This window comes from Paraburkholderia sp. BL21I4N1, from assembly GCF_002973525.1.
GTDB lineage: Bacteria > Pseudomonadota > Gammaproteobacteria > Burkholderiales > Burkholderiaceae > Paraburkholderia.
Window position 1 is genome coordinate 230,029 of record NZ_PVEN01000007.1, and the last position, 57,671, is coordinate 287,699.

General features: G+C 63.2%; 46 protein-coding genes and 1 pseudogene (2 of these 47 only partly in view). 21 read left to right on the forward strand and 26 right to left on the reverse strand.

Annotation, left to right across the window (positions count from 1 at the left end; translation table 11 throughout):
- Positions 1–404: the 3' portion of a class I fructose-bisphosphate aldolase gene (locus tag B0G83_RS19950; RefSeq protein WP_105509116.1), read on the forward strand. Its footprint begins 616 nt before the window's first position; the window shows 404 of its 1,020 coding nt (coding positions 617–1,020); the start codon falls outside the window, past its left edge; the stop codon is at positions 402–404.
- A gap of 131 nt (positions 405–535) precedes the next feature.
- On the opposite strand, the gene B0G83_RS19955 is transcribed toward B0G83_RS19950, so the two are convergent.
- The 3 genes from B0G83_RS19955 to B0G83_RS19965 form a co-directional block, all read right to left on the reverse strand.
- Positions 536–1,561, reverse strand: a complete 1,026-nt coding sequence (locus B0G83_RS19955; protein ID WP_105509117.1) for an alpha/beta hydrolase — start codon at positions 1,559–1,561, stop codon at positions 536–538.
- A gap of 238 nt (positions 1,562–1,799) precedes the next feature.
- Positions 1,800–2,087: a hypothetical protein gene (locus B0G83_RS19960; protein WP_105509118.1), complete on the reverse strand. Its 288-nt coding sequence runs from the start codon at positions 2,085–2,087 to the stop codon at positions 1,800–1,802.
- Positions 2,088–2,215: 128 nt separating this feature from the next.
- A complete protein-coding gene (locus B0G83_RS19965) occupies positions 2,216–4,369 on the reverse strand; it encodes a hybrid sensor histidine kinase/response regulator (protein ID WP_105509119.1) in 2,154 nt (717 codons plus the stop codon).
- Positions 4,370–4,605: 236 nt separating this feature from the next.
- Here B0G83_RS19965 and B0G83_RS19970 point away from each other — a divergent pair, with 236 nt between their 5' ends.
- From B0G83_RS19970 to B0G83_RS19995, 6 genes are all read left to right on the forward strand, one after another.
- Entirely contained in the window at positions 4,606–6,180 is a 1,575-nt protein-coding gene (locus tag B0G83_RS19970; RefSeq protein ID WP_105509120.1) for an FAD-dependent oxidoreductase, read from the forward strand.
- Positions 6,177–6,359, forward strand: a complete 183-nt coding sequence (locus tag B0G83_RS19975) for a hypothetical protein (protein WP_105509121.1) — start codon at positions 6,177–6,179, stop codon at positions 6,357–6,359. The genes B0G83_RS19970 and B0G83_RS19975 overlap by 4 nt, the downstream gene beginning before the upstream one ends.
- Positions 6,360–6,458: 99 nt before the next feature.
- Positions 6,459–7,652 carry an HlyD family secretion protein gene (locus B0G83_RS19980; RefSeq protein WP_105509122.1) on the forward strand — a complete coding sequence of 398 codons (1,194 nt, stop codon included), beginning with the start codon at positions 6,459–6,461 and terminating at the stop codon, positions 7,650–7,652.
- 129 nt (positions 7,653–7,781) lie between these two features.
- Positions 7,782–8,087 (forward strand): DUF4148 domain-containing protein, encoded by a 306-nt coding sequence (locus B0G83_RS19985; RefSeq protein ID WP_181156971.1) that lies wholly within the window; start codon positions 7,782–7,784, stop codon positions 8,085–8,087.
- Between the two features lie 97 nt (positions 8,088–8,184).
- Complete coding sequence (locus B0G83_RS19990) at positions 8,185–9,771, forward strand: DHA2 family efflux MFS transporter permease subunit (RefSeq protein WP_105509124.1); 1,587 nt, start codon at positions 8,185–8,187, stop codon at positions 9,769–9,771.
- Between the two features lies 1 nt (position 9,772).
- A complete protein-coding gene (locus B0G83_RS19995) occupies positions 9,773–11,392 on the forward strand; it encodes an efflux transporter outer membrane subunit (protein WP_105509125.1) in 1,620 nt (539 codons plus the stop codon).
- A 69-nt stretch (positions 11,393–11,461) separates the two neighbouring features.
- On the opposite strand, the gene B0G83_RS20000 is transcribed toward B0G83_RS19995, so the two are convergent.
- From B0G83_RS20000 to glgX, 3 genes are all read right to left on the reverse strand, one after another.
- Complete coding sequence (locus B0G83_RS20000) at positions 11,462–13,438, reverse strand: AI-2E family transporter (RefSeq protein ID WP_105509126.1); 1,977 nt, start codon at positions 13,436–13,438, stop codon at positions 11,462–11,464.
- 6 nt (positions 13,439–13,444) lie between these two features.
- On the reverse strand, positions 13,445–13,684 hold the full coding sequence (locus B0G83_RS20005; RefSeq protein ID WP_105509127.1) for a DUF2934 domain-containing protein: 240 nt from the start codon (positions 13,682–13,684) through the stop codon (positions 13,445–13,447).
- Positions 13,685–13,846: 162 nt separating this feature from the next.
- The gene (gene glgX / locus B0G83_RS20010; RefSeq protein ID WP_105509128.1) at positions 13,847–16,063 is read right to left on the reverse strand and encodes a glycogen debranching protein GlgX; all 2,217 of its coding nucleotides are present in this window, start codon (positions 16,061–16,063) and stop codon (positions 13,847–13,849) included.
- Between the two features lie 182 nt (positions 16,064–16,245).
- Between glgX and B0G83_RS20015 the strand changes: the two genes are divergently transcribed.
- Complete coding sequence (locus tag B0G83_RS20015) at positions 16,246–16,650, forward strand: PRC-barrel domain-containing protein (protein WP_181156973.1); 405 nt, start codon at positions 16,246–16,248, stop codon at positions 16,648–16,650.
- Positions 16,651–16,769: 119 nt separating this feature from the next.
- Here B0G83_RS20015 and B0G83_RS20020 read toward each other — a convergent pair whose 3' ends face one another.
- The 4 genes from B0G83_RS20020 to B0G83_RS20035 form a co-directional block, all read right to left on the reverse strand.
- Positions 16,770–17,399, reverse strand: a complete 630-nt coding sequence (locus B0G83_RS20020) for a DUF1016 N-terminal domain-containing protein (RefSeq protein WP_258167995.1) — start codon at positions 17,397–17,399, stop codon at positions 16,770–16,772.
- Positions 17,380–17,838: a response regulator gene (locus tag B0G83_RS20025; RefSeq protein ID WP_105509129.1), complete on the reverse strand. Its 459-nt coding sequence runs from the start codon at positions 17,836–17,838 to the stop codon at positions 17,380–17,382. Before B0G83_RS20025 ends, B0G83_RS20020 begins: the two co-directional genes overlap by 20 nt.
- 192 nt (positions 17,839–18,030) lie before the next feature.
- Positions 18,031–19,713, reverse strand: coding sequence for an ATP-dependent DNA ligase (locus B0G83_RS20030; protein ID WP_105509130.1), 1,683 nt, complete (start codon positions 19,711–19,713; stop codon positions 18,031–18,033).
- Positions 19,710–20,834 carry a ligase-associated DNA damage response exonuclease gene (locus B0G83_RS20035; protein ID WP_258167996.1) on the reverse strand — a complete coding sequence of 375 codons (1,125 nt, stop codon included), beginning with the start codon at positions 20,832–20,834 and terminating at the stop codon, positions 19,710–19,712. Before B0G83_RS20035 ends, B0G83_RS20030 begins: the two co-directional genes overlap by 4 nt.
- Before the next feature lie 289 nt (positions 20,835–21,123).
- On the opposite strand from B0G83_RS20035, the gene B0G83_RS20040 reads away from it, so the two are divergent.
- The 4 genes from B0G83_RS20040 (at position 21,124) to B0G83_RS20055 (ending at position 27,287) form a co-directional block, all read left to right on the forward strand.
- Positions 21,124–22,026: a YihY/virulence factor BrkB family protein gene (locus B0G83_RS20040; RefSeq protein ID WP_105509131.1), complete on the forward strand. Its 903-nt coding sequence runs from the start codon at positions 21,124–21,126 to the stop codon at positions 22,024–22,026.
- Positions 22,027–22,419: 393 nt separating this feature from the next.
- The gene (locus B0G83_RS20045) at positions 22,420–24,741 is read left to right on the forward strand and encodes a PAS domain S-box protein (RefSeq protein ID WP_105509132.1); all 2,322 of its coding nucleotides are present in this window, start codon (positions 22,420–22,422) and stop codon (positions 24,739–24,741) included.
- Between the two features lie 117 nt (positions 24,742–24,858).
- On the forward strand, positions 24,859–25,950 hold the full coding sequence (gene zapE, locus B0G83_RS20050; RefSeq protein WP_105509133.1) for a cell division protein ZapE: 1,092 nt from the start codon (positions 24,859–24,861) through the stop codon (positions 25,948–25,950).
- Positions 25,951–26,201: 251 nt separating this feature from the next.
- Positions 26,202–27,287: a hypothetical protein gene (locus B0G83_RS20055; protein WP_105509134.1), complete on the forward strand. Its 1,086-nt coding sequence runs from the start codon at positions 26,202–26,204 to the stop codon at positions 27,285–27,287.
- A 129-nt stretch (positions 27,288–27,416) separates the two neighbouring features.
- On the opposite strand, the gene tkt is transcribed toward B0G83_RS20055, so the two are convergent.
- The 11 genes and pseudogenes from tkt to B0G83_RS20115 all read right to left on the reverse strand — a co-directional run bounded on the left by tkt (position 27,417) and on the right by B0G83_RS20115 (position 42,208).
- On the reverse strand, positions 27,417–29,495 hold the full coding sequence (gene tkt / locus B0G83_RS20060; protein WP_105509135.1) for a transketolase: 2,079 nt from the start codon (positions 29,493–29,495) through the stop codon (positions 27,417–27,419).
- Between the two features lie 266 nt (positions 29,496–29,761).
- Positions 29,762–30,307, reverse strand: a pseudogene (locus tag B0G83_RS20065) (cupin).
- A gap of 68 nt (positions 30,308–30,375) precedes the next feature.
- Complete coding sequence (locus B0G83_RS20070; protein WP_258167997.1) at positions 30,376–30,702, reverse strand: hypothetical protein; 327 nt, start codon at positions 30,700–30,702, stop codon at positions 30,376–30,378.
- 204 nt (positions 30,703–30,906) lie between these two features.
- On the reverse strand, positions 30,907–31,152 hold the full coding sequence (locus tag B0G83_RS20075; protein ID WP_105509136.1) for a DUF6723 family protein: 246 nt from the start codon (positions 31,150–31,152) through the stop codon (positions 30,907–30,909).
- Between the two features lie 372 nt (positions 31,153–31,524).
- Positions 31,525–32,484, reverse strand: a complete 960-nt coding sequence (locus B0G83_RS20085; protein ID WP_105509137.1) for a T6SS immunity protein Tli4 family protein — start codon at positions 32,482–32,484, stop codon at positions 31,525–31,527.
- A 77-nt stretch (positions 32,485–32,561) separates the two neighbouring features.
- On the reverse strand, positions 32,562–34,523 hold the full coding sequence (locus tag B0G83_RS20090) for a triacylglycerol lipase (RefSeq protein ID WP_105509138.1): 1,962 nt from the start codon (positions 34,521–34,523) through the stop codon (positions 32,562–32,564).
- Positions 34,524–34,558: 35 nt separating this feature from the next.
- The gene (locus tag B0G83_RS20095) at positions 34,559–37,252 is read right to left on the reverse strand and encodes a type VI secretion system Vgr family protein (RefSeq protein WP_105509139.1); all 2,694 of its coding nucleotides are present in this window, start codon (positions 37,250–37,252) and stop codon (positions 34,559–34,561) included.
- Positions 37,253–37,536: 284 nt separating this feature from the next.
- A complete protein-coding gene (locus B0G83_RS20100) occupies positions 37,537–38,823 on the reverse strand; it encodes a cytochrome c (RefSeq protein WP_105509140.1) in 1,287 nt (428 codons plus the stop codon).
- A 2-nt stretch (positions 38,824–38,825) separates the two neighbouring features.
- Positions 38,826–40,460: a GMC family oxidoreductase gene (locus B0G83_RS20105; RefSeq protein WP_105509141.1), complete on the reverse strand. Its 1,635-nt coding sequence runs from the start codon at positions 40,458–40,460 to the stop codon at positions 38,826–38,828.
- Between the two features lie 2 nt (positions 40,461–40,462).
- Positions 40,463–40,912: a sugar dehydrogenase complex small subunit gene (locus tag B0G83_RS20110; protein ID WP_105509257.1), complete on the reverse strand. Its 450-nt coding sequence runs from the start codon at positions 40,910–40,912 to the stop codon at positions 40,463–40,465.
- 207 nt (positions 40,913–41,119) lie between these two features.
- Positions 41,120–42,208 carry a porin gene (locus B0G83_RS20115; protein WP_374954931.1) on the reverse strand — a complete coding sequence of 363 codons (1,089 nt, stop codon included), beginning with the start codon at positions 42,206–42,208 and terminating at the stop codon, positions 41,120–41,122.
- 398 nt (positions 42,209–42,606) lie between these two features.
- Here B0G83_RS20115 and B0G83_RS20120 point away from each other — a divergent pair, with 398 nt between their 5' ends.
- Together B0G83_RS20120 and B0G83_RS20125 are read left to right on the forward strand one after the other, a co-directional pair.
- Positions 42,607–43,830 (forward strand): AAA family ATPase, encoded by a 1,224-nt coding sequence (locus B0G83_RS20120; RefSeq protein ID WP_105509143.1) that lies wholly within the window; start codon positions 42,607–42,609, stop codon positions 43,828–43,830.
- A gap of 11 nt (positions 43,831–43,841) precedes the next feature.
- On the forward strand, positions 43,842–45,590 hold the full coding sequence (locus tag B0G83_RS20125; protein WP_105509258.1) for a VWA domain-containing protein: 1,749 nt from the start codon (positions 43,842–43,844) through the stop codon (positions 45,588–45,590).
- 21 nt (positions 45,591–45,611) lie between these two features.
- Here B0G83_RS20125 and B0G83_RS20130 read toward each other — a convergent pair whose 3' ends face one another.
- The 3 genes from B0G83_RS20130 to B0G83_RS20140 are packed head-to-tail and all read right to left on the reverse strand — an operon-like array spanning position 45,612 to position 48,059.
- Positions 45,612–46,472: an MBL fold metallo-hydrolase gene (locus tag B0G83_RS20130; protein ID WP_105509259.1), complete on the reverse strand. Its 861-nt coding sequence runs from the start codon at positions 46,470–46,472 to the stop codon at positions 45,612–45,614.
- Positions 46,473–46,527: 55 nt separating this feature from the next.
- A complete protein-coding gene (locus tag B0G83_RS20135; RefSeq protein WP_105509144.1) occupies positions 46,528–47,361 on the reverse strand; it encodes a class II glutamine amidotransferase in 834 nt (277 codons plus the stop codon).
- Positions 47,362–47,381: 20 nt separating this feature from the next.
- On the reverse strand, positions 47,382–48,059 hold the full coding sequence (locus B0G83_RS20140) for a MarC family protein (RefSeq protein ID WP_105509145.1): 678 nt from the start codon (positions 48,057–48,059) through the stop codon (positions 47,382–47,384).
- 298 nt (positions 48,060–48,357) lie between these two features.
- On the opposite strand from B0G83_RS20140, the gene B0G83_RS20145 reads away from it, so the two are divergent.
- From B0G83_RS20145 to B0G83_RS20165, 5 genes are all read left to right on the forward strand, one after another.
- A complete protein-coding gene (locus tag B0G83_RS20145) occupies positions 48,358–48,573 on the forward strand; it encodes a DUF3311 domain-containing protein (RefSeq protein WP_105509146.1) in 216 nt (71 codons plus the stop codon).
- Positions 48,570–50,042, forward strand: coding sequence for a sodium:solute symporter (locus B0G83_RS20150; RefSeq protein WP_105509147.1), 1,473 nt, complete (start codon positions 48,570–48,572; stop codon positions 50,040–50,042). The genes B0G83_RS20145 and B0G83_RS20150 overlap by 4 nt, the downstream gene beginning before the upstream one ends.
- A 298-nt stretch (positions 50,043–50,340) precedes the next feature.
- The gene (glgA, locus tag B0G83_RS20155; protein ID WP_105509148.1) at positions 50,341–51,981 is read left to right on the forward strand and encodes a glycogen synthase GlgA; all 1,641 of its coding nucleotides are present in this window, start codon (positions 50,341–50,343) and stop codon (positions 51,979–51,981) included.
- Positions 51,982–52,144: 163 nt separating this feature from the next.
- Positions 52,145–52,555 carry a VOC family protein gene (locus tag B0G83_RS20160; RefSeq protein ID WP_105509149.1) on the forward strand — a complete coding sequence of 137 codons (411 nt, stop codon included), beginning with the start codon at positions 52,145–52,147 and terminating at the stop codon, positions 52,553–52,555.
- A gap of 177 nt (positions 52,556–52,732) precedes the next feature.
- A complete protein-coding gene (locus B0G83_RS20165; RefSeq protein WP_105509150.1) occupies positions 52,733–54,157 on the forward strand; it encodes a DUF1254 domain-containing protein in 1,425 nt (474 codons plus the stop codon).
- A 105-nt stretch (positions 54,158–54,262) separates the two neighbouring features.
- Here the strand turns inward: B0G83_RS20165 and B0G83_RS20170 are convergent, their stop codons facing one another.
- Positions 54,263–56,149, reverse strand: a complete 1,887-nt coding sequence (locus B0G83_RS20170) for an FAD-binding oxidoreductase (protein ID WP_105509151.1) — start codon at positions 56,147–56,149, stop codon at positions 54,263–54,265.
- 251 nt (positions 56,150–56,400) lie between these two features.
- On the opposite strand from B0G83_RS20170, the gene B0G83_RS20175 reads away from it, so the two are divergent.
- Complete coding sequence (locus B0G83_RS20175) at positions 56,401–57,048, forward strand: glutathione S-transferase family protein (RefSeq protein WP_105509152.1); 648 nt, start codon at positions 56,401–56,403, stop codon at positions 57,046–57,048.
- Positions 57,049–57,225: 177 nt separating this feature from the next.
- Positions 57,226–57,441 carry a DUF1289 domain-containing protein gene (locus B0G83_RS20180; protein ID WP_308701474.1) on the forward strand — a complete coding sequence of 72 codons (216 nt, stop codon included), beginning with the start codon at positions 57,226–57,228 and terminating at the stop codon, positions 57,439–57,441.
- Positions 57,442–57,451: 10 nt separating this feature from the next.
- Here the strand turns inward: B0G83_RS20180 and B0G83_RS20185 are convergent, their stop codons facing one another.
- Positions 57,452–57,671, reverse strand: partial view of a GGDEF domain-containing protein gene (locus B0G83_RS20185; protein ID WP_105509153.1) — the 3' end only. 947 nt of this gene lie beyond the right edge of the window; 220 of the gene's 1,167 nt are visible here — the last part of the coding sequence; its start codon lies beyond the right edge, outside the window — the gene reads right to left on this strand; its stop codon occupies positions 57,452–57,454.

The following is a 57,671-nucleotide window of genomic DNA, read 5'->3' on the forward strand; positions in this document are numbered from 1 at the left end:
CGCTGCATCGGCACCATGTGGTGCTCGAACATATTCTGCTGAAGCCGAGCATGGTGCTGGCCGGTTCCGAGCACGCGCAGCAGTCGTCGGTCGGCGATATCGCCGCGCATACCGTGCGGGTGTTGCGACGCACGGTGCCGTCGGCGGTGCCGGGCATCGTGTTTCTTTCCGGCGGTCAGACGCCCGAAGAAGCCACGGCGAATCTGGATGCGATGAATCGCCTCGGGCCGCTGCCGTGGAACCTGAGCTTTTCGTATGGCCGCGCGTTGCAGGAACCCCCGCTGCAGGCGTGGAAGGGGCAACCGGGCAACGTCAAGGAAGCGCAGGAGGCCTTGCTCAAACGCGCTCGGCTGAACAGCGCGGCCGCGCTGGGGAAATACGAGGCGGCGCAGGAAAAAGGTTAGGCGGCCAGCTTGCCGGGAGCGGGCGTCAACCGGCGGATCGCGCGCATACGTTGCGCCACGCGCGCGGTCCATTCGATCGTCGGACATCACCACCGCACCCAAGACCCCGGCGCCTCATCCCGTCACGCCCCTCACAAAGGCGCCGCACCGAACGCCTGCCGCTGCGCCAGCGAGACGAAAGCCTGCGCGTCACGTGCAGCCTCCACCACGGCCGCCATCCCGAAGAATTCATGCGTCGCGCCGCGATAATTGCGATGCTGCACGGCGACCCCGGCCGCATGCAGTTTCTGCACGAGCTTCTCGCCGTCCGAGCGCAATGGATCGATACCGGCGGTCACGACCACCGTCGGCGGCAGGCGGGACAACTCGGCGCTCATCACGTCGATCAACGGGCTGGTCAGATCGCTCTCGCTATCGATCACGTTCTGCATGAACCACAGCATCATCGGCTTGTTCAGCGGCCGTGCGTTGCGGTTCTCCTCATAAGATATCGACACGATATTGTTGCTCGCCACCGGATAGATCAGCGTTTGATGCATGGGCGTGTGCATGCCCGCATCGCGCGCACGGATCGACACATTGATCGCCAGATTCGCGCCCGCGCTCTCGCCCATCACGGCGAGTTTCCGCGGATCGCCGCCGAGGCTCGTGGCATGCTCGACCAGCCAATGCCATGCGCTGAACGCGTCGTCGTGGGCGGCCGGCAGGCGATGTTCGGGCGCCTGCCGGTAATGAGCGGACACAACGATCGCGTGGCTCTGCGCGGCGATGGCGCGCGGCGTCGCGTCGTACGTGTCGAGATCGGCGATCACCCAGCCGCCGCCGTGAAAATACAGAATCAGCGGAAACGGTCCCTCACCTTGCGGGGTATAAACGCGCGCCGGATTGCTATTGCCGGCCGCACCTGGAATCGCGATGTCCTGGGTGCGGACGGCTTCCAGCTCCAGCGAAGGCCGCGCGCTGAACGCGGGTTCCTTCATCAGTTTCCTGACGGCGTCGGCGGGCGTGGGCTGTTTTCTCGCCTCGGCCACGGTGCATTTTTCGATCGGTTTGGGATTCAGGCTCTGCAGGGCGTCGAGTACGGCCTTCATATCGGGATCGGCATGTCCGGTGGGATCGAGTCCCACCATGCCTTTGATGGTGTCGCCGAGTGTCATGTCGCAACTCCGGATGGGTGACGGCACGGACTCATCGGAGGCACTTTCGTGGCGGCGCTCGACAACCGTGTATGTGGTCGAATTCAGCAAGCGCTATACCCATCGAACCGGGCCTTCACCGGCCCGTTCGATGGCAAAAAGTCAGACTAAATGCCTGGCGCTTCGTAATGGTTGCGCGCGCAAGCTTATTGCCGTCCCGAGCCGCAGCCGACGACGCGGCGGTTCTTCCGCTACGCGCTTATTGGCCCTTCGTATCGCTACTCGCGTCGGCGCCGGGCGCGCTGGTGGAATCCGTCATCGGCTTTTTGGCCTTGGTCGACTTCGTGTGATGCTTTTTCATCGACTTGGAATGCGCGCTCGCACCGGACGCCTGCATGTCGCCGCCCTCCCGTGTCGAACCGGCATTGGTGCCCCCGTTCGGATCGTTGCCCGCCGCGCCGCCGCCTCCACCTCCGCTGCCCTGTGCCATGGCCAGCGACGAAGCCGCGAGCAACGTCGAAATAAGCAATGCCTGTTTGATCTTCATGACCGTTCTCCCATTCGACAAGTAGTGGGTCGCGCCGGCTGCGCCAGCCGGCAAGGCGAACCTCGTCCACTTCGCAGCAAGGGGTGTGCCGCGAGTCATGAAACGCTTCGAACATGCCGGCCCGCGCGTTACGGTTCGCAGACCACCAGCGCGTGCAGTTCGTCGATATTGAACGGCTTCGCGAGAATCGCCACACCGAGACGTCGCGCGCGTTCGAGCTCGTCGGCATAGCCTGTCATCAGCGCGATCTTCTGCGACGGCCATGCGCTGCGGACTTTTTCCGCGAGGTCGATGCCGTTGAGCTTGCCGGGCATCTGGATATCGGACAAAACGAGCTCGAAGCGCGCGCCGGCCGCCAGCACGTCGAGCGCCTGGTCGGCGGTCGGTTCGTGGCGCACCTCGCAACCGAAGGTTTCCAGCACGGCGGCCACGCCGGCCGCGACGTCCTCGTTGTCCTCCACCAGCAGCACCACGCCCGCCGAAGCCGGGACCGGCTGGCGCACCATTTCGAGGTTCGCCGCGGTTGCGGTCTGCCGTTCGCGGTGACGCGGCAGGTACAGCCTGACCGTCGTGCCGCTGCCCTGCACGCTTTCGATCTTCGCCGTGCCGCCGGCCTGCTCGCACATGGAGAGCACCTGCGCGAGACCGAGCCCCGTGCCCGAGCCGCGCAGCTTGGTGGTGAACAGCGGCTCGAAGGCGCGCCGCGCGACGGCTTCCGGCATGCCCTCGCCATCGTCCGAGCAGGCGATCAGCACGTATTCACCATCGGGCAGCAAGGTATCGCTGCCGACCAGGCGGTTGTTCTGGCAACGAATCACGAAGCGTCCGCCGCGCGGCATCGCGTCGCGCGCGTTGACCGCGAGGTTCATGATCGCGAACTCGAGGTCGGTCGGATCGGCCAGCACCTGCCAGACGTTGTCGACCATGTTCAGCGCGAGTTCGACGTTGTCGCCCAGCGCCGCGTCGATCAGCGGCGCGGCGGCAGGCAGCCAGTTCGCCAGATCGACCGCTTCCTGCTTGAGCGGCTGCTTGCGCGCCACGCTCAGCAGACGCCGCGTTAGCGATTCGGCGGTGGCGGTGGCGCGCTCGACCGCGAGCACCTCTTTTTCGAGGTTGTTGTAGCGCTTGAGGCGCGCCAGTTCGGTATTGGCCGCCACCACCATCAGCAGATTGTTGAAGTCGTGCGCGACATTCGCGACCAGATTGCCGAGCGCGCCCATGCGTTGCAACTGGCGGCTCGATGCTTCGGCGGATAGCCGCATCGCGACTTCGCCTTGCCAGCGCTCCCACGCGCGGCGCTCGCCTTCGAGCTGACGCAGCGAGTAAAACACCAGCAGCCAGATCGCGATGCACGGCACCGCGGTGAACGCGGCGATCATGATGAAATGTTGACGCCACGCGGCGCCGATTGAGTCGGTGGCGTACGCACTCATCACATACAGCGGATAGTCGCCGACGCGGCGAAACGCCAGCAGCCGCTCGACGCCATCGACTGTTGAATGCAGGCGCACGTGGCCGAACAATTGTTTGTCGCGCAGCGCTTCGGTAAAGGCGCTCTGCGCGGTGGGCTTCGAACCCGGCGGCCATTCGGGGTAGCGCACCAGCAGGCTGCCGTCCTGGCGATACAGGCCGAGTGCCAGCGACGGATCGCCATTCGTCAGTTCACGGTAGAAGCGTAAAAAATAGTCGTTGCGCAACGCGACGGACACCTCGCCGAGGAACTGGCCATCCACGCCGGAGCGGCCGGTCGACGTGGTGAACACATTAGTGCGCGATACGGGCCCGAAGATAGGTAGCGAGAAATACGGCTGCGGGCGCATGGCCTTCGCCGCGATAAAGTCGTCGCGCTGCGCGTTCGACATGGTCGGCGCCGGATACGCGAGACTCGAAACCAGCAGATCGCCTTTCGCGCCGAGCAGATAAATCGACGACACCTGCGGAAAGTCGCCGCCGATTTCGCGCAGCCGGTCGTGCAATTGCGCGTCGTGCGCGCGAACCTGGGCGTCGTCCTGGTTGCCGAGCAGGTCGATGATGCGCGAGGCCATCTGCTGGTTGAGGTCCATTACCTTGACGGCCTGCTCTTCGGTCACGCGCGCGAGCCGGTCGATCATGTCGTTCGAATCGGCAATGCGGCGCTGGTAGTCGAAGTAGCCATAACCCGCGAGGCAGGCCAGCGGAAACATGATCGACACGGCGAGCACGATCAGCAGCATGCGCCGCGTGGCCGCGAAGTTTCGCGACGGCATCGGGAAATCGACTGCAACTCGCTCCGCACGCTGCACGGCACGATCTCCATGAAAGGTCTTTACAAGGCAAGGCGCGCATTCGTTTGTTGCGAGTGCGAATGCGCGGCACGTTGGTCGTGCGCTATTTCCTGCTTTCCTGAATTTACCTCACTTCCGTCGTTCTCCCTAGTGTGAGAAACGACGAAAACGTTGTTCGGACAGGCCGGGCAAACGTGGGCACGTGGATTGCTGATCGAGATACGCCCAGCGATTTCCCCAGCAAGGAACCGGCCATGTCCACTACTGCCCGACGCGTCGCCCAGCTCTCGCAACTGCGCGCGGACCGTGCCGAACGCGTGGAAGTGGACGGCGAAAAAATTCTGCTGGTGCGCGACGGCGACGCCGTCCGTGCCTATGGTGCCGATTGCCCACATGCCGGTGCGCCGCTGGAAGAAGGTGCGCTCTGCCATGGAAAAATCATTTGTCCATGGCACAAGGCCGTATTCGATGTCGCCACCGGCGCCGTGCTCGAACCTTGCGCGCTAATCGCGCTCGACCGCTATGCCGTGATCGTGACCGGCGACGACGTGATGGTCACGCCCGAAAAACTCCCTCGACCGATGCACAACGCATCGTCACGCGATCCGCATTACGTCGTGATCGGCGCGGGCGCGGCGGGTGCCGCCGCTTGCGCCGCGTTACGCGAAGGCGGATTCGTAGGCCGTCTCACGATGATCGGCGCCGAACCGCATGCACCTTACGATCGCACTGCACTCAGCAAATTCGTGCCGTCCGGCGAAATGGCGCCGGCCGACGTACCGCCCCTGCTGCCACCCGACTGGTATGCGCAACACGATGTGGAAAGGATTGTCGCGACCATCACGCGTCTCGACGTGCCGAAACGCACGATCCATTTCGAAAGCGGCGGCGAACTGATTTACGACACCGCGCTGCTCGCCACCGGCAGCGTGCCGACCCGACCCGACATCCCCGGCTGCGACCTCGGCGGTGTGCATGTACTGCGCACGCTCGACGACGCCACGGCCCTCGTCGACGCGTTCGGCGACGACCCCGCGCAAGTGCGGGTGGCGATTGTCGGCAGCAGCTTTATCGGTCTGGAGACGGCCTCCGCGTTGCGCGCGCGCAAGGTGCAAGTCACGGTGATCGCACCGGACAGCGTGCCGTTTGCGAAACAGTTCGGCGAACCTGCCGGCGCGATGATCCGCGATTTGCACGAGCGTCATGGCGTGGTGTTCCGGCTCGGCGCGAAGGTCGCCTCGCTCGAAGGCGAAGAAGGCAACGTGCATGAAGTGATGCTCGAGGGCGGCGAGCACGTGGCCGCCGATCTCGTGCTGCTAGGCACGGGGGTGACGCCGGCTACCGGTTTTATCGAGGGATTGCCGTTGCGCAAGGACGGCGGCGTGATCGTCAATGCGGGCATGCAGGCCGCGCCCGGACTCTATGCGGCCGGCGATATCGCGGTGTTTCCGCTGGTCGAGAACCAGGAACCGCTGCGGATCGAACATTGGCGGCTCGCGCAACAGCAGGCGCGGATCGCGGCGCAAAACATGTGCGGTGCGCGGCATCGCTATGGCGGCGTACCGTTTTTCTGGACCTATCACTTCGGCAAGAATTTTGAATACCTCGGCCATGCGAGCGAGTGGGATGAGTTCGTCGTGCATGGCGAGTTGGAGAAACAGCAATTCATCGCGCTGTATGTGAAGGACGGCCAGGTTGCGGCCGTGCTCGCCTGCGAGCACGAAGCGCACACCGCGCGTCTGATCGATGCAATGCACGGCGGCCTGTCGCGCGCGGACGCGTTGAGGATTATCGAAGCAGTCGATTCTTTGAAGGAGAAGCCGCAATGACGGAACACAAGGAAAAACATCCGCACTCGAACAAGAGCGAGAAACAGATCGACAAACAGGTCGAAGACAGTTTCCCCGCCAGCGATCCGCCCTCCACGGGCGGCACCACGAAGATCGTGCCCGACAAGGAGCACGCGTCGAAGCCGCACACGCCGGCCGATAAGCCGACTCACCGCTAGCACGCTTTTCATACCGATACCGCACCGGCGCACAGCCGCCGGTGCGGCTTCCTCTGCTATGCATCTGCTGCCCCTCTGAAACGACGGGAACGAATCGCCATGTCAGACGAAACCGATGCTGCTGAAGACACGCAAGAGCAGGACGAACATAAAGAGCCGAAGGACGGAAAGAGCGCCGGATCGGACGACAGGAAAAACGACGACAGTGGCAAAGGCAACGACAGCGGCAAAGGCAACGGCGACGAAAAAAAACGCAAGAAGCCCAGCAAAAAGCCACTGATCATTCTCGCCATCGTGGTAATCGTGCTGGCGATCGTCGCGTTCATCTGGTGGTTCGCGACCCGCAACGAACTGACCACCGACGACGCCTACACCGACGGCAATGCGATCACCATGGCGCCGAAAGTCTCGGGCTACGTGGTGCAGCTCGCGGTCAACGACAACGTCTACGTCCACAAGGGCGATCTGCTGATCGTGATCGACAAGCGCGACTATCAGGCGCAAGTCGATCAGGCGCAGGCGCAGGTGGGCCTCGCGAAAGCGCAATTGAATGCCGCCCAGGTGCAGCTCGATATCGCGCGGGTTCAGTATCCGGCGCAATATCGTCAGGCTAAGGCGCAGACGTCGTCGGCGGAGGCGAATCTCAAACAGGCCCAAGCCGCGTATGTGCGCCAGCATGCGGTCGATCAACGCGCCACGTCGCAACAGAACGTCGACACTGCGGACGCGCAGCAGCAATCGGCCCACGCCAGCGTCGAGCAGGCGCGTGCGCAGCAGCAGACCGCGAGCCTGGTGCCGCAACAGATCCGCCAGACCCAAGCAACCGTCGAGGAACGCCGTCAGCAGGTGCAGCAAGCCGAGGCACAACTCGAACAGGCGCAACTGAATCTCTCTTACTGCGAGGTGCGCTCGCCGTCGGACGGCTGGATCACGCGACGCAATGTGCAGCTCGGCAGTTTTTTGCAGGCGGGCGTGTCACTGTTTTCGATCGTCACGCCGCAGGTATGGGTAACGGCGAACTTCAAGGAATCGCAACTCGAACGCATGCGGCCCGGCGACAAGGTCAAGGTCGAGGTCGACGCGTATCCGAATCTCGATCTGCACGGCCACGTGGACAGCGTGCAGCTTGGCAGCGGCTCGCGCTTCTCGGCCTTTCCGGCGGAGAACGCCACCGGTAACTTCGTGAAGATCGTGCAGCGTGTGCCGGTGAAAATCGTCATCGACGACGGCCTGCCACGCGATCAGCCGCTCGGGCTCGGCTTGTCGGTCACGCCGAAGGTATATCTGAAATGACGCGCGCTCTCTTTTCCACGTTGCGCTGCGCGTCGCCGAGTCTGCAACGGCGCGCTGGGATCGCGCTCAATCCAAGGCACGCGGCATGCTGGATAGACAGTCATGAAGGCCATATTCAGGGAGACCATCATGAACCGCTCCATCCGTTACCACGGCCCGCGTGTCCTCACCCGCCTGCTGGCCGCCTCGGTCTTGACCGTCGCCGGTGTACCTCTGGTGCAGGCGCAACAACCGTCCGCCGACACCCAGAACAACGGCACAACCACGCGCGCGGCGAAAAAAGCCGAGCTGAAGAAACTCGAGAAGAACGGCTATCAGCCGAGCGCCGACGACCCGCACTATCCGCAGGATATTCAGAACGCGGAGAAGAAAGCGAACGGCGGCGGCAATCCGACCGGTCCGATGCCAAGCGCGAACGGACAGAACTCGCAGTAAGCATTGCAGGGAAAGGTTCAGCGGGCGGGCTGTTTATCGGCTGGCCGATAAACCTTGCCCGCCGCGCCGCCCGCGCTTCGTTTAGCGCGGTGCGCCCATGAGTTCAGCCGACGCCAGCCAGGACCAGTCCAACTGGAAGCCGGCCGCCAACCCATGGCTGATTGCAATTGTCGTGACGCTAGCGGCGTTCATGGAGGTGCTCGATACGACCATCGTGAACGTAGCGTTGCCGCACATTGCCGGCACCATGTCGGCCAGTTACGACGAAGCCACGTGGACCCTCACCTCTTACCTCGTGGCCAACGGCATCGTGTTGCCGATCTCGGGTTTTCTCGGCCGGGCGATGGGCCGCAAGCGCTATTTCCTCGTCTGCATCATCGCCTTCACGATCTGTTCGTTCCTGTGCGGGATCGCTACCGATCTTTGGCAACTGATTGTCTTCCGCATTTTGCAGGGCTTTTTCGGCGGCGGATTGCAGCCGAATCAGCAGTCGATCATTCTCGACACCTTTCCGCCCGAACAACGCGGCCGCGCGTTTTCGATTTCGGCGGTGGCGATCGTCGTCGCGCCGGTGCTCGGGCCGACGCTCGGCGGCTGGATCACCGACAACTTTTCCTGGCGCTGGGTGTTCCTGCTCAATGTGCCGGTGGGCATTCTGACCTCGCTCGCGGTCATGCAACTGGTCGAGGACCCGCCGTGGAAAAAGAATGCCAACACGAAAGTGTCGATCGACTATATCGGCATCACGCTGATCGCGATCGGGCTCGGCTGTCTGCAGGTCATGCTCGATCGCGGCGAGGACGACGACTGGTTCTCGTCGAACTTCATCCGCATCTTTGCGGTGCTGGCGGTGGCGGGAATCGTCGGCGCGACGCTCTGGCTGCTGTACACGAAGAAACCCGTGGTCGATCTGCGCTGCCTGAAAGACCGCAATTTCGCGCTCGGCTGCATGACGATCGGCGCCTTCGCTACCGTGTTATACGGCAGCGCGGTGCTGGTGCCGCAGCTCGCGCAACAACAGCTCGGCTACACCGCGATGCTCGCGGGCCTGGTGCTATCGCCCGGCGCGGTGCTGATTACGCTGGAGATTCCGATCATCAGCAAACTGATGCCGTATATACAAACGCGTTTTCTGGTCGCGACGGGTTTCGCGCTGCTGGCCTGCGCGCTCGCCTATTCGCATCTGCTGGTGCCCAATATCGATTACGCGACGCTGGTGAAGATGCGCAGCGCGCAATCGCTCGCGATCGGCTTTCTGTTCGTGCCGATCACCACGCTCGCCTATCTGACCGTGCCGCCGAGTTTGAACGACGACGCGTCGGCGCTCTTCACGATGTTTCGCAACGTGGCGGGGTCGATCGGCATTTCGCTCTCCACCGCGCTGATCCGCGAGCGCACTCAGGCTCGCATGGCGCATCTCTCTGAACACATGTCCACGCTTTCGCAAAACTACAACGACGCCGTGCAGCGCAGCGCGAAAACCATCGCCGACATAACCGGCGTGCCGTTCGCGCAGGCCATGCAAACCGCCACCGGGCGCCTGTACACCGAGTTCATTTCGCAATCGACGATTCTCGCTTACGTCGACGTGTTCGCGATTCTCGCGGTGTTCTGCGCAATCTGCATTCCGATGACGTTCTTCTTTTCTCCGGCCAAAGCGGCCGGCGGTGCGGGAGGCCATTGAGATGACACATTCGCGTTTTGCGCCGAAACTCTCTGCGCTGTCTCTAGTCATGGTGCTGGCCGCTTGCAGCGTCGGGCCGGATTTTCATGCGCCGAATGCCGACGTACCGGCGCAATGGCGCGATCCGCAGCGCGCCACTGCTGCTTCTGCTGCTTCTGCTGCTTCTGCTGCCACTGGCACGCCCGCCTCCTCCGCGGTTGTGGCTTCCGTGCCAACGCTCGATACCGATCCCGATCCACGCTGGTGGCGCCATTTCAACGACCCGCTGCTCGACGCGCTGATCGGGCGCGCGGTACGCGGCAACCTGGATTTGCAGGAGGCCGTGTTGCGCATCGTCGAAGCCCGCACGCAGGTGCAAAGCGCCGCGGCTCAGGGACTGCCGGACGTCCGCGCGACCGGCAGCTACACGCGCGAACAGCTCGGCGTGAAGGGCTTTCTCGAATCGGATGGCGTGTACGACAAGGTCGACCAGCTCGGCGCGGCGAATTCGCCGGTCAACGCCATCGCGCCGGGCGCGGGCGCGACGCTGCAAAGCGGCGCCAACAACCTGCTGAACCAGCTGACCGCGCCGGTCAATCTCTGGCAAGCGGGTTTCGACGCGTCGTGGGAACTGGATCTGTTCGGCCGCGTGCGCCGCTCGGTCGAAGCCGCGAACGCGCAAACCGAAGCGGCCGAGGAAAGCCGCAACGACGCGCTCCTGTCGCTCGAAGCCGAAGTCGCGCAGACGTATATGCAATTGCGCGGCGCGCAGGCCTTGCACGAGATCACCGCGAGCCTCGTCGATCAGCAACGCGAGATCGTGACGTTGACGCAAAGCCAGGCGAAGGTGGGCCTCGCCAGCCAGATCGATGTCAAAAGCGCCGTCGCGCAACTCGCGCAAACCCAGGCGCAATTGCCGCAATTCGATCAGCAGATCGCCCAGGCGTTGAACGGTCTGGCGTATCTGGTGGGCGAGGCACCCGGCGCACTGGAAACGGAACTCGGCACGCCGGCCGCCGTGCCGCCGGTGCCGCCCACCGTGCCGGTGGGCCTACCGTCGACGCTGGCGCGACGTCGGCCGGATATTCGTCGCGCCGAGGCCAACCTGCATGCGGCGACGGCGAACGTCGGCGTGGCGGTCGCGCAGTTTTATCCGGACATCTCGTTGACCGGTCAGGTCGGCACGCGCGCGACGAATGCGAGCGACCTGTCGCGCTGGTCGCATCTGTTCTATTCGTTCGGCCCGAGCGTGTCGCTGCCGATTTTCCAGGGCGGCGCGCTAGTGTCGAATCTGCGGATGTCGAAAGCGCAACAGGCGGAGGCGGCGCTCGATTACCGCAAGACCGTGCTAACGGCGCTCCGCGACGTGGACAACGCGCTGGTGGTGTATCGCACCGATCAGACGCGACGCGACGCGCTGGGGGACAGCGTGGCCGCGCAACAGACCTCTTACGAACTGGCGCGCGACAGCTATCGTAAAGGGATCACCAGCTTCATCAATGTGCTCGACGCGGAGCGGCAACTGGCGCAGGCCCGGCAGCAATATGCGCAGGGCACCGTGCAGGTGAGCACCGATCTGGTGGCGTTATATAAGGCGCTGGGAGGTGGGTGGCAAGATGCAGCGGCGTCGATCGAGCATTAGCCGTCAGTGACCAGGCGTTTGACGCTAACGCTCCGGCGTTTCAGGTGGCACAGGGCCAGTCACCCCCAGTCACCCGTTGGCCACCGCCAGCGCTGCCTCTTCATTCGCGCTGTCGATACGCCGGCACGCGAGCAGCGCTTCCCGCAACGAGCCGGCGTAACACTCCGCGCCCATCGCGTTTTGCAGGTCCGCGCTCCACTTGCCCGTATCCTGCGCGCCCCACAAGCCGACGACGATATGCACATGCGGCAAGCGCGCGCGAAGCCGCCTGACCAGATAGCGCAAATGCGACGGAATGCCGTCGATCTGTAAATAAAGCAGGCAAACGATATCGACGTCGTCCGCGTCGAGCCGTTCGATCGCGGCGCGCGACACCGCCTCGTGCGGCAAGGTCCGCGAGACGAAGCCGTGCTTGCCGAGTAGCTGCAACAGAATCGTTGCCGCGAGCGGATCGAGGGGCCCGCGTCCGGGTAGGCAGAGCACGCGGCTTCGCGCCGGCTGGGCGATGTCGCCGGGGCGCTCCGCTTCAACGGCCACGGCGTTGTTGGTGGCTTCGGGCTCGTGCGGCGGCACGATTGGGCTCATCTCGCTCCACGTCTCCTCCACCACCGACGGCGCCGGCTCTTCGTCCTCGTAGCCGTCGAGGCCCTCCACCAGATCGTTGGTCGTCGATTCGATCCGCGCGAGTTGCGCCGCCGTCACACTGCCGCGCTCCACGTCGTTAGCCGCGAGCTGCAAGCCCTTGATCGTCACCTCGTCGTAGTACGCGGACAAGGACCGATCCCGCAGCAGAATCTCAGCCTGTTCGATCGCTTCGTCCGGATCGCCCGCAAGCGCACGCTGGTAGAAATTCTCGACCGGTGTCAGCGCCGGCTGGTCGCCGAGCAGCACGTCGAGAAACTCCAGACGCCTCACATGACGACCGAGCACCAGCAGGCACAACGTGAGTGGCGTCGACAGAATCAGCCCTATCGGCCCCCAGATCCAGCTCCAGAAAATCGCCGCGACGACCACCGAGAATGGCGAGAGCCCGGTGCTCCGTCCGTACAGCAACGGCTCGACCACCTGTCCGACCAGCAACTCGACGGTCGCGAACAGCGCCAGCGAGCCGATCGCCATCGCCCAGCCGGGACTCACCGCGGCCGCGAGCGCGGTGGCCAGCGTCGCCGAAATCCAGATGCCGACATACGGCACGAGCCGCAGCAGCGCGGCGAGAATGCCCCACAGAATCGGACTCGGCACGCCGATCAGAAACAGCCCCGCGCCGATCACCACGCCCACGCCCGCGTTCAGTCCCAGTTGCGAAACGAAATAGCGGCTCAGGCGTCCGGCGGCTTCATCCATCACCGTCGTCGTGCGATGCAAATCGCGCGAGCCGAACAGTCTGATCGCGCGATCACGCAGATCGTCACGCTGCAACAGGATCACGATCATCACGACGAACACGATGAACGCCGTTTCGAGCGGACTGATCGCGGGCGACAGGACCCGGCGCGCCAGTTCGAACGGCGTCGGAATCGGCGCACGCACTTCGACGGGCACGGCGGCCGGCACGTGCGCCGTGCCGGTCGCCGCGCCGCCGCGCGGCGGCTCCACCGGCGGCGGTTCACTGGTCACGCGTTGCAAGGCCTGACCCGCCGCTCCCGCAAAACGATCGAGCTTGCCGATCGTCAAGCTATGCACGGTGTCCATCTTGTGCTGAATGGTCGCCTGATAACGCGGCATGCCGGACGCGAGATCGGTCAACTGGGTGGCGATCAGCGTGCCGAGCAGGCCGATCACCGAGATCGACACCAGCACGGCCGCGAATACGGACGCGACGTGCCCTAGGCGTAGACGCGCCAGCGCGTCCACCAGCGGCGCGACCAGAAAGCTGAGCAGAATGGCGAGCGTGATTGGAATCAGCACCGCGCTCGCAAAGTACAGACAGGCGACAATCGCCATGCCGACCGCCAGCGCGATCAGACTGTCAATGCCAAAGGCGGCGGGCGGCGCCTGAATCCGGGTGGCGGGCCGCACGCCGCGTGGGTCGGGTAGGTCTTTCATTGCCAGCTACTTGGCGGGCTCCCTGACGGGTTCCTTGCCGGATTGCTTGCTGGGTGGCTCTTTTACGCCTTCATCGCCGTGTCCCGCTACCGGCTTGCTCTTGCCCTGTGGCGTGTTCTGCTCGACTTCGGCACGCGCCTGCTCCCAATACTCGTCAGGCGGGCCTTTCGTACCGGTGGCTTGCTCCCACAGATAATAGGCACGCTCGCGAATCTGTTCCTCTAGAGAGGAGGGTTCCTGTTCCATTTGATCACCTCGGTTAGACCTGACGAAAACCGTTGTCGGTTGAGCTGCGCGCGGACCGCACAACAACATCGGCGGCCGCGCGCAGTTAAAGGTCATCGAGCAAGCGCTATACCTGGCTGTTCAAATGGTTCGGGCGGTGCGCGTCGAATCAGTCATGCACCGTCACGCGGCGTCAGGCGTTTCGCTTTCGTCCGTGGTGAGCTGCTCTTCGAGGCGGTCGAACACGCGCTGCGTCGCGCGGCTCGGCGCTTCGAGCGCGAACAGCAACAGCGAGCGCGCTGTCACCTGGTACGCGTCGCCCGCGCTGAACTGCGGCAACTCGGCCCGCACGGGCATGTTGGTGTCCAGTAGACAGGTCCACTGATCGCCCTCGGGAATGTCGGGCAGCGTGAAATTGACGACGTCGTGATGGGCGTTCAGTACCAGCAGCAAGGTGGCGTCCGAAGCCGGCCGGCGAATCCCGCTCGCCTGCGCGCGGCCGTCGATCACGAGGCCGAAGCAGCGCATCGACGGATCGTCCCACTGTTCCTGCGATAGATCCGTGCCGTCGGGCGACAGCCAGCGCGCGTCGGTCACTTCCAGCGCCTCGTTGAACTCGCCGCTCAGAAAACGCCCGCGCCGCAGCACCGGCAAACGATGCCGCAACGTGGTCAGATTTTTCACGAACTCGGTGAGCGCGCGGCCGTCGTCGTCGATCGCATCCCAGTCGACCCAACTGATCTCGTTGTCCTGGCAATAGGCGTTGTTATTGCCCTGCTGCGTGCGGCCGAATTCGTCGCCCGCGAGAATCATCGGCGTGCCTTGCGACAGCAGCAGCGTGGCCAGCAGATTGCGTTTCTGGCGCTCGCGCTGCTGACGAATCTCGGCGTCGTCGGTCGGCCCTTCGGCGCCCATGTTCCACGACTTGTTGTCCGAGTGGCCGTCTTTGTTGTCCTCGCCGTTGGCCTCGTTGTGCTTGTCGTTGTACGAGACCAGATCGTTCAGCGTGAAGCCGTCGTGCGCGGCGACGAAATTCACGCTCGCCCACGGACGGCGTCCGCGATGATTGAACTTGTCGCCGGAACCCGTCAGCCGGGTGGCGAGATCGGCGACCTTGCCCTCGTCACCCTTCCAGTACTCGCGCACGGTATCGCGAAAGCGGTCGTTCCATTCCGCCCATCCCGGCGGAAAACCGCCCACCTGATAGCCGCCGGGGCCGCAGTCCCACGGCTCGGCGATCAGCCGCACGCTGGAGAGCACCGGGTCTTGCCGGCAGCTGTCGAGAAAGCCGCCGCCTTCGTCGAAGCCATGGGTTTCGCGGCCGAGAATCGTCGCGAGGTCGAAGCGGAAACCGTCCACCTTCATTTCCGTCACCCAGTAACGCAGGCTGTCGGTCACCATTTGCAGCACACGCGGATGCGACAGGTTCAACGTATTGCCGGTGCCGGTGTCGTTGATGTAATAGCGCGGTTCTTCAGGCATCAAACGGTAGTACGACGCGTTGTCGATGCCCTTGAACGAGATCGTCGGGCCTCGTTCGTTGCCTTCGGCGGTGTGGTTGTAGACCACGTCGAGAATGACTTCGAGATTATTGTTGTGAATGCGGTCGACCATTTCCTTGAACTCGGCCACCGAATCGGTCGACGACGCAAAGAAACGCGGATCGGCCGCGAAAAAGCCGATCGTGTTGTAACCCCAGTAGTTGGTGAGACCTTTATCGAGTAGATAACTGTCGTTGACGAAGGTCTGAATCGGCATCAATTCGATCGACGTCGCGCCGAGGTTGCGAATGTACTCGAGAACGGGCTGCTGGCCGAGACCGGCGAACGTGCCGCGAAGCGCCTCGGGTACCTCTGGATGACGTTTCGTAAAACCCCGCACGTGGGTTTCGTAGAAGATCACGCGCTCCCACGGCAACGCGTTGCGCTCCGGGTGACTCCACGAGAAATTCGCGTCGACCACTTTGCACTTCGGCACGAATGGCGCGCTGTCGCGCTCGTCGAACGATAGATCGCCCTCTTCCGAGCCGAGCGTATAGCCGAAGATTTCCGGCGCCCATTTGAGCTCGCCGATATGCGCCTTGGCATACGGATCGAGCAGCAGTTTGTTCGGATTGAAACGGTGGCCCTGTTCCGGTTCATAAGGGCCGTGTACGCGGTAACCGTAGATCGCACCGGGCTTGAGTCCCGGCACGAAAACATGCCACACCTCGTCGGTATATTCAGGCAGTTCGATGCGTTCGATTTCATCCGTACCGGTGTCGTCGAACAGACAGAGTTCGACCTTGGTGGCATGCGCCGAAAACAGCGCGAAGTTCACACCGTTGCCATTCCATGTCGCGCCGAGCGGGAACGGCGTGCCTTCGGCAATGCGCGTCGAGTAGTTGGCCTGGGATGACATAGCGTTTCCTGTGAAAGCATGAGCGCTTGCGCGCGAATTGGACTCGCTGGTGTAGCAACTTCCAGACCTGAGGGAGCGTGGCATGACCGCGGCACGACTCTTGCAGCCGGTCAGGTGGAATCCGATATCCGATTCATATGCGCCGCAACGAGCGCCCACACCATCAGGGAGAAAAACACATCATGCGCCAACTTCATCTCAAGTCGCTGGTGGCCTCCGCGCTGCTGCTCGGCACGCTGACAGGCTATGGCACCGCCTATGCGCAAGGGGCGCCGCAGGCGATTACGGAAAAACGCACGAACGTGGTCCAACTCGCAAGTGGTTATCGCGCATCGAAACTGAGCGGCGCCGACGTGTACAACCGGAATAAAGATACCATCGGCACGCTGGACGATCTGATCGTGTCGCCGAGCGGCGATCGCGGCACCTACGCGATTCTTTCCGTTGGCGGATTTCTTGGCATGGGCAAGCATCTGGTGGCCGTGCCGTTCAACGATCTGCAGATCGACAACCGCCGGGTCGTGCTACCGGACGCTACTAAAAAATCGCTCGAGGCGCTGCCGGAGTTCAAGTACGCGCCAGATTGAGCGATCTGTGAGGATCGCGGTTGGACTTTATTCTTCGTGCTTGATGTTCAGGCGTAATCGGGCTGCCGCGATCGACTGATGAAGCTTGGCCTGCAGGGTTTCCCGTGGGGGCAAAACGGTCAGATACTCCGCAACGTGGATGCCGCTCTTGTCGAGTTCGAGCTCAGCAGCACGTCCGACGACACACGCTGCTCCTGCCGCAATTGCGCGAGGTCGTGTCTTACAGCCTCATCGGGCCTCCGCGAAATCGCGGTGCGCTCGAATAGCATCGAACTGATGCGCTCCTGCAACTGTCGTGACGACCAGCGTTCGAGTCGGCACAATTCGAGGTAAAACTCGCGTTTCAGCGGATCTTCGATGTACAGGAGCGCCTTGATATGCGTCCAACTCAATTCTCTCCGCACCGCGGAGAGAATGTTGTCGTCAGGAAAAATCTCGGCGGCCCGCAGGCAATGACGCAACTGCTGCGCACTCCAGCCGCGGCCATATTCAGCGGTGAGGGTTCGCGCAAGCGATGCAATCACCCGCTGTCCGTACTCGGCACGCGCACCATTGAGCACCTCCGCGCGAATGCACCGTCCCACCTCCCAGTACAGCAGGGTTAGCTCTGCATTGACGGCGGCTGCGGCGCGCTCCCGTGCCGAATCGATCAGTTGCCGGACTTCGGAAAGTAGAGGGGCGCGCGTAAGGGCGCTCGGTGAGAACCGGACTTTCAACCACAAGCCGCCCTCACGACGGCCCGGCCGCATGCAGCGCCGCCGCCGACTCGAGCACTCGCAACAGCCGCTCAGGCGTCAACGGCTTCGCGCAATGCGCATCGAAACCGACCGCCTTGGCGCGCGCCCGGTCGTCGCGCGACGCGAAAGCGGTACACGCCACCAGTAACATATGCGAGGTGTCGGGATGCGCGCGCAAACGCCGCGCCAGTTCCAGCCCATCCAGCCCCGGCATCTTGATGTCCAGCACGACCGCAAACGGTTGCCATTCGCAGGCCATCTCGCACACGGCCAGCGGGTCTTCCAGCGCGCGGCATTCGAAACCGTCCGCGTTCAGCAGCATCTGCAAAGCCTCCGCCGCTTCGCGGTAGTCGTCCACCACCAGCACGCGACGATGCGAAGCCATGGCGTACTGAATCGGCCGCCACACCACGACGTCCTCGTTGTCGTCCATTCTGTCGTCGAGCCTCACCCTTTTCTCCTTGTTCTACCAGCGCCCTGTGCGCACAACCCGCGGCATGCGCGCAAGATTCGCTCCCGCGATCCGGCAATATGCGTCTCTCATCGGATGAACTCGCGGAGGCGGGTCACGTCGATAGCATGCAGTTAACTCGGGGCGCGTCAATAAAAGACAGCGGTGTTTCCAGGGTTTCCGCTCTGAGGGTTATCCCGCTCGATCGTCGATAAATCCTTTGAGCATAGCGAGCGTGTCAGCGTCGTCGATGGTTTTGTCGGACCGCCAGCGCAGCATGCGGGGAAAACGTACCGCGACGCCCGATTTATGACGCGGGCTAGCCTGAATACCTTCGAAGCCGATTTCAAACACAAGCGTGGGCGTGACGCTGCGCACGGGGCCGAATTTTTCGATCGTGGTCTTGCGTACGATCGCGTCGACCTGGCGCATTTCGTCGTCGGTCAGGCCGGAATACGCCTTCGCGAACGGCACGAGCGTGCGCATGCCGTTCGCTTCGTCCCACACCGCGAACGTGAAATCCGTGTAGAGACTCGCGCGGCGGCCGTGACCGCGTTGCGCATAGACCAGCACGGCGTCGACCGCGTACGGATCGATCTTCCACTTCCACCAGGTGCCCGATGCTTTGGTGCGGCCCACGCCGTACATCGAGTCGCGCTCTTTCAGCATCAGACCTTCCACACCGCGTGCGCGGCTGTCGTCGCGCAGTGCGGCGAGCGTCTGCCAGTCCGGCGCGTCGATCAAGGGCGACACGCGCAGCAGGTCGCGCGCCGGCGTGCCGTCGATCGACACGGCCAGCGCATCGAGTTGCACACGCCGTTGCGCGAGCGGCGTCGTGCGCAGATCCTTGCCTTGCCCTTCGAGCAGGTCGTAGGCAAGGAAGGTGGCGGGCGATTCGGCGAGAATCTTTTTGGTCAGCGTTTTACGTGCAATGCGCGGTTGCAGTCGCGCGAACGGCAAAGGCGCATTCGCGCCGGGCTGCCATGCAAGGATTTCGCCGTCGATCACGCAGCCGTCCGGCAACGCTTCGCCAAGCGCCGCGACTTCGGGAAAGCGGTCCGTGATCAACTCCTCGCCGCGCGACCACAGCCAGACGCGGCCCGCGCGTTTAACCAGCTGTGCGCGTATGCCGTCCCACTTCCATTCGATCTGCCACAGCGACGGCGCGCCGAGCGTCGCCGGATCGGCCTGTAACGGATGCGCGAGAAAAAACGGATACGGCAGGCCGAGATCGCTGTCGTGCCTGAACGGGTCGTGCTGCGCGTCGCTGTCTTTGTCCGTGGCCGGTGGCGCGATCAAACGCAGATAGCGCGCGGCATCGGGCTTCTGTTGCGAGTCTGTCCAGCCGACCATGCGTTGCGCGATCCGCTTGGGGTCGACGCCCGCCACCTCCGCCAACGCTCGCACCACCAGTTGCCGCGCCACGCCGACCCGAAAACCGCCGCCGATCAATTTGGTCAACAGAAAACGACCGCTCCAGTCGAGTTCATCCCAATAGCTGAGCAAACGTGTACGTAGTTCGTCGGGCGCGATGCCGCGCAGTGTCAGCACGCGTTGCTCGATCCATTGCGTAAGACCTAATTCGGAACTGCGTTGAGCAGGCGGCAAGATATGCGCGATGGTCTCGGCCAGATCGCCGACCGCGTGATACGACTCTTCGAATAGCCACGGCGGGAGGCCGGCCCGTTCGCGCGCGATCTCGGTCAACTGGCGGGTGGGCACCGATTGACGCGGCTTACCGCCGGCGAGCAAGTACGACGCCCACGCGGCGTCTTCCGGCGCGGCCACGGAGAAATAGGCGGTCAGCGCCTCGAGTTTGTCGTGTGTGGAGGTGCTGGCGTCGAGCGCCGTGTACAGGGCGGCGAAGCGTTTCATGGCGTGCTCGCGCTGGGGAGGGCATCACTGTCCTGCGCGGACGCCATTTCGTCCGCGCCCGCCGCATCCGCTTCGACCGTGTCGTCGCCGTATTGCGTTTCAAACGCGCCCGCTTCGAGTCCTTGCTCGCGCAACCAACGCACCATCGGTTCGACCGAACCATGCGTGACGATCACGCGGCCGGCCTGCGTCGCGTGAATCGCGTTTTGCAGGCTGGGCCAGTCGGCGTGATCCGACAGCACGAAGCCACGGTCGACGCCGCGTCGGCGGCGCGCGCCGCGCAGACGCATCCAGCCCGACGCGAACGCGTCGCTATAGTCGCCGAAGCGTTTGAGCCACGCGCTGCCTTGCGCGGACGGCGGCGCCACGATCAACGCCTCGCGGAACATCGCCTTGTCCTTGCGCTCGATTTCGCTAACCAGCCTGACCGGCGGTAAAAGCACGCCGGCTTCGCGATACGCGCGATTGAGCGGCTCGACGGCGCCATGACAGAAGATTGGGCCGATGGCCGCGTCGACGCTGGCCAGCACGCGCTGCGCCTTGCCGAACGAATAGCAGAACAGTACCGACGCGCGGCCTTCGGCGGCGTTGTGGCGCCACCAGGAATTGATGCCGTCGAACACGCTTTGCGGCGCGTCCCACCGGTAGATCGGCAGGCCGAAGGTCGACTCGGTGATGAACGTATCGCAGCGCACGGGTTCGAACGCGTCGCAGGTGGGATCGGGGTCGAGCTTGTAGTCGCCCGAGGCGACCCACACGCGCCCGGCGTGTTCGATCCGCACTTGCGCGGAACCCAACACATGGCCGGCGGGATGCAGCGAGACGACGGTGTCGCCGATCGTGAGACGTTCACCGTAAGCGAGCGTCTGCAGCGTAATGCCGGGCAAACGCGATAGCAGCACGTTGGCCCCAGCCCGCGCCGCAAGATAATGGCGATGACCGAAGCGTGCGTGGTCGGAATGCGCATGCGTGATCACGGCGCGATCGACCGGCCGCCATGGATCGATGAAGAAGTCGCCCGCCGCGCAGTACAACCCTTCGGGTCGCGCGACGACGAGGTCCGGCTTGTCGTCGTGAATCCGATCCTGCTTCACATGATGATTGTCAAACGCGTTAGTCAATCGCGGCTCCGTTGCGGTGGCTCCATCGGCCCGTTGCGAAATGCCTGCGACCGCCGCCACCGGTAAGGCTTGCTGCGCAGCGTCAAGCAAACTGTATTCCTGACGCGCACGCGGCGCGCGCCAAAATGACGTAGACAGCAAGGAAAGCACTGCCAGCCTGCTATCCACGCTCCATCAGGCATTTCACCCCCAGTATGGCTGCGTTCTTGCTTCAGTTCACGCAGCAGAGTTCAGCACGCCGGCCCGCATGGCATTCCGTCACCGTCCGCCCCGTGCGCCGCGAGGCCCTATGCAAATGCTCATCGACGAACACGCGCTATATGTCGCGAAACATCCCGGCAGCTTCGTGCTGCAAACGCTGAAGGCGTTCCGTGCGAACCAGGGCCTGCTGCTCGCGGGCGCGGTGGCGTATTACGCGCTGCTGTCCATCGTGCCCTTGCTGATTCTGATCGTGATCGTGCTGTCGCGGATGGTTCCGCAGCATGTGTTGCTGAACGCGCTCGGGCATCTTCTGCAATGGCTCGTGCCGGGTCAGTCGACGGCGCTGGTGCGTGAACTCGCGAATTTTCTGGCGCATCGCGCGGTGATCGGCTGGGTGTTGCTGGTGACGATGATTTTCTTCAGTTCGCTCGCATTCACCGTGCTCGAAAACGCGATGTCGTTGATCTTCGTTCATCGCGTGGTTGTCAGGCGGCGGCACTTTTTGCTGTCGGCGTTGCTGCCGTATTGCTACATCCTGTTTCTCGGCGTCGGCCTGCTGATCGTCACGTTCGTGTCGAGTGGCCTCGAAGCGATCGGTGCCGAAGGGGTCGATCTGTTCGGGCTGCACGTGTCGCTGCAAGGGCTCTCGCGAGTCGTGTTGTATCTGCTGGGCCTGGCCGGCGAAATCTTCGTGTTGACGTCGATCTATCTGGTCATGCCGGTCGGCAAGCCGTCGCTCAAGCATGCGCTGTTCGGCGGCGTGGTCGCGGCCGTTCTGTGGGAAATCACCCGTCATGTGCTGGTCTGGTATTTCGCCACGCTCTCGCAGGTCAGTGTGGTGTACGGCTCGTTGACCATGGCTATCGTGATCCTGTTCAGTCTCGAATGGCTCGCCACCCTGCTGCTGTTCGGCGCGCAGGTGATCTCCCAGTACGAACGCTTCGGACTCGAACCGGCCGACGCGCCCTTGCCCGCCATCAAAACCGGTTGAAGCCGTTTCATGAGGAACAGTCTGACGTCGTCAATGCGTATCGCATGAACGCGCGGCATGTCTGACGCTCACCCTCTCCAGGCCTGTCAATCCGGAACCAAACCGCGAGGCCGCCGTCACAAGCAGGTCCGGGTTCGCCGCGCCTGAACGCCTGTGGCTCGCCTACCGCCGCGATGCCTCATATGAGTGCCGACTTGCCGCGAGACTGCGGTAACATCCTTCGAAGCCGGCGGGCCTGGCGCAGTCGCCGCTTTACGCCCAGCAGGCTTCAGGACACCACGATGAGCATCGCGCAGCGCAACGAACTTCCGGCTACCGCCAGCGGCAAACGAACCACGACGCCGAGCATCCTCGCCTCGACCGGCCCACGGGTCCGATAACGCCCTATCAAGCATGGACCGCCCACAGCCTTCCGCCGACGCACTATTCGAGCACGCCGCTTGCGGCTTGCTGCTGACCGATCGCCATGGCCGTATGCTGCGCGTCAACGCGACCTTCTGCGATTGGCTCGGCTATGACGCAGCCGAACTCACCGACCTGAAACATTTGCACGATCTGCTGAGTGCCGGCGGCAAGGTGTTTTATCAAACGCATTGGGCGCCGCTGCTGCAACTGCAGGGTTCGGTGGCCGAGATCAAACTGAACATGGTGCACCGCGACGGCCACATGGTGCCGATGCTGCTCAATGCGACATGGCGCCGTCACGGCGACGCCGACTTCATCGAGATCGCGGTGCTGATCGTCGAGGATCGTCATAAGTACGAGCAGGAATTGCTACTCGCACGGCGCAATGCCGAAGCATCCGTGGCCGCGCATCAGCGCGCGCAACAGGAGTTGCAGGAAAGCCGCGACGTGTTGAGCCTGGCCATGCGCGGCGCGCGCATGGGCGCGTGGTCGCACGAGCCGAAGTCCGGCAAGTTCTGGTGGAGCCGCGAACTGGAAGCGCTCGCGGGCTACGCCGAAGGACGCTTCGCGAAGATGCCCGGCGGCTTCTTCGAACTGATTCATCCCGGCGACCTGATCGCGCTCAACGAGGCGGTGGAACGCGCGCTGGCGAGCAGCGACGACTATGTCGTGGAATTCCGCTTTCTGCATGCGAGCGGCGACTGGTGCTGGATGGAAGGCCGCGGCCGCGCGACCTATGACCGCCAGGGCGAGCCGCTGACCGTCTACGGCCTCGGCATCGACATTACCGAGCGCAAGGAAGCGCAGACCGTGCTGCTGCGCCAGGCGGCGATTTTCGAGCACCTGAGCGACGCGATCGTTATTACCGATCTGCGCGGCAATATCACCGACTTCAACGTGGGCGGCGAGCGCATGCTGGGTTATCGGCGACGCGAAATTCTCGGCAAGCCCGTCACGATGTTCCACTCGCAGCACGAGGCATTGCGGATTCGCCGCGAGGCCTTCGCCGCGCTCGCCGCCGACGGCACCTGGCGCGGCGAATTGCCGTTCGTGCGCCGCGATGGCTCGCGCGGCGTGTGCGACACCGTCGTGAAACCGCTGGCGAATGCGCGCGGCGACATCTACGGCGCCGTGTGCGTGAGCCGCGACATCACCGAACGCCGGCGCGCCGAGCAGCAATTGCAGCGGTTGAATCTCGAACTCTCGAAAGCCGATCGTCGCAAGGACGAATTTCTGGCGACGCTCGCGCATGAGTTGCGCAATCCGCTCGCGCCGATGCGCAACGTGCTGGAAATTTTGCGGCTCAAGGAATTTGCCGATCCGCAGCTGAACTGGTCGCGCGACGTGTTCGACCGGCAGTTGCAACATATGACGCATCTGGTCGACGACCTGCTGGAAGTCTCGCGCATCACGCAGGGCAAGTTGGAGTTGCGCAAGCAACGCCTCGAACTCGCCCGCGCAATGCAATCGGCCATGGAAGCGGCACGGCCCACCGTGCAGGCTTCATCGCATCATCTGAGCGTGACGCTGCCGCGCGAAGCGCTTTATCTCGACGCCGACCCCACGCGCCTTTCGCAGATGATATTGAACCTGCTGAACAACGCGGCCAAGTACACGCCGCCGGGCGGACGCATCTCGCTCGCCGCCGAGCGTGAAGGCGATGAGGCGGTGATCGTGGTGCGCGATTCCGGCATCGGCATTCCCCACGAGCATCTGGACAGCGTATTCGAAATGTTCTCGCAACTGGCGCCCGCGCTCGACCGCTCGCAAGGCGGCCTCGGCATTGGTCTCGCGCTGGTGCGCGGGCTCGCGGAATTGCACGGCGGCACGGTCGCGGCGTTCAGCGACGGCGCGGGCGCCGGCAGCGAATTCATGATCCGCCTGCCGCTGTCGCGCGCCGCGTCCGCACCGGCCGACCACACCCTGCCCGAGCCCACGCGCGTGGCCGGCCTGCGGGTCGTGATCGTCGACGACAACGCGGATGCGGCGGACAGTCTCGCGATGGTGCTCGAACTCGAAGGCCACGAAGTGCGCACGGCCGGCGACGGCCTCGCGGGGCTGGCGTTGATCGGTGAATTCGCGCCGCACGCGGTGATTCTCGATATCGGGTTGCCAAGGCTCAATGGCTACGAAGTCGCGCGACGGGTTCGTCGCGAGTACGGCGGTGCGAGCATCTTGCTGATCGCGGTGACGGGCTGGGGACAGCAGCAGGACAAACAGACCGCGGTGGAAGCGGGCTTCGATCATCACTTCACGAAACCGGTCGACCCGCGCGAGTTGCAGCAGGTGTTGGGACGGCAGCGGGTTTGAGCCCGGCCGGCAGCCCTTGTTAAACTGATGCGCTCGCTTCCCGCCCGCCATCCATGTTCAACGACTTCGCCGCCTTCCCGATCACGTATGCCCCGTCATGCCGCGGGGTGCTCGCTCATGCTTGACCCGACTCAGATTACCCGCAGCCTCGCCGCGCGCGGCATCGAGCCCGACGCCACCCAGCGCGATGCGATCGCGGCGCTCGTCGCGCTGCTGCATTCGCAGGCTCGGGGTGAGAAGGTCAACGCCGCGTCGGAGCGTCAGGGCGTCTATTGTCACGGCCTGCCGGGTCGCGGCAAAAGCCTCGTGGTCGACACCGTGTTCGAACTGGCTACCTGCGGCAAGCGGCGTTTGCACTTCCACGAATTCCTTCGCGAGATGAACCGGCGGCTTGTCAGCGAACCGCGCGGCGACGATCGGCTCGGTTCGGTCTCGCGGCAGTGGCTCGACGGGATCGACTTGCTGTGCTTCGACGAGTTCCATGTGCACGATATCGCCGACGCGTTCCTGATGGGCCGTTTCCTCGACACCGCGATCGGCCTCGGCGCACGCATCGTGCTGACCTCGAATTACGCGCCTGATGCGCTACTGTCCGACCCGGAGTTTCACGACCGCTTTCTGCCGACCATCGAACAGATCGAGCGCTGCTTCACCGTGATCCATTTCGACGGCACGCGTGACTATCGTTTCGGTGGTGAAGAAGCCGAGGCGCCGCGTTTCTTCGCGCCGCTCGACCCGTCTAATCACCACGCGCTGCGGCAGATTTTCGTGCGCCATGAAGGCGGCGATGCGAGCCTCGAACCGGTCACGCTGAGCGCGGCGGGCCGGCCGCTCACCGCCCGCGCGGCAGGCGCCGCTTTGCTGTGGGCGGACTTCGAGAGCCTGTGCGTGGCGAGCCGTTCGCACCTCGACTATCTCGATCTCGCCGGGCAATGGCATGGGCTGATTCTCGACAACCTGCATACCGACTGGCTCACGAAATCGCACACGCTGCAGCGACTGGTTTGGCTGGTCGATATTTTCTATGACCGTAAGCGGGCGCTGTTCATCGCGTCCGATCGGCCGATCGAAGCGGCGCTCGCCGGGCTGGAAGGCGCGCACGATCTGTCGCGAACGTTGAGCCGGCTCGCCGAGATGCAGTCGCGCGCGTACCGGAGCACGCTTGACGATGCTGCCGATGGCCTCGGGCAGACCGCGGCCGAACGTTGACTCGCGCGAAGCGGCGGAGCGCGAGCGGTCGGCTCGGCCATCTCGTGCAGCGCGTGCCACGTTCCTGCAAATCTTGCAACGCAACGGCAGATTTTGCGCGGCGGCGCAACACGCACCGGTCATGCGTGAAGCCCCTATTCATCGGCTGAAACAACGAATCGACCGCGCCCATGCGAGGCGCGGGAATGCGCCCTGCTACCGGCGTTGCGGGCTCATTCTTCAGCGGATTACGCTCCGCCTTTCTCGTTGCCATGATCAGAACCGCTTCTGTCGCCGCGGCACTTTGCGCGGCCTGCCTCACGTCGGCCTGTGTGCATATCGGACCCTCGCGCCTCAAAGCCGACCAGGTCGACTACGCCCGCGCGCTAGGCGACGCCAAGAAACGCGAGATTCTCGCCGCCGTGGTCGGCCTGCGTTACGGCGATGCCCCCGCCTTCCTGACCGTCAGCAGCATCATCGCCGCCTACACGTTCGACACCACCGCCGGCGCCACCGCCAACGCCGGTTCCGGCAGCCAGCCGAGCTACGCGCTCGCCACCGGCAGCGTGTCCTATTCGAATCATCCAACCTTCACGTTCACGCCGACCACCGGCGAGGCATTCGCGTCCGCGTACATCCGGCCGCTCGCGCCGTCGCTGGTATTGCCGCTTGCCGAAGGCGGCATCCCGATCGATCTGTTGCTGCGTATCACCGCGCAATCGGTAGGCGGCTTGCAGAACGGCAACGCACTTGGCGGCGAAAACAGCGCGGGCGCGCCGGGCTTCTTCGAGTTGCTGCAAGCGCTGCGCCGTCTGCAGCTCGCGGGCGAACTGAATGTCGAGTCGCGCCAGGCCGACAGCAAGAGCGGCCAGATGGGCGTGTATCTGGTAATGGGCGCGGCCACCAGCGGCGAGTCGCCGCAAACCGGCGCGGATCTCGCGCGGGTGCGCAAGCTGCTGCATCTGTCTTCGGCGACGCGCACGTATGAGATCGTCTACGGGCCGTCGTCGTCATCGAAAAAGGGCGACAGTATTCCGATGGTGACGCGTTCGGTGCTCGGCATTCTGAGCGACCTGGGCGCGCAGGTGCAGGTGCCCGTCGCGCGCATCGACGATGGGTCGACCAAGCCGACCGTCGGTCTGATCGGCGGCGAGACGCGGCCGACGATCATCGTCCATTCCGGCAAGACGCCGCCCGACGACGTGTATGTGATGATTGCTTATGGCCCGTCCGTGTATTGGGTGGACCGCAACGACTTCGATTCGAAATACGCGTTCACTGTCGTGCAGAATCTGATGGCACTGGCCGAGGCGGATACGAGCAGCAAGGCGCCGGTGGTGACGATTCCGGCAAATTGACGGGGAGCGCGGGTGTGTTGAAACCGCGGTTGCCGGCATGACATAAAAAACCGGCGGTTTCTACGCCGCCGGTTTTGTACTGCGTGTCGTGCGGATCGAAGCGCACCGAATTACCCCGTCAGGAAGCGCCTAACTCCGCTTTCCCTGCGCCCTCGCAATCTGCTGCTTCGCCGCCTCATACACGTGCTCCGGCGTAAAGCCGAATTTTTTCTTCAGATCGGCGAGCGGCGCGGACGCGCCGAACGTATGCATCACCACCTGCGCGCCGTGCCGGCCCACATAACGATCCCAGCCCAGCGTCGCCGCCTGCTCCACCGCCACACGCGCCACCACGTCGTCCGGTAGTACCTCGTCCTGATACGCCTCGTCCTGACGCTCGAACACATCCCACGACGGCATCGACACCACGCGCGCCGCGATGCCCTCGCTTCTGAGCTTTTCGTAGACGTCGACGCATACCGACAATTCGCTGCCGGTCGCCATCAGGATCACTTGCGGCTTCTGCCCGTCGGGTGCATCGGCGAGCACGTAGGCGCCCTTCCGCACGCCCTGCGCGGACGCATAACGGCTGCGGTCGAGCGTCGGCAACGCCTGACGCGACACGACGATGCACGACGGCCGCCGCGGATGCGACAGCGCCACGCGCCACGCCTCGGCCACTTCGTTGGCGTCGCCGGGACGCAGCACGGTGAGCCCCGGCACGCCACGCAGCGACGCCAGTTGTTCGATCGGTTGATGGGTCGGACCGTCTTCGCCGACGCCGATCGAATCGTGCGTGAAGACGTAGATCGCCGGCACTTCCATGATGGCCGACAAACGAATCGGCGGCTTCATATAGTCGCTAAAGATCAGGAAGGTCGAGCCGAACGGCCGCAAGTTCGACAGCGCGAGGCCGTTGACCGCCGCGCCCATGGCATGTTCGCGAATGCCGAAGTGCAGATTGCAGCCGCCGTAGTTATCCGCTTCGAAGCTGCCCGCCCCTTCGAATTTCAGATTGGTCTTGGTGGACGGCGACAGATCCGCCGCGCCGCCTATCATCCACGGCACACGCGCGGCGATGGCGTTGAGCACCTTGCCCGACGAATCGCGCGACGCGAGGCCTTTCGGGTCCGCCTCGAAAGTGGGAATGTCGCTGTCCCAGCCGGTGGGCAATTCGTGCGCCTCGATCAACGCGAATTCACGCGCGAGTTCCGGATACTGCTTGTTATACGCATCGTGCCTGGCGAGCCATTCGGCGCGCGCCGCCTTGCCGCGTGCGCCGATGCCTTGCGCGAAACGTTCGTGCACGCCGTCCGGCACGTAGAAGAATTTGTCTTCGGGCCAACCGTACGCCTTCTTGGTTAGCGCAACCTCTTCGACGCCGAGCGCTTCACCATGCGCCGCCGACGTGTCCTGCTTATGCGGCGAACCCCAACCGATAATGCTGTGCACCACGATCAGCGTCGGCCGGTCCGTGATGCTTTTCGCCTCGACGAACGCGGCTTCGAGCGCGGCGGCGTCGTTCGCGTCGTTGACGTGCAGCGTGTGCCAGTTGTAACCGCGAAAGCGGCTCTCCACGTCGTCGCTATACGCAAGGTCGGTGTGGCCTTCAATCGTGACGCGATTGCTGTCGTAGATCCAGATCAGGTTCGACAGTTTCAGGTGTCCCGCGAGCGATGCCGCTTCGTGCGAGATGCCTTCCATCATGTCGCCATCGCCGCATAACGCGTACACGCGGTAGTCGAATAGCGGCGCATCCGGCTGGTTGAAGCGGCTCTCGTACCAGCGCGCGGCCATTGCCATGCCGACGCTGTTGCCGAGCCCTTGGCCGAGCGGCCCCGTAGTCGTTTCCACGCCAGTGGTCATGCGGTACTCGGGATGGCCCGGCGTCTTACTGCCGAGTTGGCGAAAGTGTTCGATATCGTCCAGCGATACCGCGGGGCCACCGGTCGCGTGGCCTTCTTCGTCCACGGCCTTGACTTTGGCCAGATGCAGCAGCGAGTACAGCAGCATCGACGCATGCCCCACCGACAGCACGAAGCGGTCGCGATTCGGCCACAACGGCTCGTCCGGATCGTAACGCAGATGGTTTTGCCACAGATGGTAAGCAACCGGCGCCAGCGCCATCGGCGTGCCGGGGTGACCGGAATTGGCCTTTTGCACGGCGTCCATGGCCAGCGTGCGAATCGTGTTGATGCACAACTGGTCGAGGGCGGGATCGTTTTGCATGGGGACACTCCTTGTTCGGCGGTTGGGAACATGGCCGGCATGCCGCGCCGTTTCAGCGATTCGGCGAGCGTGGCCGGTGGTGGTGTTCAGGGGATGACGCAGGGAAACCGCACAGGCTCACCGATGATGCGCCGATGCGCGCGATTCTGCACGCTAGTTGCCAGGCGGGCACGATAATCGGCGCCATACCGGCGATGGATCTTTCAGGACGCTTGCGGTGTCGACTTCGACGCAACGCTCGACACCGAGGCACCCGTCACTGCGCTTCAAGCGGCATGCAACCAGAACTCGACCAGCGGGCCGAGTTGGCCGTCGATCGGATCCAATGGCGGGAACGGCAACGCGTTCATCGCGGTCATTTCTTGCGGCGTGAGCGCTTCGCGACGGATGTCCCACTGCTGCCCCTGCGGATAACCGCCCACCACCTAAAAATGCCGCGCGAACGATTGCAGGCAATGGCCGGTCCCGGCGGGCAGCAGCAACGCATCGCCCGCGGACACGGTCACTACCCTACCGCCCGGACCGCCGACGATCACCTGCGCGGAACCGTCCGCGACGCCGAGCACCTCGTGCGCGGTGGCGTGGAAATGGTGATAGTCGAAGATGCCGTCGCGCCATTGCGGCGGCCAATCGTTGCGCTCGAACAGAATCTCGAAGGCCGCGGCAAGGTCGCCGCTATCGGGCAAAAGTGCCCGGCGATAAATCACGACCGGTAGTTTGTGGTTGTTCGGCACCCAGTCGTGCGGCTCCAGCATGAAGGCTTCGTACTCGGTCTGCGCCGCGTCGAAACCGTGCTTCGAATCGTTGAACATGGTTCGCTCCTGTGCGTACGGGTGCGGGTGCGGGTGCGGGGGCCTTATGGCGGGTGGCGCAGCGCCGCCTACTCCTTGCGTTGTGACTCGCGGCCGCCACCGCCTGGAGGCTCGCCGTGAGCGCCGGTGCCGAGCGGCACTTCGGCGGTCTGCGCGGCATGCTCCGATGAACGCGGCGGATTGGTGGCCTTATCGACGCCGGTCTGCTCGACTGGTTCGATGCCGAGCGGGCTCGGTTCGACGTAATGCGTGCCGCTCGGTTTGTTGCGCTGTTTCGTTTCCGGCGACACGTTCCATACGTTGGTCGTCCTGGCGGGAAGGCCTTGCCGGCTTTCGCCATTGTCGGGCTGATCGCTATTAGCGCTTTCGCGGTGCTGCGCGTCGTTCTGTTGCATGTCGTTCTCCTTGACTCGCCTGTCGGCTACCTGATGGGTGCAGCAACAACCGGTCCGCGACCGTGGACCATGCGTTGAGCGGCTTCGCGCAGTGTTTCCGCCGATTCGGTCCGCACGGCCGGTGCGGCTCGGAAAGCGGAGGTCCCGGTCATTTTTGTAAAAAGGAGAACGTCATGGCGAGCGCGACGATTCGTGTGTCCGACGTCATGGTTCCGGGGCCGCGCGATCGGCGGCCACGATCTCGCGACCATAGTCGATCGCGGCACGGCGCGCCTCGTCGGCGGTCGCGTAAGGACCGATCTCGGGGGCGCCATCGAATGGAAACAGGAGTCTCCTGTCTGCTTTTCTGACTACCTTCAGCCCACCTACGTAACGGCCGTCGCCTGTTCCGTGATAGCTCGCGTAAATCTCGAAGTCATCGTCAGCAACGTCGGCCTTATGTCGCGCCATGTATCTATCCCTTATCCCTGCACTCGTGGTGCGTCCCTGTGCGTGTCGTCCTGCGACACGTTGTGAATGGGGGCGAGCAAGCACCGTTCCACGCGACGGTGAAGGGCGTAGGTGGTTGGGCGGGTAATTCGGCAGGGGTGGATGATTAAGCGGATTTCGGATCCGCGATCACGGTGGGGGTGGCTGGGGAATTGCCCCGATCTGTTGTTGGGTAAGTGGTCGCCGTCGCCGCGGAATGCGGCGTGCGCATCGCTGGACCGGATCAGCTTCGTAGGCCTGCTCGCGCCCTCCAGGCAGGTCGTTACCATCGCCGCCAGTCGTCGTTTTGTCGCCTTTCACAATGTCGAAGCGCCGCATCGTTGGCCTCTCCGGTTAGATCTCGCCCGGTTTCACGCGAAGACTGTTCAGCAATGTGTCCCAGAGCTGAAGCGCTCCAGACTCATCGAGCGGCGAGGTGGCCTGATCTGGCGGAAAATCGTCGCGCGGCGACGTACCCAGCAACAACTCTATCGATGTATGCGGTTGTGCCGGCGTGGCCGGATTGCCCGGCGCGAGCAGATAGAAGCGATAGACCGTGACCGCCCCGTCCTTGAGCGCGAATAGCACTTCTTCGGCATCCATGCCAGCGATCGGTCGCTTGCCCTTGCGCAGGATGTGATAGCTGCCGGGCATACGATTAAGTTTTGCGCGCAGTTCGGACAGGTTTTTGGTGAGCGGCTGACCCTGATCATAGTCCATCGAATCGCGCATCTTGATGAGCAGTAACGCGGGGCGCGGTGGCATCAGCGCAAACGACTGGCTGACTTCTTCCGTATGGACATTTGAACCGGTAACGATTCCTCCGTCGATACAGAAACCGGATTCTGTCGGTACGGTCCAGTTGTCGCGCGCCTTGAAGCGTCTGTAGGTGTCGTTGTAGATGTTCTCAGAGTCGTCAAGGCCAGACGATCCGATACCGCCCGTCGTATGGAAGAGCGTGTGATCCGCAAAGATATAGCCCTCCGAGTTGAACGGCAATTGAATTGCCTTCGCCACCCCTTCCTGGTAGATAAAAACCCGTGAGTCTTTGACTGGCGAGAATGCCTTTTCCAGCCATGCATGCCCTGTCCTCTCACTTAGATTGACAGGATTTACGCGCTGCCTGGTACGCAATTCACTCTCCCTCGCGTCGACTTTCTCCCGATAGGCATCAAGTGATACGTTGTGAGTCGTTACGAGCTTGTCCCCTCTGTACACGTAACTCTCATTTGAGATCTCGCTTATGGCGGGCCGATCGAACACGAGACGGCCGACACACCACGGACGTGCTTTGGATAGCGGGGAATTATTCATCGTTGGCTCCGCAGGAAATGCGATAGAGCAGGCACACAGACTTGCCAATAGAAGAAAAAAACGGGCGGAGCTAGTCATCACGCCCCTCCCGGTACGTCAACGTCCTTAACGATCTGGACCACGCTGTAGAGAAGTGCCCAGCGCGTCCAAGGATGCTCGTAGCTACCCATATGGTCGTATCCCTGCTGTTCGAATGCCATTTGTATGCCTTTGGCCGGTTCACCTTTCACCGCAGGATTCAACCCGCGAGCCTGCGCTTGGGACGACCATGCCGGCACCGTGCCATCACCTGGAATGATGCCTGTTTTAATCGCCACTTTTGCCCAATCAGTCTTGTCACTAGCGCTCGGCACCGTGTTCGTCTTTTGAATTGTGAAAGTGACGCTCAGCTTGCGTCGCTCAAGAAATACCCGCACGTCTCCACTCAGCGAGTCGTGCATAAAGGTGGCGGCCTTGAGTTCTGCCTCTGTCACGTCCGACGGCACATCTCCTGTCCCGATTGCCTTCCCCCATGTCAACAGATCCTTCGTCTCCTTGCCTTTCTCGGTGGCTGGCGGGCCCTTATCGCCGGACTCAGGCTTCGTGTCGGACGGCGAGTCGTGACGTGGTCCGCCATTGCCATACGCCACATACGTTTTACTGTGGTAACTATTCTTCAATTGGCTCTGGCGCGTCACGACCTGCAGCATCGTATTACTGAAATTGTCGGATACGGTTTGGTGATGACCCATGCTATCAAGCCGCTTCTTCACAATCCCCGCCGGATCCAACTTCTCCGCCTTCGGCAGCAGACCGTACCACTTTGAATTCATATACAGATCGTTATACGCATCGCCGTTTTTCGGAAACTTCATCATCACCTGTCCGTCCGGACGCGCAAAAATCCACCATGCCTCGCCATTGTCATAGTCGGGCATCGGTAGCAGCTCCAGCGGTCCCGGCGCATTTGCCGTCACCGCAACGAACTCGTCGGCATCGCGACCCATCAGGCTACCGTTGACGAAACCATTGATACCGCCTTCGCTACCGCCTCCCGTCCGAAAACGTTTCGCCGCCAGCGGCGCGCCGGTCGCCGGTTGTGCGCCATGAAACACGCCGTGTATCGAACTCTCGGCACCATGTGAAATCACCGCGAATCGGGCCACCAACCCACCCATCGAGTGCGTCAACACGATCGCCTTGCCCGTATGGTTTTCCTTGCAGATTTCGGTGATACCCATCAGCCGCGTCGTCTTCTTCGTCTTCGGGTCGACGTAGTCAGAGCCGCTGATCACGTCACGTCCAGAATCCTCATTGGACTGCAGCCAGTTATAGCCGATCGCATAGACTCGATACTGAAACTTGATGAAACGCTTGAATTCCGGTGAATCCTCGGTGATCGCCTCGCCTTGCCCGTATGCACCGTATCGCTTCGGATCGGTTCCAAGAATCGGATGGAGCGCCCACTTGTCACCCGTTGGATCAGGCTCACACCATGCTCCCTTCAGTTTGCCGCACAGCATGGGATTATTCAGTTGTTGCTCGAGCCACAGCAGAACCGGTTGATAGCTCGTTCGATAGACTGAACCCCAACCGCGACGTCGCGCCTCATCTCGAGTAAGGAGTTCACTCTCACCAATCGTGGCACCCTGCCCCAGATTGATAATTGGGCCAAGCGGCGTCGCCTCGACGCTGAACGGATCGAACCGTTCTTCACGCGACGATGCACTGCGGAACCACCCGGCGAGGACCGAACCCAGTCCGGCGATCGTCGCTCCAACCGTATCGAGGTTCGGCGCGAAGAATGCCTCGTCGCCAGTGTCCTTGTTGGCGAGTGGCGTGCCCATCACACCCGGTATAAAGATCACTGGGATAATCGGGCGGAGATCGTGGAACGTCTCTTTCGGGCGGGTATCGTCGGCGGGGGTCAAGGTCGCATGCGCATACGAATGACCCTCTGCATCCGGGCGTCCCATCAGGCTTACGACTTGCTGCTCCGCGTCGTCATCGCCAGGAGCCGCGTTAGCTGTGCCCGAACTATGGGGCTGATTTTCGCTCATAGGTCTCGTCGTTTACTGTCGGTTCATTCGGCGACTCATGCGCTGGCCGTGCTGGGCCGTAGCGCTCGAATCACCAGGGATTCGATGTCCTGGCTTTTCTGCTCGGTGGTCTGACCTAGTTCGTTCGTGATACCGCTTAAGCGTGTGCCGTCTGCACGCACGATCTCGTATGGGTGGTTTTTCAGTAAGTCGCCGGTGATTCGGTCACGCAAGATGTACGGATCGTTAAACCTTGGCGTCGGCAAGCTGTTCATATGCTCCGCCACCGAACCAGGCCCCTGCCTGCTGAACGACGCCGATTTAATCGTGCGCACGCCGCGCGTGCCGTCCTCAATACCTTGCGGCGTGATGCGAATGTACGAGCCCCCGCACTTGAGCATCAGCTCGGTTTTCGCGTCGATCTCGATGTTGCCGTTATTGCTCTTGAGCGTTAAGCCGAGTTCGGAAAGTAACCGCAACTGATCGGCAAGCGCCTGAATATCGATGGCGCCTTGGCCCGAAATCAGTTTCATGCCTGCGCGCTGAACGAACACGCTGATCTTGTCGGCGACGCTCGCAACGAGCGATTTGCCGACAGCCCAATACGTGTCCTTGCCGCTGACGAAATTCAGATGATCGTCCGCCACTATCTGCGCCGACGCCTGGGTGACAAAGCCGATGCTCTCCGGACTCGACCCAAGCATGACGGGTTTGGCGAAGCCATTTGCGTTGCCCGTGCCGCCGCCCGCCGTGCTACCGCCGTTCGTTACGCCCGCCTTGCTGTGCTGAGTCGCTTTCGCGAATTGTGCAAGCGCTTCCCTGCCGGGATTCATAGCCTCAGCTCTGGCTGTCGAACTGGCAGCGGAAAGCGACTCGACAAGCAGATCCGCACGCGCCAGGATTTCGCGTGGCTTCGTGGTGTCGAGCGGCTGACCGCCGGCGCCCGTTTGATACGTACTCAGGTAAAGCCCTTCACCCGCATGGACCGCGCCGGCATAATCGGTGCGCAGCGTAAAACCGCTGCCTAAGTACGCGCCTCGCGAGTTGCCGTCCTGCACGATCTGGTATCCGACATGAAGCATGCTCATGCCGTGACTACTCATGATTTGCACGCGGTTCTGGCAGGTGGAATCATCCATCACAAGCCGGTTATAACCGCCGCCACCGCCAAACTCCTTGGACTGATAACCGGAAAGCAACGCGTTCGAATGCCACCGCGGCTTCGCCGCGCCGTTATAGACGCGATGGAGCGCAACGGGCCGGTCGATATCATTCCCGATGTGACCTATCAGTAATTCCTCGCCTGCACGCGGCATATGTACAGCACCATAGCCGTCGCCGGTGTCGGACTGCGCGAGGCGCACCCAGCACGACGCACGTTCGTCCCCTGGATTGAGTCGGTCCCAGATGAAAAGAACCTTCACCCGGTTCAACTCGTCCGTGTAAGCCTCCTGTCCCTTCGGACCGGCCACGATGGCCGATTCCAGTTTCGCCTCCGGCTTGCGATGTTCAAACGGGCTGCGGTACGGCACCGTCGTGCGTTGTGCCTCAATGGAGACGCGATAGAAACCCGTTGAGCCGTCCGCGCAACGCACATTGAACGTTTTATCTGCATCGTCGGCACGCGCCTGTGCGAGCTGGTTGCTCAGACTGTGCGGGTAATTGGCTTCTTGCCCGGAAAGCGGCAGATTGTTCTCGATGGTGCACTCGACCGCGATGGTCGCGAATTCGCGTTGATCCGCAGTGTCCTGATCGTGCTCCGGATGACCGTTCAGCGTAAACCGTCGCCCCGCATCCATCGTCCGCAAGCTACCGACTCCGTCGAACCGCTTCGCTTGCGACTCCCATTCCTCCATGCGAATCTTCGACAGACCGTCGCCGCGATTCTGGTCCGCATACGTATAGCCGCCGGTATATTCGTAGACTTCCGCCTGGGCGGGTAGCGCACCTTGATTGGCCTGCGTCGGAATCGACGTTCCCTTGGGATAGAACGGCGTCGACGGACTCTTGTAGTCGAACGTACGTGTCGACAACATCACGGATTGCAGTGTCCGAGTACCCGACCACTGCGTAAGCGCATCCGCTTCGCTGCCAGTGCCCGCTCGGTAGAAACCGACTGCCGCGGGCGACAGCGGGTCGAACGTTTCCAGGCGGTCGGTGATCACGAGGGTGTGCGATTGACCGTCCGCCGCTTGCCGCCAGCATCCGTATAGCCCTTCGCACTCCAGCAGGCGGTGCACGAAATTCCAGTCGGTCTCGTCCTGCCGGCAGTACGAACGCGAGGGTAGCGGCTTCGCCAATACGAAGCGGTACTTGCCCTGCGCCTGCGGATGCTGGTTGAACACGTCGGCGATGATCTCGTCGCCGCGCTTGTCCTGCCAGTGCCGCTGGTCGCGGCGAAACCTCAGGAAATGCATCCACGAGGAAAAGCCTAGCTGGTAGCCGGTCAGGCTGCCGTCGGCACCCAACCGGCGCGCGGTATGCACATAACCGTGATGCGGTAGATAAGACTCATCGGTCTGCTGTATCCAGAGCGTGACGCTTTGGGCAATGAGCGTTTTGAGTTCGACGTCTCCCGAAGTGGACACACAGTCGATCAGAAACAGAAAATCGCGCCCTATTCGCGAGCGACCCGCAACGCGATGAGGTAATAGAATGCCATTACCTGCCGGCGTATCCAGTTTAATAAGACGGCTTTGCTGTGACAGCCCTCCCGTGAATGCGCCGAACCCTGCTACCCGTGTGACCACGCCGTCCTCTACTCATCCATTTTCTGGCGCGATTCTAGGCATTAAGACATTTGCAAAGCAATAATATATTTATTATGAATTGCAATTTCACAAATTTGCAAACAATTCAATGCAAAACGTATATTAAAAATTCGTTAAACGCAAAAGATATTTGAACAGACCGTCCTGCACGGGCTGCGGCGTTATGTCCCGTTGAACAGAAAAAATCCGGTCGTCTAAAGCAATGAAGAATACGAATCTGCTTTAATACGACCGGATCTTACCTACCCTGCTCAACCCAACGACTACCGCAGCTTCGCCACCTCCTTCTCCGTCACCTGCGCCGCCGCCGGATTACCAAACTGCGTCGTGACGTAATTGGCCAACGCGGCAATTTGCGCATCATTCAACTCCACCGCAAACGCCGGCATCCCAACATCATTACCGAGAGTCTTGCGCTGCACGCCATGCAAAATCACCTGCACCAGGTTACCGGGATTCGATGCGCCCACCGTGGTGTTATGCAACAACGGCGGATAGTACCCATCTGGCGTGCCCTTCCCTTGCGCCTGATGGCAAGTCGCGCAATTGCCAAGGTACAACCGTGCGGGATCGAGCGTACCGTCGCTCATCGCAACACCGCGCAGACGCGTCACGTCGGTGGCCGGCTTGCCCCATGCCCCTCTTGCCTGCCTGCTGCCGTCGCTAACAGCAGGCACCGTACGCACATAAGTGGCGATCGCGTTGATGTCCGCGTCCGTCATCTTCGAGAAGCTGTGCTCCACCGCTTCGCCCATCGGACCGGCGGCTTGCGCGAGACCCGCCACGCTGCCCGTCTGCAGATACTGCACGAGTTGCGCATGGGTCCATCCACCAATCCCGCTATTGGTCGCCGACGTGATGTTGTAGCCGTCCCAACCCGCCAGCACCGAACCGCCGAGAAAATCGCCGCCGGTTTCATCGAGCGCTTTCTCCTGCATCGCGAAGCCGCGCGGCGTGTGGCATGTACTGCAATGCGCGAGGCCTTGCACGAGGTAGGCACCGCGATTCCATTCGACGCTCTGGTTCGATTTCGCCTGATAGGAACCGTTGGTCAGGAACAGCCAGTTCCACGCAGTCAGCGGCCAGCGCATATTGAGCGGCCACGGAATGTCACTCGCACGCGTGGCCTGATTCACCGGCGCGACACCGTAGCGGAAGTAGGCGTACAACGCCTTGACGTCGTCGTCGCTGACCTTCGCATAAGACACATACGGCATGGCCGGATACAGATTGTGGCCATCCTTCGAGACGCCCTTACGCAGCGCGCGATCGAAGTCGTCGAGCGACCACGTGCCGATCCCCGTTTGCGGATCGGGCGTGATATTGCTTGAATAGATCGTGCCGAGCATCGGTACTTTCAGCGGCAAGCCGCCGGCAAACGGCTTGCCCTTCACCGTGCTATGACACGCCATGCAATCGCCGGCCGTCGCCAGATATTCGCCGCGCTGGATCAATGCGCTGTCGTTGCCGCTCACCGACGACGCCGCCTGCACCAACGCGGGCAGAGTCAAAGCACCGGCCAGCAGCCAGAAAAAGGTTTTCTTCAGCACGTTCAAACTTCCTTCTTCAACTGGTCGGCCATGCGTAGCGCCAGCGCCGCGATGCTCAGCGTCACGTTGACGGTGCCCACGGTGGGCATCGTCGCGCTGCTCGAAATAAACAGGTTCGGGTGATCGAACGTGCGGCAATGCTTGTCGACCACCGAATCGCGCGGATCGCTGCCCATGATGGTCGCGCCCGTGATGTGATTGTTCGGCGCGAACTCGTCCTGATACTCGATTTCGGTGCCGCCCAGCACTTTCGCCGCGTTCGCGTAGACCTCGCGCGTATGCACGGCGCCGCGCTTCACGTAATCGTCGATGCGATACGTGATCTCCGGACGCGCAATACCGATCGCGTCCGTTTCCGTGCGACTCGGCACGATGCGGTTTTCCGGCGCGGGCAGGATTTCGTGGAAGCAGTCGAACTCGACGAAACGCGCCGCGCGGTCGCGAATTTGCGCGTCCAGCTCGGCCGGTTTGATCAACTTGCCTTGCTTGAAAATCTTCTGCGTTTCCTGATCGATACGCGACAGGTTCGACAGATGGATTTTCTTCGCGGCTTCGGTCGCGCGGAATGCGCCGTCGCGGAAGCCGATCAGCGAGGTCATTTCCTGCGGGCCACGGCCCGGCCACAGTTTTTCGTCGGCGTAGAACGTCACGCCGGTGCCGGGGTGGTCCATCAGATTGCGGCCCACCATATCCGAGCTATTGCCCACGCCGTTCGGGAAATCGTGGCTGGTGGACATCAGCATGATCTTCGGCGTTTCAATGCCGTTCGCGGCCAGCACGAAATACTTGCCTTCCACACGATGCTCGTTGCCCCGCGGATCTTTATACAACGCCGCGACGATCCGCTTGTCCGCCCCCACTTCGAGCTTGTAGACGACCGCGTTGTCGATCAGTTTCGCGCCGGCCTGCTCCGCTTTCTCGACGTGGACGATACCGTTGTACATCGCACCGATCGGACAGATCGGCATGCAATTGTTGTTGCCGCAACAGGTCGGACGGCCGTCGTACGGACGGCTATTGCGCGCCACCGGCTCGGTCACCACGTGGTAACGCGAGTCGAACGCGTTGAGCTTGCCCTTGATGGTCTGCTCGTTGTACGACAGCGGCAGCGGCGCCATCGGATAGGGCTGGCTGCGCGGCGAACCGAGTTCTTCGTCCGCCGGGCCCCACACGCCGAGTTCTTCTTCGGCGCGCTGATAGTACGGCTCCAGTTCCTCGTACTCCATCGGCCAGTCGCGGCCCACGCCGTACACGGTCTTCATGCGGAAATCGTTCGGCATGAAGCGCCACGCGGACGCCGCCCAGTGCCACGTCGTGCCGCCCACCGCGCGAATGTACTGCGAGTTGAATTTGTGCTCGCCCTTCAGGATCAGATAATTGTTGGGCGGACCGTATTCCGGATGCGGCGCCCATTGACTCGACGGATACGGCGCCGAGTTATCCGACTTGTCGAACTGATTGCGAAAACGTTCGACGATTTCCCAGCGCGGCATGCGCGGCCCGGCTTCGAGCAGGATCACGGACTTGCCCGCCAGCGCCATCTGATGCGCGACGATCCCGCCCGCGACGCCCGAACCGACCACGACGACATCGGCCTGCTGGGTGTCAGGTTGCGTTTGATTGTGTGAATCGGCCATGCTCAGGCTTGCCTTTCGATCGGTTTGGCAGCCCAGAAACCGGGCTTGTTAGGGCAGTACGAACGAATGATCAGCGTGTCGGAGACCACGTCGTACATTAGCGCCTGTTCATAGGTGACCACGCTCGTGTCGACGGTGCCGAGATACCAGGCTTCGAGAATCTTTAGCGCCAGCGCCTGCTGCGACGCGTCGGCGGAACCGGCGGCGAGCGCGCCGGCCAGCTTCGGCAACTGCTGCGCGAAATCGGCTGACGACTTCCGCAACGCGGCCAGCAGGCGCGCGCCGACGTCGCGATTCAGCGTGGCTCGGGCGGTGAGCGATTGCGACAGACTCATGAATGCGTCGATGGGCGCGGCGGACGTGTCGTCGGCGAGCGCCTTGAGCGTGAGCGAGCCGGTCAGGCCCGCGGCGGTCAACGCGAGCGCGCCCTGAAGCCAGCGCCGACGCGTCATGCCCGGCGCTTCACCGCGCGCGGCCAAGGCTGTCCCGTCGCGGGACTCGCCGTGAGGTTCGTGTGGAGTCAATTGTTGTATCCCTTGTGAGGCGTTTTTTTAATGCTTATCGCGGGCGATATGCGGGCGATGTGCGGACAATGCGGGTAGTGCGGTCGACAAACGCCGTTCGCACACAGCACGTTCCATGCCGCCAGCCACGCCGCGTCAGAACTGATGCAGCATCCCGACATAAGCGCCGGTCTGCGATTCGCCGACCAGCGGACTCGTGTTGCTGGTCGAGTCGCGCGGCGACGCTTCGAGCGAAAAATTCGAATTGCCGCCATTGCGCACGTAACCCACCGTGCCATACAGGAAGGTGCGCTTGGTCAGGTTGTAGGTGGTGCCGAGCAGGTACATCATCGCGTGGCCGGACGGGTCGTGCGCGGCGTCGCCGCTGCCGTCGCCGACCTTCACGTAGTAGCCGCCCGCCGTCACCGCCCAGCGCGGCTGGAAGTTGTAGGTCGCGCCGAGCCAGTAGTGATCCGCGCTGTCGGCGACACCGACCGGCGAGTCCGGCGCCGAGTAATGCGTATAGGCGCCCTGAATCTTCACCGCCTCGAAATGCACGTTGGCGCCTACGAAATATTCGCGCGACGCCTGGAAGATATTGCTGAAGCGGCCGTTGCTGTCGCGCAGTTCGTCGTAGATGCCGCGCACGTCGAACAGCGTCGAGTGGTATGTCAGCATGATGCCGTCGGAGCGGCCGAACTCGCCGTTCGCGCCGCTGTTGAACGAGCCCGGCTGATTGCCGAACGAGTATTGCCCCTGCACGTCGAAGCCCCCGAACACCGGACTGTGATATTCGACGTTGTTGCTGGTCTGTTGCCAGTTGCGCCCGCGCACCAGAGACGCTGACGAAAACGCCTGCTGCACGAAAGGATCGAATTCCCACACACCGTCGCTATCGATAAACAGATTGCGGCCTGCCTGCAGCGTGCCCCACTCTTCGCTCTTCAAGCCGACGAACGCGCGCCGCGACCACAGACGTCCGCCACTGGTCGTGCCGTTCGTCACCTGCAAGCCGGTTTCGAGGTTGAAGATCGCATTCAGGCCACCGCCCAGATCTTCATTGCCTTTGAGGCCGAGCATGCTGGTGCCCCAATCGCCGCCCTCCGCGCTCCAACGGCTCGAACTGCCGCCCGCGGCATTGTTGATGTGATTCAGGTATTCCAGACCCGCGTCGAGGCGGCCATATAACGACACACTCGTTTGACCGTAGGCCAGTGGACTGGCCGCTACCGCGAGGGCCGCCATTAAGTTCTTTGCAGGAAGTCTCATTGTTTTGCCGAGAGTTGTTTTATATCGCGAGGGAGGGCAAAGCCAGATGCGGATGATTCGAAACTACTCGCCGAGGCGTCGGCGGTGCTCATGCTGCGACTGCCGGACAGCGCTGGTTTAAAGCGGGATTCGAAAACGTCGATGGATGGAACGATGGACAGATGTTGCAAAACTACATGCTGCGCGCCCGAACTATAGGGGATACCCGGCCGATAGCCTATCCGTTTGACGCAATAAACTTTTGCGGACAGCGGACTCGACATTGAGTGAGCAACCGAAAGGGCGATCGAAAGCTGCTCAAGATAAGATAGGTGCTCATTACGTCCGCGCCAAATAGAAACGCATTAACCGTTACCGATCCTTTACCTTTTGCCATGAATGCGCCCGAACTGACCGAAGACGAATACCTTGGCCTTTACCAACGCGCGACGGAGAACGGCGCTGAATGGTGGCGCGTGAGCGTCGCCGACCGCCCGGAAAACTATCGGCTCGAACATGGCACGGACCACGGCGACCGCACCGGCGCGGTCGATATCGATCTGGTGGTCGACGCGGAAAATCTGCGCGCCAAGCTGAAGAAGTGGCGCCGTGAAGGCTTCGCAATCGATACCGACAACGTCGACGCCGAACACGACACAGCCGAACGAATCGCCTTCATGCCCGCCTTGCGGCGCGCCGCCGCGCTCACGGCGGCGGCGAAACAGCGGCACATGGAAGGCGCGGCCGAGAGCGTGCGCATCGGTCATGTCGACGTGCCTTGCGGCATGGACAGCCCGCTGGTACCGCGCATCAATCCCGCCTATCTGTTTTCCGAACGCTTCAACGACATCGTCGAAGATATCGTCGAGAACCGCCGCGTCATGCTGATCGGCCACACCGGCGCCGGCAAGACCAGCCTGATCGAACAGGTCGCGGCGCGCGCAAGGCATGGCGTGTTGCGCTCGAACATGAACGGGCAAACCACGGTCGGCGATTTCGTCGGCTTCTGGACGGTCAAGGGCGGCGAAACCTTATGGGTCGACGGCGTGCTGCCCACGGCGATGCGTGAGGGCCTGTGGCTGATCGTCGACGAAATCGACTTTGCCGAACCGTCCATTCTCGCCGCGCTCACCGCCGTGCTCGAACCGCACGGCCGCCTCGTGCTCAAGGAGAAAGGCAACGAGATCGTGGCGCCGCATCCGGCGTTCCGCCTCTTCGCCACCGCGAACGCGGTCGGCGCGATGAGCCAGTTCCGGCATCTGTATCAGGGCGCCAATCTGATGAACGAGGCGTTTCTCGATCGTTGGCGCGTGTATCTGCTCGACTATCTGTCGCCCGCTGAAGAAGCCGACGTGCTGATCCGCACCCTCGCCCCGCAGATGACACGCTCGCTCGCCGTCACGCTCGCCGCGATCGCCGCCGACTGCCGCGCGGCGTTCGCGCGCGAGGATCTGTCGAGCGCGTTTTCGACGCGGCGTCTGCTCGACTGGGCCGAACTGATGCTGCGCACCGGCGACCCCGAACGCGCGGCCGGACCGGCCATCTATGCGAAGGTCAGTCCGGAAGACGCCGCGTTGATTCGCGGCATCATCCGCCATCACATCGCGCCGGCTGCCTGAACGTGGGCACGATGCACGCCACCCGCGACACCCGCGGCTTCACGTTCGAATCCACGCTCAGCAAGGTCGCCCGCGTGCTGACGGGACAATACGGCGTGACGGTCGCATTCAGTCCGGACGGGCCGCGCGTCGAACCCGGCCGGATCGTGATTCCCGATTACGAGCTGGACGGCGGCATCGAACGGGATGTGCTGATCGGTTATCTGGATCTGCTGGTGGCGCGCGCCAAGCATGCGTCGCTCGCCGAGCTCGACGCGTTGCCGGCCGGTATCGAAGCGAAACTCGCGCAAGTGATCGACGACCGTCGCGTGTGCGGTGAATTACTCGACGAATATCCGGGCGCACGCTGGTTCATCGGCAAACTGCGCGTGCATGCCGCCGAACGGGTGCGGCAACGCTGGCCGAAGCTGCATTGGCGCGACCGACTGGTCTGGCTGGTGGAGCGCACGCTGTGGGACGAGTCGCCGACGCGAACCGAAGCGGTTCATTCGCTGCTGGCCGCGTTGCACGCGTCGCAAGATCTGCTGCTCGAAGCACGCGCCAGCCGCTCGACCGCGCGGAGCATCGCGACGGCGCGAGCGCTGCTGGCGCGCGTGCGCGCGTTGTCGGCGGGTGACGTCAACAGCATGGTCTTCACCGCCGACCCGGTCGAAGACATCGACACGGAAACGGCCGCGAGCTCGTCCGCGCCGCTCGACGACGAAGACGACACCGTGCTGCCCGATCACGACAGCGCGAATTCACCGCCGTCGGATCGCAGCGGCGGCGCTCAGGCGGAGAACGCGGTCGGCATGGGCCAATCGCCCGGCGGCGCGCAAGTACCCTCGACGAATAGCGAAGGCGAAGCCGGCGCTGCCGTGGCCAACCGCGTGCGCTCACCACTCTCCATTCCGTTCGCCACCGAATTCGACGAGATCGCCGACCTCACCGGCCTGGGCGACAGCGCGGCATGGCGTGAACTGCGCGCGCAAGCCCGCGCGGACACCGCGCCGCTGAAGGAAAAACTCGAACGTGCGCTGAGCGCCGACGAACGCACGCGCTGGCGCCGCGAGCAGGAGCGCGGCGAGATCGACCGTACCGCGCTTGCCAAACTCGCCACGTCGCCCGGTTATCGCACGCCGTTTCGCACGCAGCGGGCGCACAAGGGGCGCGACGTGGCGGTGACGTTGCTGATCGACCGCAGCGGCTCGATGGCTGGACGGAAGATCGAACTCGCGCGCCAATGCGCGACCGCGTTGTGCGATGCGCTGACGCAGTTGTCGTTCGATTGCGAGGTGCTGGGTTATTGCTCGGTCGAATCGGAGCCGATGCGGCGGCTTTATCAGCGGCAGCTTACGGCAGGTGCGGACTTGCGGCGCTATAACCGCTTCGTCGAGCGGCTCGATCTGCAAGTCTACAAACGCTTCGGCGCGACGGATCTGAGCGGCATTGCGCGGATCGACTGCGGACACGAGAACCCGGACGGCGAAGCGCTCGCCTGGGCGGCGACGCGTCTGGCGGATCACCAGGCCGGCCGGCGCATTCTGATCGTGTTCTCCGACGGTTATCCCTCAACCGGCGACGGCGACCCGCAGGTGCTGCGCAGCGATCTGCGCGAACGCGTGGCGGCAATCGGCCAGCGCGGTATCGAACTGGTGGGGATCGGCGTGCTGACCGACGCCGTGGAGGATTTCTATCCGCACAACGTGGTGGTGAGCCGTCTCGCGGAATTACCGTCGACGGTGTTTTCGGTGCTGAGCACGATGCTGCTGAAGCGCTAGCGCTGCGCTACGCCCACCCACTCAGAACGCGTTCAGCGGAATCTTCAGATAGCGCACGCCGTTCGCCTCCGGCTCCGGCAGCGCGCCCGCACGGATATTGATCTGGATCGCCGGCAGGATCAGCGTCGGCATGCCGAGCGTGCGGTCGCGCGCGGTGCGCAGCGCAACGAACGCGGCCTCGCTCACGCCGTCGCGCAAATGGATATTGTCGCGGCGTTGTTCGGCCACCGTGGTCTGCCAGCGCGGCTCGCGCGATGGCGGCGGATAGTCGTGGCACATGCACAGCCGGGTTTCCGGCGGCAGCGCCAGCAATGCGCGCGCGGACGCGTACAGCGTGCCCGCATCGCCGCCCGGAAAATCGCAGCGCGCCGACCCGAGGTCCGGCATGAACAGCGTATCGCCGACAAACACCGCGTCGCCGATCCGGTACGCCATGTCCGCAGGCGTATGACCCGGCACATGCAGCGCCTCGCCACGCAATTCGCCGATGCCGAAGGTCTCGCCCGGTGCGAACAGATGATCGAACTGGCGGCCGTCGGTACGCATCTCGTCGGCCAGATTGAAAATGCGCTTGAACGCGCCCTGCACGCCGCGAATGTCGGCGCCGATCGCGATCCTGCCGCCCAGCGCGTCCTTCAGATACGGCGCCGCCGAAACGTGATCGGCATGCGCATGCGTTTCCAGCAACCATTCGACCTGCAACCCATGAGCCTTGACGAAGTCCACCACGCGTTCCGCCGACGTCGTGGACGTATGCCCGGACTTCGGGTCGTAGTCGAGCACCGGGTCGATTACCGCGCAGGCCGAGCCTTCGCCGGCGAACACGACATAGGTGAACGTGCCGGTCGTCGTGTCGTAGAAGGCTTCGATCAAAGGGCTCATGCCCTGCTCCATGCTGCTCATGCGACTTTCCCCGCTCCTGTGGTTCACGCCAGTTTCACGCCAGTTGCGGCTTGAACGGATACTGTTCGATCGTGCCGCCGCGCGCCACGATCGCCGTGCTTTCGGGAATCTCCTCCCACCAGCCCGGCAGGTCGGCCAACGGTTCCGACAGCACCATAAACGCGTCGTCGCCGGCCGCCGTGATGCGCGAATCGTCCGGATACAACTCGTGCAGATGATGAAACGACGTGCTGTGAAACAGCGAACGCGACGCCCCTTCGCTCGAATAGCGCACCGCGACGATCTGCTCGCCATCGGTCGCGCACACCGTCATGTTCAGCGGTTCGTCGACACCGTGCTGGCGGCCGGTGGCCTCGACGAAACCCACCATGCGTTCGAGCGCGGTAACCGGCGCGAGTTCGAGGCCGAAGGTCAACGCCAGGAAGAACATCACTTCGGAATCGGTCGAGCCTTCGATCGACGGAAACAGCCCGGGATCGATCGCCAGCATCAGGTCGCGCCGAACGGCGGGATAGTTGCGCACGAGACCGTTGTGCGCGAACAGCCAACGGCCGTAACGGAACGGGTGACAGTTGGTTTCCTGCGACGGTGTGTCGGTCGCCGCCCGGATATGCGCGACGAACAGCGGCGCGCGAATTGCCCGAGCGGCTTCGCGCAGATTGCGGTCGCTCCACGCGGGCTGAATGCAGCGGTAACGAAACGGAATGTCGGTCGGATGGCCGTACCAGCCGATGCCGAAGCCGTCGCCGTTCGTGGTGGTCTGGCCGAGCCGCGAATGCAGGCTCTGATCGATCAGCGAATGTTTCGCGTTGAACAGCACCGTTTCGAGTTGAAGCGGGTTGCCGGTATAAGCAAGCCAGCGGCACATTGGGTTCTCTCCTACTTGATCTACTTGACCACCGGCTGCAACGTCGCGATCGGAATCAGGAACTCGGAAAAGCCGGTCAACATGATCTGCACGCCAATACACAACAGCAGAAACGACGAGACCCGCATGGCGACCTTGGTGCCTTCCACGCCGAGGTACCTGGCGAAAATCACCGCGCGGCTGTACACCAGATAGACGGTGAGCGCCACCAGCAGCGAGATAACCACCGACGCCACGCTCGACAGCACGAACGCCGACAGCTTGTGCGTGCGATTCGCCGTCAGCGCGATCGCCGTGGCGATCGAGCCCGGCCCGGTGGTCAGTGGAATGGTGAGCGGGAAAAACGCCTTCGACATGGCGTTGTCCGCGTCGACGCGTTTGACGGCCGGTTGTTCGGCCGGCTGGGTGTCGGGCGCGTTGAGCATCTGCCAGCCGCCGACCGCGACGGCGAGGCCGCCGCCAATGCGCAGCGCCTGCATCGAGATGCCGAAGAAATGCAGAATCGGTGTGCCGATAAAGAATGCCACCAGCAGCACGCAGATCACGTTGATGGCAATCTTGCGGGCGAGCGCGGTGCGCTCCTCGGTGGTCAACGACGCAGTCCGGTCAAGGAAGACGAATGCAATGCCGATCGGGTTGATGATGCTGATCAGCCCGGTGAAGCCAAACAGAATGTCCGAGATCAGACTTTCGACCATATGTGTTTTCCGTGATGAACGACTGCTCGCGTCGCGTGACCGGGATGATATCGCGCCGCGCCAGCCAACACCGCGAAAAGTGCGCGAACGGCACGCCTGCCTCAGCTTCGCCGCGCCGGGCGCCGCGCATTGCAGCGCAGCAAGCCGCGCGCAAAACACGCAAAAAAGATGCACGCGCAACTTTCGGAAAGCCTACACTTTTTTGACTTACTTTACGTACCCAAAGCATCAGGCATAAAGTCCCCAGCGAAGCCGCACTTTCAACGAGACGTACTTACCGGTTCGAGGAGTTGCCCCCATGTTGCTTCGTGTACTCGCCGCGCTGCCGTTCGTCGGCATTCTGCTCGGTGTTCCTTTTGTGAATCGCGTCGAGCCACTAATGCTCGGCATGCCGTTCGTGTTGGCCTGGATCGTCATGTGGGTGGTGCTCAGTTCGATCATCATGGCGATCGTTTACCGTCTGGACCCGACCAACCGTGAACTCGCCGTCGAAGGCGAGGAGGTCCACTCATGAGCGCCCTGATCATCATTGCGGCGATTACGCTGTTCGCGCTATACCTCGGTGTACGTGCGCGGCGCGGCCACGACATGAGCCTCGAACAATGGACCGTGGGCGGCCGCAGCTTCGGCACCGCGTTCGTGTTCCTGCTGATGGCGGGCGAGATCTACACCACCTTCACCTTCCTCGGCGGCAGCGGTTTCGCCTACGGCAAGGGCGCGCCGGTCTACTACATTCTCGCCTACGGCACGCTGGCCTACATCCTTTCCTACTGGATGCTGCCGCCCATCTGGCGTTATGCGAAAAATCAGCGGCTGGTGTCGCAACCGCACTTTTTCGCGCGCAAATACGACAGCCCGGCGCTCGGCACGCTGGTCGCGCTGGTTGGGGTGGCCGCGTTGATTCCCTACCTCGTGCTGCAACTCAAGGGGCTCGGCATCATCGTCGCGACCGCGTCGTATGGCGCGATTTCGTCGACGGCGGCGATCTGGATCGGCGCCTGCGTCGTGACCGTCTACGTGATCGTCTCCGGCGTGCGCGGCTCGGCGTGGAACTCGGTGGTGAAGGATCTGCTGATCCTGGCGATCGTGCTGTTCCTCGGCATCTATCTGCCGCTGCACTATTACGGCGGCTTCAGCGACATGTTCCGCACCATCGAAGCGGCCCGCCCCGGCTTCCTGACCTTCCCGGCCAAGGGCTCGAGCGTCACCTGGTTCCAGTCCACGGTGCTACTCACCGCGCTGGGCTTCTTCATGTGGCCGCACACGTTCGGCTCGATCTTCACCGCGAAAGACGAGCGCATTTTCCGGCGCAACGCGATGGTGCTGCCGCTGTATCAGCTGATCCTGCTGTTCGTGTTCTTCGTTGGCTTTGCCGCGACGCTGAAGGTGCCGGGCCTCAAGGGCGGCGACATCGACCTGTCGCTGTTCCGCCTGTCGCTGCAAACCTTCGACCCGTGGTTCGTCGGCGTGATCGGCGCGGCCGGCATCCTGACCGCGCTGGTGCCGGGCTCCATGATTCTGACCTCGGCCTCCACGCTGCTCGCCAACGACGTCTACCGCGGCATGGTGAACCGCAACGCCTCGGACGCCACGGTGACCAATCTGGCGCGGCTGCTCGTGCCGGTGGTGGCGCTGGTGGCGGTCGGCTTCACGCTGCACGGCGGCGAAACGATCGTGGCCCTGCTGCTGATGGGTTACAGCTTCGTGACGCAACTGTTCCCGGCGGTGATCTGCAGCCTGCGGCCGCATAACCGTGCCACCAAACAAGGCGCGTTCTGCGGGATTCTCGCCGGCGTGGCGGTGGTCACGATCACGACCACCATGCACCTGAGCGTGGGCCAGTTGATGCCGTTCCTGCCCGACGCGCTGAAGGACATCAACATCGGCTTTCTGGCGCTGGCGGTGAACATCATCGTGTTCGCGGCGGTCAGTGCGGTGACGCAGCCGCATCCGGTCGAACAGACCCACGCGTCGGTGCATTAAATCTCGGCTTGAGCAGAAGTTGAAAGGGCTGTCGCCGCCGGCGACGGCCCTTTTCCGTTGTGCGCGGCTTTTGCCCGCACGAGCTGTTATGGAATGTCAAATCTACATAACAATGAAAAAACCGCGCGCGTTCCAGCGCGAACGTCACAGCGAAATATAGCGGCCCGCACTGCAACACAAACCCTCCGCCGCCGCATGAATCTTCCGCCCGCTTCGGGCACACCCCTTGCTGAATAGACGCGTTACCGAATCCCGCCGCACTGTGCAAGTGCAAAAATTTGCGTCCCTGGGGGCCATCTTGTCGCTCAACGTTCTTCTTGTCGCTTCCGAAGCCCTGCCGCTCGCCAAGTCCGGCGGCCTCGGCGACATGGTCAGTGCCTACGCCGCCGCCTTACGCGATGCCGGCGTCGATGTCTCGATTCTGATGCCCGCTTATCCCGAGGCGCTCGAACGCGCGCTCGACGTCGCGCCCGTGGCGCGTATGACCGGCCTGCCCGGCGGCGACGCCCGGCTGCTGCGCGCGCGGATGCCCGACACCGGCGTCACGGTGTTGCTGCTGCAAATGGATCACCTGTTCGCCCGCGAAGGGTTGTACCGCGATCCGCAAGGGCGCGACTATCTCGACAACCTGACGCGCTTCGCGTCGCTCGCCGCGGCGGCCACGCGTATCGCGCGCGGCGTGCGTAATCTGAAGCGCCCCGACATCGTGCACGCGCACGATTGGCATGCAGGCCTCACGCCGCTTTATATGCGGCTCGCGGGCGTCGCCGCGAAAAGCGTCTTCACGATTCACAACCTTGCCTTCCAGGGCAACCATCCGCTCGCGATGGGCAGCTGGATCGGCGTGCCGCCCGACTTGCTGACACCCGCGCTGTCTGACGAACGCAGCATCGAGTTCTACGGCTCGCTGAGCATGATGAAAGCGGGCATTGTCCACGCCGACCGGGTCAACACCGTCAGCCGCCGCTATGCGCGCGAAATTCTGACGTCCCGTTTCGGTCACGGCATGGAAGGCGTGTTGCAGGCACAGGCGGACAAGCTGTCCGGCATCGTCAACGGGATCGATACGGTGGCGTGGAATCCGGCCACCGATCCGCACATCGCCCGCCCCTATTCCGTCGACGACACCGCCGGCAAGCAGGCCTGCAAGCGCGAACTGCAACAGGCGTTCGGGTTGACGCGCGATCCGTTCGCGCCGCTGGTGGCGATCGGCAGTCGGCTGACCGAACAGAAGCTCGCCGACGTCGTGGTGCGCGCGCTGCCTACGCTGCTCGAACGGCATCCGCGTTTGCAGTTCGCGATTCTCGGCCAGGGCGAGCCCGCGCTCGAACTGGCGCTGCAGCAACTCGCGGCGGCGTGGCCTGGCCGTGTCGGCGTGCAGATCGGTTACGACGAACGGCGCGCGCATATGCTGCACGCGGGCGCGGACATGCTGCTGCATGGCAGCCGCTTCGAACCGTGCGGACTCACCCAGCTTTACGCAATGCGTTACGGCACGATTCCGGTGGCGTCGCGCGTGGGCGGCCTGGCGGATACGATCGTCGATTACGTGCCGCTCGAGGCACCCGATCCGCGTGAACCGCGCGACGTGCGGCTCATGCACGGTGAAGACAGCGCGACCGGCTTCCTGTTCGACGGCGAGCAGGTGGACGATGTGGTGCATGCACTCGGACGGGCGCTCGCCGCGTTCGTGCAGCCGGCATCGTGGCACGCGTTGCAGCGCAATGCGATGAGCCGCGATTTCGGCTGGGAAACGTCGACCGCAAACTATCTCGCGCTATATGCGGACATGGTCGACGCGCGTCCGGCACTGCGCGAGCCGCGCGTTCGCAAGACGCCGGTTCGGGTTCGCGCGGCGGGCTCCACGGGGACACGCCAGGCGGCTCGTGCCGATGAGGCGTTCAATGCGGGCGGCGGCGAGATGGCGCGTAGCGCGTGATCTGATGGCGAGCGAAGCGGCGGGTGGGTTCGGCGTTCAGGCCGTTGCGTGCCGAACGAGCCATAAACGCTTCGAATAACCTTGCGCGGAGACGGTTGAACGACCCGGCTCCGCGTCCCGCACGTTAAGCTCGCCGGCACACTCGTCATTCATGGAGTTGCCGATGCCCTCGCCCGTTCTCCGAGTCGCCCGCCCCACTAACCAGCTTGATCGGGTCGCCGATTTCTATACGCGTGGACTCGGCTTCGACGTGCTGGCGCGCTTCGACGATCACGAGGGTTTCGACGGCATCGTCGTCGGTCGGCGCGACTGTCCGTGGCATATCGAATTCACGCATCAACACGGCGTCACCGTCGCTCGGGCGCCAACTCGCGAACATCTTCTCGTGCTCTATCTGCCCGCACTCGACGATTGGACCGCAGCGGTCGAGCGGCTTCAGGCATTCGGCGCCACACCATGCAAGGCGGAAAATCCCTACTGGGACCGTCAAGGCAAAACTTTCGAAGACCCTGACGGCTATCGGATCGTGCTGCAGCATGCCGCGTGGGGCGGAACAATGCGAAACGCTTCCTGACTGTCCAGGCGCACTGAATGCTGCTTGACAGCTCGCGAACTCGCGAGGCAAGCTTCGGCATCCAGAGCAATCCTCACCTGTATCCATTCCGCCTAACGGCGTGTCGCATGTCGTGCCTGTTGCCGCCTGTGTTCCGATTCCGCTGACGTCGTCCACACCTGCTTCGAGAGGGTCGCCATGTCCAGAAATCGAATCATCGCCGCCGTGCTGCTCGCTATCGCGCTGACCGCCTGCCACACGGCGCCGACCAGGGACCTCGCCCAGTCGCACGCCGCGCCCGTCACCGCGAACACCGCCGATATCCGCTCGATCGCCAAAGAGGCGTATCTCTATGGCACGCCCATGGTCGCTGTGTACAGCACGATGTACGCGTTTTCCGTCGACAGCGGCAACCCGCAATACAAGGGGCCGTTCAATTCCATCCTGAACGTTGCACGCGTTTTCACCCCCGACGACACCGCCTTCGTCACACCCAACTCCGATACTCCCTACACGTTCGCCGGTCTCGATCTGCGTGCCGAACCGGTGGTCATCACCGTCCCGCCGATGGATCGCAACCGCTACTTCGTGTTCCAGTTGCTCGATCTGTACACCTTCAACTTCGCCTATATCGGCAGCCGCACGACCGGCAACAACGGCGGCACGTTCCTGATTGCGGGTCCGCGCTGGACCGGTCAGACACCGAACGGCATCACCCAGGTGATCCGCTCCGAAACCGATCTGGTCAACGTAGTGGGACGCACCCAACTGTTCAATCCCGGCGACCTCGACAACGTCAAACAGATCCAGGCGGGTTACAAGCTGCAGACGTTGTCGGCATTCACCGGCAGCGCGCCGCCGCCTGCCGCGCCGGCCGTGCAGTGGATCAAACCTCTTTCGCCCGCCGACGCGCGCACGTCGCTGGCGTTCTTCGACGAACTCGCGTTCGTGTTGCAGTTCGCCCCGGTCAATCCGGACGAAGCCGCACTGCGCAGCCGCTTCGCGCAGATCGGCGTCGTGCCGGGTCAGCGCTTCGACGTGAACGCGCTGTCGGCTGAACAGAAGGCGGCGTTCAGCGCGGGCATGCAGGACGGCCAGCAAGCGATCGACGAGCGGCGAGCTTCGCTCGGCGGCAACACGGATACGTTATTCGGCACGCGTGCCTATCTGAAGAACGACTATGTGGCGCGGGCCACCGGCACGCAGGTCGGTATCGGCGCGAATTCGCGGGAAGAAGCGCTGTATCCGGTGCTCGACAAGGACTCGAGCGGCCAGCCGCTCGACGGCAGCCGGCATCGCTACGTGCTGCGCTTTCCCAAAGGGCAACTGCCGCCGGTGAACGCGTTCTGGTCCGTGACCATGTATGGGTTGCCGAGCCAGTTACTGGTGAAAAATCCACTCGACCGCTATCTGATCAACTCACCGATGCTGCCGCAACTCAAAAAGGATCGCGACGGCGCGGTGACGATTTATATCCAGTCCGAAGCGCCGGGCAACGCCCGAAAGGCGAACTGGCTGCCGGCACCCGACGGCCCGTTCATGATCACCCTGCGCTTCTACTGGCCGAAGCAGGTGCTGCTCGATGGCAAGTGGAAGAGGCCCGTGGTCAAACGCGTGAACTAGCGGGTTGGATGCACGCGTCGCCAGCGGCATGGCGACGCCTGGAATTCGGTGATTCGGTGACCCGGCGAGAGGCGGCTGGACGCGGACGACGCGACGCACTCCGCTTCAACCTTGCGCGCCGTCGACTCGCGTCATCCCATCGGCGCTCCATGCTTCCGAGCCCACGCCGTGGTGCACGAAGAACAAGCCGTCGGGATCGTACCGGCGCTTCACCGCCGCGAGCCGCGCGTGGTGCTCTCCCCAGTAGGCACGCTGCCAGTCGCTTTCGAAAAAGTCGCTCTCGGACAGGTACGTACCCGGGTCGGGCACGAGCGTGCGCAGAATCTGCGTGGCCTGGGCGATGCGCGTCGCATTGCGCCGCCCGTTGCGTTCATCCGGCTCGTGTCCCGCCACGCCCGGCAACGCCGGCGCGCCCAGGTTGGCGATGATCGCCAGCGCGAAAGCGTCCAATACCGCCGGATTGGTCGCGGTCTGCCGGGTCGCGTTCAACGCGTCGGCCGGCGCGCCCGCCAAGCCTTTGTTGAAATGCAACGTGACGGACCAGCGGCGGCTGGCCTGCACCAGCGTGTCGGCGAGCTCGCCGCGCCGCGCGGGCGTCAGCAGGCCAACCGGGAGCCACGTCGAGGTATAGCCGTACAGATACTGGCCGGCCTCGATCAGGTTGTCCGTCCAGAAGACGTTGCCGGGATCGGCGCCGGGGCGGTCGTCGGCGGTTAGCGCGCCGGGCACGTGTTGCGCGAGAAAATCCGCGTCCCAGAAATGCCGGGCCGAGGCGGTCAGCACCAAGGGCGGCGGCGTCGTGCAACCGTTATCGCTATTCGCCACCCAATCGAAGAAAGGCTGCCAGACGCGCATGGCGGCGTCGCGATCCAGTCCCTGGAACACCATTGAAATGCGCAGCGTGTTGTCACTGCGGACCGCCACCGTCTCGCCCCAATGCGGATTGATGAGACTGACCGCGCTGAACGCGATGAATTCGCCCACCAGCGCCCGGAACGCCGTCTCCGAGGACGCCTTCACCGTGGCGTTCACGACACCCACCTGGTCAGGCAGTTCATGCGTGCGCAGCGTCAACTGCGTCACCACGCCGAAGCTGCCACCACCTCCGCCTTTCAATGCCCAGAACAGCTCCGGATGCAGGCAGGCGTTCACCGTGCGTACCACGCCGTCGGCGGTCACGATTTCAGCCTGCAGCAAATTCGCCGCCGCCGAGCCGAACCGTTTCGAAAAACTGCCGAAACCGCCGCTCTGCACCAGCCCGGCCACGCCTACCGTCAGGCAGCCGCCGCCTTGCACATAGCGCCCGCCATGCGCGCTGACAGCCGCATAGACATGTCCCCACAACGCGCCGGCGCCGATCGTTACCGCTGTCCGTGGTTCGACGCGCCCCGCGCAACCGTCGGGTACGAAAGCCTCGTGCGAGGTGATGCCGCGCATGGCGTGCGTCCAGACCAACAGTGAGTCGGCCGCGTTCGACGTGCCCTGGTAGCTATGGCCGCCGCCTTTGACCACCAGCCGCAAGCGATGCCGGCGCGCGAAATCGACGGTATTCGCGACGTCTCGCGCCTCGCGTGCCGCGACCACGTACGCACTCGGCGCGGCGGTCCACGCGTCGAGCCATCCGCAGGTCTGCGTGAGCGCCGGAGTATCGCCGATATAGAACGGGTTTTTCAGGCGCTTGAATTCGTCCGTGCACGCCTGGCTCGCGGGCGATTCGGCGCACACCGCGAGCGGCGAAGTCACGACGCTCAAGCGCCCGTTCACAGCCGCATTCAGTTGTTGCCAGGCGTCCGTGGAAGGCCACGATGGATCGCCGGGGCGCACGCGGCGCAGTGTCGGCGCGACTGTACCGGTGGCATCGGGCGCCGCGATCGTCTTGCCGGCCTGCGTCTTCGCCGCTCCCTGCATTTGCGCTAACGCTCGCCAGCTTGCGGTGAGCCACGGCGCGGCGAGTGCGCCTTTGAGCAAAGTCCGCCGGTCGAATGCGCACATACGCTTGCCTGTCTCCCGAATGGCCGCGCTGCGCGACGCCAGATGGCGCGACGTCAGGTGATGGTTTGGCGCCGCGGTGCGATCGAACCGCCGGCCCGTTCCGGCCGATAGAACGGTCGAAGGATAGTAGTCGCGATGCCCGGCATCCGCTACTACGAGATCACGCGTTAGCGTGCCGTCGAAGCGATAAATGACGCTAGACTACCGCCGGATCGAACCACAAAAATCGCCCACTTATCCGGAGCGCATCGATGTCTTACGTTCTCTACTATTCGCCCGGCGCGGCCAGCATGGCGGTGCATTGGATGCTGATCGAACTGGGTGTCGCATTCGAAGCCCGACTCGTCGACATCAATCTCGGCAAGCAGCACGAACCGGACTATCTGCGCCTCAATCCGTCGGGCCGGGTGCCGACGCTGGTGGTCGACGGCGTGCCACGTCACGAGTCGGCCGCGCTGCTGATGCTGCTCGCCGAACGGCATCCCGAAGGCGGTTTCGCGCCCGCGCCGGGTTCCGCCGGGCGGCCCGAGTGGTTCGAAACGATGATTTATCTCGCCAACACCGTGCTGCCCGCCATGCGCGACTGGTTTTACGCGGACGTCGACGGCGACGCGGCCGGAGCCGACGCGGTACGTGCGCTCGCGGATCGGCGGCTGGCCGAGGCCTGGGACCGGCTCGACGCGCAGCTTGCCGACAAGCCGGGTTATCTGATCGGCGACAAGCTCGGCACGGCGGATTTTCTGGCGCTCATGCTGATGCGCTGGACCCGCAATCTGCCGCGCCCCGCGACCGGTTGGCCGCATCTCGCCGGCTATATCCATAGCCTGCGCGCGCTGCCGTCGTTCATCGAACTGAATGCGCGCGAAGGGCTGACCGAATGGCTTAACCCGAACGATTGACCGGCACGGCGAAGCTCCGGTTTTGCAACACGAAACGGAATTGCGCCTGAATGGCGCAATCGGCCCGGACCGGGCCTTACGCGAGCATGAGCGGCGCACTGCGCGGGCGCGGCCAGTTCAATGGTCAAGTGCGGTAATATCCGTCGCCATCGAAATCCATTCCACGGAATCAACAGCTTGAGCATCACTATCCCGTCACCTTGCGTCGACGTCTGCCGACTCGACGGCGCGACCGGCTTCTGCATTGGATGCCTGCGCACACGCGACGAAATTCGCGGGTGGAAAACCATGACCGACGACCTGCGCGTGCAGGTGATCGCACAGAAAACCCACCGGGAAGTCACGGCGAAAGCGCAGATTCACGGTCCCCACGCGGCCACGCAAGGATCCTGAGAGGCAGCGCTCATTCGGGCGGCACCGCGAACGCGAAACTGTTCTTGCCGCTGCGCTTGACGTGGTACATCGCTTCGTCGGCGGCGGCGACCAGCCGCTGATAATCGTCGACGAGATCGGGAAAGCTCGCAATGCCCACGCTGGCACTGACCGAGCCGATGCCCATCTGCGTGTCGGTCTCGACCACGCACGCAATCAGCCGCTGGGCGATCTCGCCTAATTCCGCGGCC

Excerpts from the sequence above, each read along its gene's own strand:
- B0G83_RS19985 (WP_181156971.1), top strand. The coding sequence starts at position 7,782 with ATGAACCGCTCCATCCGTTACCACGGCCCGCGTGTCCTCACCCGCCTG.
- B0G83_RS20020 (WP_258167995.1), bottom strand. The coding sequence starts at position 17,399 with ATGCGGCCGGGCCGTCGTGAGGGCGGCTTGTGGTTGAAAGTCCGGTTC.
- B0G83_RS19960 (WP_105509118.1), bottom strand. The coding sequence starts at position 2,087 with ATGAAGATCAAACAGGCATTGCTTATTTCGACGTTGCTCGCGGCTTCG.
- B0G83_RS20135 (WP_105509144.1), bottom strand. The coding sequence starts at position 47,361 with ATGTGCCGCTGGCTTGCTTATACCGGCAACCCGCTTCAACTCGAAACG.
- B0G83_RS19955 (WP_105509117.1), bottom strand. The coding sequence starts at position 1,561 with ATGACACTCGGCGACACCATCAAAGGCATGGTGGGACTCGATCCCACC.
- glgX (WP_105509128.1), bottom strand. The coding sequence starts at position 16,063 with ATGTCATCCCAGGCCAACTACTCGACGCGCATTGCCGAAGGCACGCCG.
- B0G83_RS20140 (WP_105509145.1), bottom strand. The coding sequence starts at position 48,059 with ATGGTCGAAAGTCTGATCTCGGACATTCTGTTTGGCTTCACCGGGCTG.
- B0G83_RS20015 (WP_181156973.1), top strand. The coding sequence starts at position 16,246 with ATGCGCCAACTTCATCTCAAGTCGCTGGTGGCCTCCGCGCTGCTGCTC.
- B0G83_RS20160 (WP_105509149.1), top strand. The coding sequence starts at position 52,145 with ATGCCCTCGCCCGTTCTCCGAGTCGCCCGCCCCACTAACCAGCTTGAT.
- B0G83_RS20120 (WP_105509143.1), top strand. The coding sequence starts at position 42,607 with ATGAATGCGCCCGAACTGACCGAAGACGAATACCTTGGCCTTTACCAA.
- B0G83_RS20165 (WP_105509150.1), top strand. The coding sequence starts at position 52,733 with ATGTCCAGAAATCGAATCATCGCCGCCGTGCTGCTCGCTATCGCGCTG.
- B0G83_RS20085 (WP_105509137.1), bottom strand. The coding sequence starts at position 32,484 with ATGAATAATTCCCCGCTATCCAAAGCACGTCCGTGGTGTGTCGGCCGT.
- B0G83_RS20130 (WP_105509259.1), bottom strand. The coding sequence starts at position 46,472 with ATGAGCCCTTTGATCGAAGCCTTCTACGACACGACGACCGGCACGTTC.
- B0G83_RS20090 (WP_105509138.1), bottom strand. The coding sequence starts at position 34,523 with ATGAGCGAAAATCAGCCCCATAGTTCGGGCACAGCTAACGCGGCTCCT.
- B0G83_RS20070 (WP_258167997.1), bottom strand. The coding sequence starts at position 30,702 with ATGCAACAGAACGACGCGCAGCACCGCGAAAGCGCTAATAGCGATCAG.
- B0G83_RS20145 (WP_105509146.1), top strand. The coding sequence starts at position 48,358 with ATGTTGCTTCGTGTACTCGCCGCGCTGCCGTTCGTCGGCATTCTGCTC.
- B0G83_RS20105 (WP_105509141.1), bottom strand. The coding sequence starts at position 40,460 with ATGGCCGATTCACACAATCAAACGCAACCTGACACCCAGCAGGCCGAT.
- B0G83_RS19975 (WP_105509121.1), top strand. The coding sequence starts at position 6,177 with ATGACGGAACACAAGGAAAAACATCCGCACTCGAACAAGAGCGAGAAA.
- B0G83_RS19995 (WP_105509125.1), top strand. The coding sequence starts at position 9,773 with ATGACACATTCGCGTTTTGCGCCGAAACTCTCTGCGCTGTCTCTAGTC.
- B0G83_RS19980 (WP_105509122.1), top strand. The coding sequence starts at position 6,459 with ATGTCAGACGAAACCGATGCTGCTGAAGACACGCAAGAGCAGGACGAA.
- B0G83_RS20055 (WP_105509134.1), top strand. The coding sequence starts at position 26,202 with ATGATCAGAACCGCTTCTGTCGCCGCGGCACTTTGCGCGGCCTGCCTC.
- B0G83_RS20150 (WP_105509147.1), top strand. The coding sequence starts at position 48,570 with ATGAGCGCCCTGATCATCATTGCGGCGATTACGCTGTTCGCGCTATAC.
- B0G83_RS20115 (WP_374954931.1), bottom strand. The coding sequence starts at position 42,208 with ATGGCGGCCCTCGCGGTAGCGGCCAGTCCACTGGCCTACGGTCAAACG.
- B0G83_RS20125 (WP_105509258.1), top strand. The coding sequence starts at position 43,842 with ATGCACGCCACCCGCGACACCCGCGGCTTCACGTTCGAATCCACGCTC.
- B0G83_RS20075 (WP_105509136.1), bottom strand. The coding sequence starts at position 31,152 with ATGGCGCGACATAAGGCCGACGTTGCTGACGATGACTTCGAGATTTAC.
- tkt (WP_105509135.1), bottom strand. The coding sequence starts at position 29,495 with ATGCAAAACGATCCCGCCCTCGACCAGTTGTGCATCAACACGATTCGC.
- B0G83_RS19990 (WP_105509124.1), top strand. The coding sequence starts at position 8,185 with ATGAGTTCAGCCGACGCCAGCCAGGACCAGTCCAACTGGAAGCCGGCC.
- B0G83_RS20000 (WP_105509126.1), bottom strand. The coding sequence starts at position 13,438 with ATGAAAGACCTACCCGACCCACGCGGCGTGCGGCCCGCCACCCGGATT.
- B0G83_RS19970 (WP_105509120.1), top strand. The coding sequence starts at position 4,606 with ATGTCCACTACTGCCCGACGCGTCGCCCAGCTCTCGCAACTGCGCGCG.
- B0G83_RS20030 (WP_105509130.1), bottom strand. The coding sequence starts at position 19,713 with ATGAAACGCTTCGCCGCCCTGTACACGGCGCTCGACGCCAGCACCTCC.
- B0G83_RS20175 (WP_105509152.1), top strand. The coding sequence starts at position 56,401 with ATGTCTTACGTTCTCTACTATTCGCCCGGCGCGGCCAGCATGGCGGTG.
- B0G83_RS20005 (WP_105509127.1), bottom strand. The coding sequence starts at position 13,684 with ATGGAACAGGAACCCTCCTCTCTAGAGGAACAGATTCGCGAGCGTGCC.
- B0G83_RS20040 (WP_105509131.1), top strand. The coding sequence starts at position 21,124 with ATGCAAATGCTCATCGACGAACACGCGCTATATGTCGCGAAACATCCC.
- B0G83_RS20045 (WP_105509132.1), top strand. The coding sequence starts at position 22,420 with ATGGACCGCCCACAGCCTTCCGCCGACGCACTATTCGAGCACGCCGCT.
- zapE (WP_105509133.1), top strand. The coding sequence starts at position 24,859 with ATGCTTGACCCGACTCAGATTACCCGCAGCCTCGCCGCGCGCGGCATC.
- B0G83_RS20170 (WP_105509151.1), bottom strand. The coding sequence starts at position 56,149 with ATGTGCGCATTCGACCGGCGGACTTTGCTCAAAGGCGCACTCGCCGCG.
- B0G83_RS20110 (WP_105509257.1), bottom strand. The coding sequence starts at position 40,912 with ATGACGCGTCGGCGCTGGCTTCAGGGCGCGCTCGCGTTGACCGCCGCG.